This window comes from Arthrobacter sp. ISL-28, assembly GCF_018613875.1.
In the GTDB taxonomy this organism is placed as follows: domain Bacteria; phylum Actinomycetota; class Actinomycetes; order Actinomycetales; family Micrococcaceae; genus Arthrobacter.
On sequence record NZ_JAGGPJ010000002.1, the window covers coordinates 1 to 57671 of the forward strand.

At 66.3% G+C, this 57671-nt stretch carries 45 protein-coding genes; 17 read left to right on the plus strand and 28 right to left on the minus strand.

Annotated features, from left to right (window positions below):
• Positions 1–89: 89 nt before the first annotated feature.
• The 7 genes from J7E80_RS00820 to J7E80_RS00850 all read right to left on the minus strand — a co-directional run bounded on the left by J7E80_RS00820 (position 90) and on the right by J7E80_RS00850 (position 12811).
• Complete coding sequence (locus J7E80_RS00820; protein ID WP_251036282.1) at positions 90–5072, minus strand: peroxidase family protein; 4983 nt, start codon at positions 5070–5072, stop codon at positions 90–92.
• Between the two features lie 391 nt (positions 5073–5463).
• Positions 5464–5892 (minus strand): DUF779 domain-containing protein, encoded by a 429-nt coding sequence (locus tag J7E80_RS00825; protein ID WP_215049588.1) that lies wholly within the window; start codon positions 5890–5892, stop codon positions 5464–5466.
• A 12-nt stretch (positions 5893–5904) separates the two neighbouring features.
• Positions 5905–6927 carry an alcohol dehydrogenase AdhP gene (gene adhP / locus J7E80_RS00830; protein ID WP_215049589.1) on the minus strand — a complete coding sequence of 341 codons (1023 nt, stop codon included), beginning with the start codon at positions 6925–6927 and terminating at the stop codon, positions 5905–5907.
• Positions 6928–6978: 51 nt separating this feature from the next.
• Positions 6979–8502: an aldehyde dehydrogenase family protein gene (locus J7E80_RS00835; protein WP_215049590.1), complete on the minus strand. Its 1524-nt coding sequence runs from the start codon at positions 8500–8502 to the stop codon at positions 6979–6981.
• A 143-nt stretch (positions 8503–8645) separates the two neighbouring features.
• Complete coding sequence (locus J7E80_RS00840) at positions 8646–10022, minus strand: GAF domain-containing protein (RefSeq protein ID WP_215049591.1); 1377 nt, start codon at positions 10020–10022, stop codon at positions 8646–8648.
• A 234-nt stretch (positions 10023–10256) separates the two neighbouring features.
• A complete protein-coding gene (locus J7E80_RS00845; protein ID WP_215049592.1) occupies positions 10257–11690 on the minus strand; it encodes an FAD-dependent oxidoreductase in 1434 nt (477 codons plus the stop codon).
• A gap of 122 nt (positions 11691–11812) precedes the next feature.
• Positions 11813–12811 carry a DNA topoisomerase IB gene (locus J7E80_RS00850; protein WP_215049593.1) on the minus strand — a complete coding sequence of 333 codons (999 nt, stop codon included), beginning with the start codon at positions 12809–12811 and terminating at the stop codon, positions 11813–11815.
• Between the two features lie 123 nt (positions 12812–12934).
• On the opposite strand from J7E80_RS00850, the gene rarD reads away from it, so the two are divergent.
• The gene (gene rarD / locus J7E80_RS00855) at positions 12935–14032 is read left to right on the plus strand and encodes an EamA family transporter RarD (protein WP_396020713.1); all 1098 of its coding nucleotides are present in this window, start codon (positions 12935–12937) and stop codon (positions 14030–14032) included.
• A 137-nt stretch (positions 14033–14169) separates the two neighbouring features.
• Here the strand turns inward: rarD and J7E80_RS00860 are convergent, their stop codons facing one another.
• The 3 genes from J7E80_RS00860 to J7E80_RS00870 form a co-directional block, all read right to left on the minus strand.
• Positions 14170–15033: a universal stress protein gene (locus tag J7E80_RS00860; protein ID WP_215049595.1), complete on the minus strand. Its 864-nt coding sequence runs from the start codon at positions 15031–15033 to the stop codon at positions 14170–14172.
• Between the two features lie 301 nt (positions 15034–15334).
• On the minus strand, positions 15335–16690 hold the full coding sequence (gene gabT, locus J7E80_RS00865; RefSeq protein WP_215049596.1) for a 4-aminobutyrate--2-oxoglutarate transaminase: 1356 nt from the start codon (positions 16688–16690) through the stop codon (positions 15335–15337).
• A 113-nt stretch (positions 16691–16803) separates the two neighbouring features.
• Positions 16804–18234, minus strand: coding sequence for a gamma-aminobutyraldehyde dehydrogenase (locus J7E80_RS00870; protein WP_215049597.1), 1431 nt, complete (start codon positions 18232–18234; stop codon positions 16804–16806).
• 143 nt (positions 18235–18377) lie between these two features.
• Between J7E80_RS00870 and J7E80_RS00875 the strand changes: the two genes are divergently transcribed.
• A complete protein-coding gene (locus J7E80_RS00875) occupies positions 18378–19808 on the plus strand; it encodes a PucR family transcriptional regulator (RefSeq protein ID WP_215049598.1) in 1431 nt (476 codons plus the stop codon).
• Positions 19809–19849: 41 nt separating this feature from the next.
• Here the strand turns inward: J7E80_RS00875 and J7E80_RS00880 are convergent, their stop codons facing one another.
• Positions 19850–21427 carry a CYTH and CHAD domain-containing protein gene (locus tag J7E80_RS00880; protein ID WP_215049599.1) on the minus strand — a complete coding sequence of 526 codons (1578 nt, stop codon included), beginning with the start codon at positions 21425–21427 and terminating at the stop codon, positions 19850–19852.
• Positions 21428–21569: 142 nt separating this feature from the next.
• On the opposite strand from J7E80_RS00880, the gene J7E80_RS00885 reads away from it, so the two are divergent.
• The 4 genes from J7E80_RS00885 (at position 21570) to J7E80_RS00900 (ending at position 25397) form a co-directional block, all read left to right on the plus strand.
• Positions 21570–22781 (plus strand): MFS transporter, encoded by a 1212-nt coding sequence (locus J7E80_RS00885; RefSeq protein WP_215049600.1) that lies wholly within the window; start codon positions 21570–21572, stop codon positions 22779–22781.
• A 6-nt stretch (positions 22782–22787) separates the two neighbouring features.
• Entirely contained in the window at positions 22788–23468 is a 681-nt protein-coding gene (locus J7E80_RS00890) for a FadR/GntR family transcriptional regulator (RefSeq protein WP_215049601.1), read from the plus strand.
• A 375-nt stretch (positions 23469–23843) separates the two neighbouring features.
• Complete coding sequence (locus J7E80_RS00895) at positions 23844–24047, plus strand: hypothetical protein (protein WP_215049602.1); 204 nt, start codon at positions 23844–23846, stop codon at positions 24045–24047.
• Between the two features lie 117 nt (positions 24048–24164).
• On the plus strand, positions 24165–25397 hold the full coding sequence (locus tag J7E80_RS00900; protein WP_215049603.1) for an AI-2E family transporter: 1233 nt from the start codon (positions 24165–24167) through the stop codon (positions 25395–25397).
• Positions 25398–25529: 132 nt separating this feature from the next.
• On the opposite strand, the gene J7E80_RS00905 is transcribed toward J7E80_RS00900, so the two are convergent.
• A complete protein-coding gene (locus J7E80_RS00905) occupies positions 25530–26069 on the minus strand; it encodes a hypothetical protein (RefSeq protein WP_215049604.1) in 540 nt (179 codons plus the stop codon).
• Between the two features lie 177 nt (positions 26070–26246).
• Here J7E80_RS00905 and J7E80_RS00910 point away from each other — a divergent pair, with 177 nt between their 5' ends.
• The 3 genes from J7E80_RS00910 to J7E80_RS23540 are packed head-to-tail and all read left to right on the plus strand — an operon-like array spanning position 26247 to position 28730.
• Complete coding sequence (locus J7E80_RS00910; RefSeq protein WP_215049605.1) at positions 26247–26537, plus strand: hypothetical protein; 291 nt, start codon at positions 26247–26249, stop codon at positions 26535–26537.
• 7 nt (positions 26538–26544) lie between these two features.
• Positions 26545–27372, plus strand: coding sequence for a DUF1206 domain-containing protein (locus J7E80_RS00915; RefSeq protein WP_215049606.1), 828 nt, complete (start codon positions 26545–26547; stop codon positions 27370–27372).
• Between the two features lie 20 nt (positions 27373–27392).
• A complete protein-coding gene (locus J7E80_RS23540; RefSeq protein ID WP_251036284.1) occupies positions 27393–28730 on the plus strand; it encodes an SRPBCC family protein in 1338 nt (445 codons plus the stop codon).
• Between the two features lie 95 nt (positions 28731–28825).
• Here the strand turns inward: J7E80_RS23540 and J7E80_RS00925 are convergent, their stop codons facing one another.
• Both J7E80_RS00925 and cobA read right to left on the minus strand, forming a co-directional pair.
• Positions 28826–30292 carry an FAD-dependent oxidoreductase gene (locus tag J7E80_RS00925; protein ID WP_215049607.1) on the minus strand — a complete coding sequence of 489 codons (1467 nt, stop codon included), beginning with the start codon at positions 30290–30292 and terminating at the stop codon, positions 28826–28828.
• Between the two features lie 101 nt (positions 30293–30393).
• Positions 30394–31683 (minus strand): uroporphyrinogen-III C-methyltransferase, encoded by a 1290-nt coding sequence (cobA, locus tag J7E80_RS00930; protein WP_215049608.1) that lies wholly within the window; start codon positions 31681–31683, stop codon positions 30394–30396.
• 432 nt (positions 31684–32115) lie between these two features.
• Here cobA and J7E80_RS00935 point away from each other — a divergent pair, with 432 nt between their 5' ends.
• Positions 32116–34083 (plus strand): hypothetical protein, encoded by a 1968-nt coding sequence (locus J7E80_RS00935; RefSeq protein WP_311380729.1) that lies wholly within the window; start codon positions 32116–32118, stop codon positions 34081–34083.
• Positions 34084–34329: 246 nt separating this feature from the next.
• Here the strand turns inward: J7E80_RS00935 and J7E80_RS00940 are convergent, their stop codons facing one another.
• From J7E80_RS00940 to J7E80_RS00955, 4 genes are all read right to left on the minus strand, one after another.
• Entirely contained in the window at positions 34330–35337 is a 1008-nt protein-coding gene (locus J7E80_RS00940; protein ID WP_215049610.1) for an ABC transporter permease, read from the minus strand.
• Positions 35327–36052: an ABC transporter ATP-binding protein gene (locus J7E80_RS00945; protein WP_215049611.1), complete on the minus strand. Its 726-nt coding sequence runs from the start codon at positions 36050–36052 to the stop codon at positions 35327–35329. The genes J7E80_RS00940 and J7E80_RS00945 overlap by 11 nt, the downstream gene beginning before the upstream one ends.
• Positions 36053–36101: 49 nt before the next feature.
• Complete coding sequence (locus J7E80_RS00950; protein WP_215049612.1) at positions 36102–37256, minus strand: ABC transporter substrate-binding protein; 1155 nt, start codon at positions 37254–37256, stop codon at positions 36102–36104.
• 148 nt (positions 37257–37404) lie between these two features.
• Positions 37405–38571 carry an RtcB family protein gene (locus J7E80_RS00955; RefSeq protein ID WP_215049613.1) on the minus strand — a complete coding sequence of 389 codons (1167 nt, stop codon included), beginning with the start codon at positions 38569–38571 and terminating at the stop codon, positions 37405–37407.
• A 274-nt stretch (positions 38572–38845) separates the two neighbouring features.
• Here J7E80_RS00955 and J7E80_RS00960 point away from each other — a divergent pair, with 274 nt between their 5' ends.
• Positions 38846–39304 (plus strand): SRPBCC family protein, encoded by a 459-nt coding sequence (locus J7E80_RS00960; protein ID WP_215049614.1) that lies wholly within the window; start codon positions 38846–38848, stop codon positions 39302–39304.
• Positions 39305–39569: 265 nt separating this feature from the next.
• Here the strand turns inward: J7E80_RS00960 and J7E80_RS00965 are convergent, their stop codons facing one another.
• The 5 genes from J7E80_RS00965 to J7E80_RS00985 form a co-directional block, all read right to left on the minus strand.
• The gene (locus tag J7E80_RS00965; protein ID WP_215049615.1) at positions 39570–40991 is read right to left on the minus strand and encodes a sulfate adenylyltransferase subunit 1; all 1422 of its coding nucleotides are present in this window, start codon (positions 40989–40991) and stop codon (positions 39570–39572) included.
• Positions 40991–41962 (minus strand): sulfate adenylyltransferase subunit CysD, encoded by a 972-nt coding sequence (gene cysD / locus J7E80_RS00970; protein ID WP_215049616.1) that lies wholly within the window; start codon positions 41960–41962, stop codon positions 40991–40993. Before cysD ends, J7E80_RS00965 begins: the two co-directional genes overlap by 1 nt.
• Positions 41959–42675 carry a phosphoadenylyl-sulfate reductase gene (locus J7E80_RS00975; protein ID WP_215049617.1) on the minus strand — a complete coding sequence of 239 codons (717 nt, stop codon included), beginning with the start codon at positions 42673–42675 and terminating at the stop codon, positions 41959–41961. The genes cysD and J7E80_RS00975 overlap by 4 nt, the downstream gene beginning before the upstream one ends.
• On the minus strand, positions 42672–44423 hold the full coding sequence (locus tag J7E80_RS00980; RefSeq protein ID WP_251036285.1) for a nitrite/sulfite reductase: 1752 nt from the start codon (positions 44421–44423) through the stop codon (positions 42672–42674). Before J7E80_RS00980 ends, J7E80_RS00975 begins: the two co-directional genes overlap by 4 nt.
• A 231-nt stretch (positions 44424–44654) precedes the next feature.
• Positions 44655–45419 carry a sirohydrochlorin chelatase gene (locus J7E80_RS00985; protein WP_215049618.1) on the minus strand — a complete coding sequence of 255 codons (765 nt, stop codon included), beginning with the start codon at positions 45417–45419 and terminating at the stop codon, positions 44655–44657.
• Between the two features lie 60 nt (positions 45420–45479).
• Here J7E80_RS00985 and J7E80_RS00990 point away from each other — a divergent pair, with 60 nt between their 5' ends.
• Both J7E80_RS00990 and J7E80_RS00995 read left to right on the plus strand, forming a co-directional pair.
• The gene (locus tag J7E80_RS00990; protein WP_215049619.1) at positions 45480–46151 is read left to right on the plus strand and encodes a trimeric intracellular cation channel family protein; all 672 of its coding nucleotides are present in this window, start codon (positions 45480–45482) and stop codon (positions 46149–46151) included.
• 14 nt (positions 46152–46165) lie between these two features.
• Complete coding sequence (locus J7E80_RS00995; protein ID WP_215049620.1) at positions 46166–46588, plus strand: hypothetical protein; 423 nt, start codon at positions 46166–46168, stop codon at positions 46586–46588.
• 147 nt (positions 46589–46735) lie between these two features.
• Here the strand turns inward: J7E80_RS00995 and J7E80_RS01000 are convergent, their stop codons facing one another.
• From J7E80_RS01000 to J7E80_RS01015, 4 genes are all read right to left on the minus strand, one after another.
• Positions 46736–47542, minus strand: a complete 807-nt coding sequence (locus J7E80_RS01000) for a type IV toxin-antitoxin system AbiEi family antitoxin domain-containing protein (RefSeq protein ID WP_251036286.1) — start codon at positions 47540–47542, stop codon at positions 46736–46738.
• Between the two features lie 360 nt (positions 47543–47902).
• Positions 47903–49003, minus strand: coding sequence for a polyprenyl synthetase family protein (locus J7E80_RS01005; RefSeq protein ID WP_215049621.1), 1101 nt, complete (start codon positions 49001–49003; stop codon positions 47903–47905).
• A gap of 9 nt (positions 49004–49012) precedes the next feature.
• Positions 49013–50350, minus strand: coding sequence for a geranylgeranyl reductase family protein (locus J7E80_RS01010; RefSeq protein WP_215049622.1), 1338 nt, complete (start codon positions 50348–50350; stop codon positions 49013–49015).
• A 4-nt stretch (positions 50351–50354) separates the two neighbouring features.
• Positions 50355–51134 carry a demethylmenaquinone methyltransferase gene (locus J7E80_RS01015; RefSeq protein ID WP_311380730.1) on the minus strand — a complete coding sequence of 260 codons (780 nt, stop codon included), beginning with the start codon at positions 51132–51134 and terminating at the stop codon, positions 50355–50357.
• Between the two features lie 142 nt (positions 51135–51276).
• Here J7E80_RS01015 and J7E80_RS01020 point away from each other — a divergent pair, with 142 nt between their 5' ends.
• The 4 genes from J7E80_RS01020 to J7E80_RS01035 all read left to right on the plus strand — a co-directional run bounded on the left by J7E80_RS01020 (position 51277) and on the right by J7E80_RS01035 (position 55370).
• Positions 51277–52644 (plus strand): isochorismate synthase MenF, encoded by a 1368-nt coding sequence (locus tag J7E80_RS01020; RefSeq protein WP_215049623.1) that lies wholly within the window; start codon positions 51277–51279, stop codon positions 52642–52644.
• Positions 52645–52849: 205 nt separating this feature from the next.
• Positions 52850–53656, plus strand: coding sequence for an ABC transporter substrate-binding protein (locus J7E80_RS01025; protein ID WP_215049624.1), 807 nt, complete (start codon positions 52850–52852; stop codon positions 53654–53656).
• Between the two features lie 106 nt (positions 53657–53762).
• Positions 53763–54554: an amino acid ABC transporter permease gene (locus J7E80_RS01030; RefSeq protein ID WP_215049625.1), complete on the plus strand. Its 792-nt coding sequence runs from the start codon at positions 53763–53765 to the stop codon at positions 54552–54554.
• A 12-nt stretch (positions 54555–54566) separates the two neighbouring features.
• Positions 54567–55370, plus strand: coding sequence for an amino acid ABC transporter ATP-binding protein (locus J7E80_RS01035; protein ID WP_215049626.1), 804 nt, complete (start codon positions 54567–54569; stop codon positions 55368–55370).
• Positions 55371–55617: 247 nt separating this feature from the next.
• Here J7E80_RS01035 and menD read toward each other — a convergent pair whose 3' ends face one another.
• Positions 55618–57297: a 2-succinyl-5-enolpyruvyl-6-hydroxy-3-cyclohexene-1-carboxylic-acid synthase gene (gene menD, locus J7E80_RS01040; RefSeq protein ID WP_215049752.1), complete on the minus strand. Its 1680-nt coding sequence runs from the start codon at positions 57295–57297 to the stop codon at positions 55618–55620.
• Positions 57298–57671: the final 374 nt, after the last annotated feature.

Consider the following 57671-nt stretch of genomic DNA (forward strand, 5'->3'; position numbering starts at 1 on the left):
TGGAGCCGCATCGGCCGAGACGGCTGTTGCGGGAATGGAACCACCGCCCGCATCCCTTTGGGGGACACGGGCGGTGGTTCGGAAAGGGGCTAGCTGAGGGCCGTCATGGCGTTCCAGCCGCTGCCGAGCCGGATCCGGGTCCCGAAGCTACCGGCACCGGTGCCCGGGTAGATGTACAGCACTCCACGGGAATCCCTGGCCACCAGGTCCGCCTTGCTGTCACCCGTGAAGTCAAGGGCGACAGATACGGTGACGACCGGCGCCGATACTGCTACTGCTGCAGAGGTCCGCGACACCGTTTCGTAGCCGGCCTTTTCGCCGCTGACCGTGACGGTCACGGACTTGCCTGCATCTCCCGCCGTCAGAGTGTAGCTGGATGCTGTGGCTCCGCTGATGGCTGCACCGCCGCTGAACCACTGGTACTTCAGCGTCACCGGAGCGGGGCCCCAGACTCCGCTGTTCGCGGTCAGCGTGCTGCCTACGGTTGCTGTACCCGTGATGGTCGGAACGGCGGTCACCATCACAGGCGCCACCGGTGTAACGATGTTGGAAACGACAACTGTGCTGGCACCGTGGACGTTCCTTGCCGTGACTTCGAACTTGACGTCAGTGTTATTGGTCAGGTCCCTGATGACCAGGCTGGTGTCATCACCAGCTGCCGTCCGTGGCGCACCGATCTGTTCCCCGGTGACCGCGTCGAGAACCCGGATAGAGAACTCCTCAGTAATGCCCCCGCCTTCAGCAGCGGTGAAGTTCACCGTGGCCGAAGCATTGCCGGCGGTTGCCCTAACACCCGTGGGTGCACTAGGCGGGATTGAATCCGCGAAGACCAGGGTTTCGATGTTCCGAAGGGTGTCAACGCCGTCGGGACCCGCGTTGTTGTGGGCCACCGTGGTTACGCCGTTGTTTTCGGTAACGGTGTAGTTTGCCCTGATGTCGGAGAAGCGGGCTGTATCAGTGCCGCCGGCCGAACTGAGGATCTCCTTCACTGCCACGATGTTGCCCGGGTCGACCTTGCCGGCGAAAACGTCCGCCTGCAGGGTCGCGCCGGTCAGGGCACCCACGTCGTTCTTCAGGTACTGAGCGGTCATTCCGGTGGCGCTGCCGATTTCCGTCTCCGCCTTCATCGGGTCGGTGCGGACGCTGAGCCGGACGTTGAGGTAGCGGTCTCCGTCAATGATGTCGTCGCCGCCGCGTCCTTCGAGCTCATCGCTGCCGCCGCCGCCGAGGAGGATGTTGCCCTCTCCCCAAGCCATGGCGTTCGCGGAGTTGTCCAGAATCGGGCAGTTCTTCGATGCCGACGCTGCAATGACGTCCGCGATCGGTGTGGTCCGCGCTTCATCCGGGATCAGCTCATTGAGTCCGCTAATGCGCTTGACGCCTTCGGCATCCAGGACGTTGCAGCCGATGAAGCCGCCGCCCCCGCGTTCGCTCGGGATGATGTCATCGCCCCTGAGCTTGTCATTGAAGGGGCCTCCGGAGAGTGCTTCAACTTCGTTGTACCTGTCACGGACGCCAACAGTGAGGATGTCCAGCGGCAGGATGGGCAGATCGAGGTCGGCGTCCTGCGGCTGTGGATCGTGCAGGCCGATCTCCCAGTCGTAGCCTGAGGCACCGGCGATCTTCTCGATGCCAGGACCCGCAAGGCCGACGTCGTCGCCGCCCTCCATGTCGTAGTCATCGTCGCCGCCCTGGCCGATGAGGACATCGTGGCCCGGCTTCTGCGAATCGTCCAGGAAGAACAGGTTGCTGGAGTCCCCGATCAGGAGATCAGGCTCGTCGCCGCCTTCTTGCCAGTCATCTCCGCCGTCGCCGAAGACAGCATCTTCACCCTGGCCGGCAATCGCGAAGTCATTGCCCTCCCCGGAGAAGGTTTCGTTAATGTTGGCTCCGCCGTTGGTGAAGTCGCTGCCGTCGCCCCCCATGATGATGTCCAGACCGGGGCCCGCATCGATGGCGTCGTTGCCCGGCCCGCCCTTGTGGACATCATCACCGGCGATGTCGGTGATGATGTCGTTGCCTTCGCCGCCAAGTGCGACGTCGGCGCCGTCACCGCCTTCGATGATGTCGTTGCCTTCACCACCCCAGAACGTGTCATTGTCGTTGCCGCCGTAGACGCGGTCCGGGTTGCCGGTGCCGTTGAAGACGCTCTGGCCGTTGATGCCGGGGGGGTCCACGGTGTTGGTCATCCGGTACTTGATCGTGCCGTCCGCCATACGGATCAGAACCTTGGTTTCGTTGCATTCCGAGGCCAGATCGTCAGCGACAGTGTTGCCGAAGCTGTTGAAGCCGTCCCGGGTGCCGGCAAGGTTCTTCAGCTCGAACTTGCAGTCTGCCGTGGCAAAGGCGTCGGCCTTGAGGGCCTGCGCGTTGGTGTTGCGCATCATGAGTTCCGCGAACGAGTTGCCTTCCAGCTGTGCCCGCAGGTTCATACCGGGCGTGCGGGCCAGGTAGTAGAACCGGTCGCCGTTCTGCAACTCGGTCAGTTGCTGCTCGAAGACGTGGTTAAAGGTGCTGCCGAGGAGCCCACCGAACATGTTCGTGCGTTCCGCGAGGCCACCGACCCACAGTTCAACGTCGTCGAGGCCGGTCTGTGAGTGTCCGTCCTTGTCTGACCAGCTGTCGCCGTCACTGTTCATGAACGCCGCAGCGTCCGCCGGAGCAACGTCGCCAGCGGCGGCGTCCGGGTTGACGATGGCACGGGCAGCAGCGCGGCGCGACTTGAGCGTCGCCGGGCCGTCGTCCTCGTTGCCCCGTACCTTGTCCGGTCCCGCATCTGTGAGGATGGTGGGGTGCTTGCCGTAGGCGGCCACGAAGTTGATCAGCGATTCAGGGTGCTTGAGGTTCTCACCGAAGTCGATCCAGTTCGTGTAGGGCTTGAGCTGTCCGTCGTTGGTCTCGGCGTGGAGGTCCTTGCGGAATTCATTGAGCGTCGGGACACCTTCAGACCTGGCCCGCGTCATGTTGATGGTCGCGAGGTCAAGCGGGAGTCCCAGCAGGTTGTTCCGGAGCGTGTCCGTCACGAATTCGTCCAGCTCGTTGCCGGCCTGGTCGGACATGCCCATGATGATGCTGCCCGCAGCCTGCTCGGATGTCAGCGGGCCCTCGTCGCCGCCGTCGGTGTAGGCCGGCGGGTTAAGGAATCCCTCAAGCAGGGAAATGTCGTTTTCGGAGCCGCGAACGTCATCCGAGGTGCCGTAGATGGCGTCCGGACCGGACTTGTCTTCATTCCGGCGCGAGATCGTCTCCGTGAGCATGGAGTGTCCGAACCGGTAGACGGCGTGGGCGAATTCAGCCTTGATGGCCGGGTTGATTTCCGTCTGTGTGAAGGCAAACGGCTGGAATGGGTTGATCAGAGGCTGTATTTTGCGCGCAAACTCCTCGAAGACGAGGTGCTGGTACTCCATCTCGGTCACGAAGCGGGCTGCCTGGAAGAGGCGCTCACCGTAGTTGAACGTCGTGTCCCCGACCGCTTCGTACTTTGCGAGCAGGTCCGCATTCTCCGGCCTGGCCAGCGTGGCCTTGATGTCATCGACCAGGCGGTCGTGTTCTGAGTGGAACACCTGGTGAATGGCGGTCAGGCCGATGTTTTCGTTGACGCGGCCGTCGCCGGCGATGAAGTGTGCGTCGAGCATCTCATCGTCATAAGTGCCGGCCGGCTGGTTGGCGAAATCGGCCGATGCCGTGGAATCCGTGTCCTTGGTCGGGGCCACCGCGGGAGTCCCCGGGTTGTGGTCATGGTCCTTCGGTGACGGGTCCGCATTGTGCGCGATGTCCACCAGGAACGGAGTGTTGAAGTAGCGGACATCGGCAGGAACCAGCGTTCCCGTTCCGCCGTTGTCGGCGGGGTTCGCCTCAACCTCGCCACTGGCGGTCATGAACACGGGCAGGCCGCGTTGCGGGCCGGGGACGAAGTTGCCGTAGAGGTCACACTTGATCATCGGGACGTTGAGGACGTCCTTATCCTCAAGCCGGATGCCGAGCTTTTCGAAAGCCTGCGCCTTGGTGGTTGCCCAGGTTGCCATGCCTCCCGCGGTGGGGCCAACGGGGCCGCCGAGCAGTTTGCCGGTGGCGACAGGGCGGCCGGCTTCGTCCTTCAAGTACTCGCGGAGGAACACCTGGTGCGAGGGATGCGACGTGTAGGTCTGGCTCTGGTCGACCCAGGGAGAGTCGGTGTTGAGCGCATCCTGAACATCATCGGCAGTGCCGAGGACGCGGTCCTCCCCTGGCTGGTTCTGGCCGCGGGTGAGGGCCATGAAGCGCAGGTGCCTGGGAAGGTCATCGCCCTCCACGGCCGGCGTCGCGGGATCATCGTCGACCACGTGGTTGGGGCCGGCAATCAGCGGGTCGTCTGCCTTGAGCGGCACGTAGACGTTGCCCCCGCCCTTGACGGTCTGGTCGATGCCGTGGTCAAAGAACTGGCCGAACAGGGTGAACAAGGAGTTGTACGGCGGTGAAAGGCCGACGTCGGTGGTGACGTTCGGGATGAAAAGCGTGCTGTGGGACGGGACACATCCGAGCGGATCGCCAGGGACGGCTTCGACGCCTTCCGATGCCGGTACGGGATCCGTGGTGCAGGGTTCAACGCCTTCGTTGCCCTGGGTCCGGACCGGATTGCCCGCGGCAGCAATGGCGGCCGGGTTGGTGGAGGTCTGGTCCACAATCAGGTTGCTGATGGTCCGGGGCCGGCTGTCGAAGACGTCGCCAGACTTTTGGGTGTAGCTGGTGGGCGTGGGAGGCCCGAAGATTGAGTTTTCTGCGTCCTTGAAGGTCGCAGAGCCGAGCCGCGGGAAGACCTGATCGGCAGCGCCGAAATGGTCCTGTCCGGGCTCGAGGTGGTTGCAGCTACCGTCGACGGTGCGCAGCCCGAGGGAGAGCATCGGGCTGGCGAGCTGGCTTTTCAGGGCACCGCACGGTCCCGTCTCGGACGTCGTACCGGCCACGTGCTTTTCGGCAATCTTGATCTGGTCGAGAATGAAGGACAGATCTGATGCGGTGACGTTGAATCCTGCCCCGACCGGCCCCTGCACTGCGTTGGCTGCCACCACCGGCAGCCCCATTGCTGCCGGCATTACGACGGTGGTAGCTGCTGCAATCAGCCGGAGGGAGACTGGCCGTGCATTTCGTTGGCTGCGTCGTAGACGACGGTTGGTGGGTGGATCGGTGGCGGCTGCGGATCGGCTGTGATCCGCGCCCCCGTCGGACATCCAAGGTGAGAGTTTCATGGCGCACCTGCCGCTAGGAGGGATGGAACACGGACATGGTGTTCTGCCCCGCTCCTAAAAACCTTGGGGCAAAAACAAGCCCTTCCGGACCCCGAAAGAAGTGCCCCCTTCAAAGAGGCCCCCACATTGGGGGTTCCCAATCGCAGCATGAACATGCAAAGCCCGGGCAGGGCCGCTCATGTGCGGCCCTGCCCGAGCGAACCATATGTGGAGATTTCCGGGGAAACGGCGGGTCAGTTCACACCGGCCAGTCCATCAGCGTGGAGCGGATAAGGAAGCGCTTTCCTTCCGGTGCTTCCACGGAAAAGCCGCTGCCCCGGCCCTGCACCACATCCACGGTCAGGTGGGTGTGGCTCCAATAGTCGAACTGCTCTTTGGACATCCAGAAGTCCAGCGGCATGCTGCCGTTTTCCTCACTGGCGCCAGGGCCGCCGTCGGAAATCTCGAAGCGGCCCAGCAGGACGTCCGAGTCGCCGGTCAGGAACTCCCCCGATGGGAAGCACATCGGCGAGGAGCCGTCGCAGCAGCCTCCGGACTGGTGGAACATGAGGGGGCCGTGCTGCAGCCAGAGTTTCCTGAGCAGCTCCACCGCCGCGGCGGTGAGCGCCACCCGGGAGAACTCCTCCCCGGGCAGCGTCACCGCGGCGTCAAGCCTGGCCTCAGGCATGTCGCCCCGCCATCAGAACCTCAGCACCACGCGGCCGTCGATCTTGGCGTGTTTCATCTCGTCAAAGACCGCGTTGACCTCGCAGAGTTCCCGGGCCGACACCGTGGGGTGGATCTTTCCCTGGGAGTAGAAGTCGAGCGCTTCCTCCAGGTCCTGCCGGGTGCCCACGATGGAACCGCGGACGGTCAGGCCCTTCAGCACAATCTCGAAGATCGGGGCCGGGAAGTCTCCGGGCGGGAGGCCGTTGAAGACGATTGTTCCGCCGCGGCGGGCCATGCCGATCGCCTGGCCGAACGCCGAAGGGTGGACGGCCGTGACCAGGACGCCGTGGCATCCACCGGTTTCCCTCTGGATGACCTCGGCGGGATCCTCGTGCCGGGCATTCACGGTGAGCTCGGCCCCGTGCTGCTTGGCAAGGGCGAGCTTGTCATCCGCAATGTCCACGGCGGCGACCCGCAGGCCCATGGCCACGGCGTACTGCACCGCGATATGGCCAAGGCCCCCGATGCCCGAGATGGTGACCCACTGTCCCGGTTTGGCTTCGGTCATTTTCAAGCCCTTGTAGACCGTGACACCGGCGCACAGCACCGGCGCAACTTCCACCGGATCAGAGCCGGCCGGGATGCGGGCGGCGAAGCGGGTGTCCACCAGCATGTACTCGCCAAACGAGCCGTCCACGCTGTAGCCGCCGTTCTTCTGCGTTTCACACAGGGTTTCCCAGCCGGTGCGACAGTACTGGCAGTCGCCGCAGGCGGACCAGAGCCAGGCATTGCCCACCAAGTCTCCGACGGCGAGGTCGGTAACGCCTTCTCCGAGAGCCACCACTTCGCCGACACCTTCATGGCCGGGGACGAATGGGGGTGACGGCTTGACCGGCCAGTCACCTTCCGCAGCGTGAAGGTCCGTGTGGCAGACGCCGGTGGTAATGACCTTGACCAGTGCCTCACCTGGGCCTGGGGCGGGAACGGGAATGGTCAGGATTTGGAGGTCGGTGCCGAATTCGGTTACTACGGCTGCTTGCATTGTCGTCGTCATTGGCGAAATCCTTGCGTCGTTGTATCAGTGCTGAACATGGGCGGTGCCGGCTTAGAAGAAGCCGAGCTTGTTCTCGTTGTAGCTGACCAGGAGGTTTTTGGTCTGCTGGTAGTGGTCCAGCATCATGGCGTGGTTTTCACGTCCGATGCCGGAGGACTTGTAGCCGCCGAACGCGGCACCCGCCGGGTAGGCGTGGTAGTTGTTGAGCCACACGCGGCCGGCCTGGATCTCGCGGCCTGCCCGGTAGGCAACGTTGCCGTTCCGGGACCAGACTCCGGCGCCGAGACCGTAGAGGGTGTCGTTGGCGATGCCCATGGCGTCGTTGTAGTCGCTGAACTTTGTCACCGAAACCACGGGGCCGAAGATTTCTTCCTGGAAGATGCGCATCTTGTTGTGGCCCTCAAACACGGTCGGCTGGACGTAGTAGCCGCCGGCGAGATCGCCTTCGAGCTGCGCGCGGCCACCGCCGGTGAGCAGCTTGGCGCCCTCCTGCCTGCCGATGTCGATGTAAGAGAGGATCTTTTCCAGCTGGTCGTTGGACGCCTGGGCGCCGAGCTGGGTTTCGGTGTCCAGCGGGTTGCCCTGGATGATCTTTTCCACCCGGGCCAGGGCGTCGGCCATGAAGGAGTCGTAGATGCCTTCCTGGACCAAGGCGCGGGACGGGCAGGTGCAGACCTCGCCCTGGTTGAACGCGAACAGGGCGAAGCCTTCCAGCGCCTTGTCGTAGAACGCGTCGTTGTTCTCGGCGACGTCGTTGAAGAAGATGTTCGGGCTCTTGCCGCCAAGCTCCAGCGTCACCGGGATCAGGTTCTGGCTGGCGTACTGGCTGATCAGGCGTCCGGTGGTCGTTTCCCCGGTGAAGGCGATCTTGCGGATCCGCGGGCTGGAGGCCAGCGGCTTGCCGGCCTCGACGCCGAAGCCGTTGACCACGTTGACCACGCCGGCCGGGAGCAGGTCGCCGATCAGTTCCATCAGGACCAGGATGGACGAGGGCGTCTGTTCCGCGGGCTTGAGGACGACGGCGTTGCCTGCGGCAAGGGCGGGCGCGAGCTTCCAGACGGCCATCAGGATGGGGAAGTTCCACGGGATGATCTGGCCCACAACGCCTAGCGGCTCGTGGTAGTGGTAGGCCGTGGTGTCGTCGTCGAGCTGGGACAGCCGCCCTTCCTGGGCACGGACGGCCGACGCGAAGTAGCGGAAGTGGTCAGCGGCGAGCGGGATGTCCGCGTTCAGGGTCTCACGGATGGGCTTGCCGTTGTCCCAGGATTCGGCGACGGCGAGCATCTCCACATTCGCGTCGATCCGGTCGGCGATCTTGTTGAGGACCGCGGCGCGTTCCGCAACGGAGGTCTTGCCCCATGACGGCGCAACCTTGTGCGCTGCGTCCAGGGCCAGTTCGATGTCCTCCGCCGTGCCGCGGGCGACCTCGCAGAAGGCCTTGCCCGTGACCGGAGTGATGTTTTCGAAGTACTGGCCCTTGACGGGGGCAACCCATTCGCCACCGATCCAGTTCTCGTAGCGGTCCTTGAACGCGACCTTCGAACCCTCGGTCCCGGGCTGTGCGTAAACAGTCATTGCTGGCTCCTTTGCTCTGCAACATCGTGGCGATCGGCATGGTGATCGCCGTTGCACTGAGCCTAGGAGCGACAAGGTTGCAGGAAGGTTGCAACGATGTGAGCCGGCTCACCCCGGCTATCGCCGCGGCCCCGCAGTCTCTGCTAGGCGCTCAGCTCCGCCTCCAGCCGTTCAAGATCGGCGACGACGGCGGCCCGTTTGGGCGAGCGGGGCGGCAGGAGCTTCAAGGCGGCACGCCGGACCCCGACGTCGTCCCTCGCCTCGGGCAGTTCGGCATACCTGAGCAGCGAATCGGCGCTGCCGTCCGTCATGACTGCCTCGCGCAGCAGCGACGAAACGCGGTCCCGCAGGTCTACGACTCCGGGCGCTTCGGACCGCGGAAGCACGGCCCCGCGGTAGATCTCGAGGGCGATCCGGTGGGCGCCGCGCTGCAGGCAGTTGAGCACCTGGCCGCTGTCAGGCATGAGGTCCACCCTCAGCTTGTAGGGCCGGGACTCCGGTACGGCGGCGGGACTGAACTGCTGGAGGACCTTGCGGAGGCGCACCATCTCGGCGCGCAGGGTCATCGTGGAGTTGTCGGCAGGGTAGAGCAGGTTGCTGAGTTCCTCTGCGCTGAGGCCGTCGGGGTGGGTGCTGAGCAGGGCCAGAATTTCACTGTGCCGGGCGGACAGCGGGACGGTCCGCCCCTCGATGCTGAGCAGCGCCTGGTCGCGGCCGAGCAACTGCAGGCTGTTGCGGTACAGACTGCCCTCGGGAGCGGAACCGGACCTGGCAGCGGAACTGTTGCTCCGCCGTCGGGCCGGCGTCCTGGCCTGTGCCGCCGCAAGCTGGAGCCGCTCGACACGCAACTGGGCCTGCGCGGCGGCAACGGTGGCCTCCACCAGCGACAGGGTGTGCGGAGCCACCGCCGACTCCGTGCCGGTGATGTCCACAACGCCCAGCAGTGCCCCGGAGTCCGGATCCTGGAACGGGACCGCCGTGCAGCTCCACGGATGGACGGACCGCTTGTAATGCTCGGCGCCGGAGATCTGGATCCCCCGGCCCAGCGCGAGCGCGGTCCCCGGGGCGCTGGTCCCGACCATGGCCTCGGACCAGTCAGCACCGGGGACGAACATCATGCCCTGGGCGCGGCGCTGCATCACGGGGTCGCCTTCCACCCAGAGCAGCCGGCCCACTCCATCACCCACGGCAACCAGCAGGCGGCTGTCGTGGCTCGGCTGAATGAGGAGCTTCTGGATGACGGGCATGATGGTGGCGAGCGGGTGCTGGCGGCGGTATTCCTCGAGCTCTTCGCGGTCCATGGCCAGCGGCGCCTCGGGGATGTCAGGGTTGGCCTGCAGCCGGGCGGAACGCTGCCAGGATTCCCGGATCAGGCGGCGCAGCCCGGGAATCTCCGGAGCGTCGGGAAAGGCGTGGGCGTCGAGTTGCTCGTGGCCGGCCAGCGCATGCCGCTCGACCGATTCCGCTGCGTCTGACGCAGCGTCGCTGCGGGTTGCTGCCGGCTGGATCAGGTTCCTCATCGAACTCCCATGGCCAGTTCATTGCGCGATTCGGCGCTTTCTCCGGGCACACGCCACTACGGGGCCCGCGCTCCGTCCGGCAAGTCTAATAGTGCCCGCACGCGTGCGCCATAGCGGGGCAGGCGCCCGCCATAGCGAGGCAAGCGCCCGCCATGGCGGGGCAGGCGCCCGCCATAGCGAGGCAAGCGGCAGCCACGGCGCCATGGAGCGCGAGAGTTAGCTGTTCTGCGGGCGTCAGCCGCGGGAGATCTCGATCATTTCCTCGCGCGGCACCACTTTGATCCGTTCGCGCACGACGCCGTCAGCGTCCCCGCCTTCGGACCACGCCGTACCCAGGGCTGCTTCGTGCGCGTTGAGCCTGTTCCAGCCTTCCCACGTGGTGTACTCGATGCCGCGCTCTTCCAGCAGGTCGATGATGGCCTGCGGGTCGGGGTTTTTGGCCGGCGGCAGCGTCAGCCGGTCCTCGAGGAGGCAGCCGATGGTTTCCAGGGCATCACCCTTGGTGTGCCCGATGAGGCCAACCGGTCCGCGCTTGATCCAGCCCGTGGCGTAGATGCCGGGAACGGGGTTGCCTTCGGTGTCGAGGACGCGGCCGCCCTCGTTCGGGATGACGCCGCGCTGGGCATCGTATTCCAGCTCATCGAGCGGGGACCCGTGGTAACCGATGGCGCGATAAACGGCCTGCACCGGGTAGTCGATGAATTCCCCTGTGCCCTTGACGTTTCCGGTGCCGTCCAGCTGCATGCGCTCAAACTTGATGCCGGCCACTTTGCCGGACCCGCCGTCGTCGTATATTTCCACCGGGCTGTGCAGGAAATGCAGGTGCAGGCGGCGGGAGGACGGCTGCTCCGCTTCGGCATGCTCCTCCACGAGCCAGTTGGTCAGGGTATTCACCATGGTCTTGGTCTGGTTGTTGCTCCGGATCGCCTCGTCCGAGGCTTCGTCGAATTCGAAGTCCTCCGGGTACAGCACGATGTCCACGTCACGAGCGTGGCTGAGTTCGCGGAGTTCCAGGGGGGTGAACTTGACCTGGGCCGGGCCGCGGCGGCCGAATACGTGGACGTCCGTGACCGGCGAGTTCTTCAGGCCCCGGTAGACGTTGTCCGGGATTTCCGTGACGAGGAGTTCATCGGCGTGCTTGACCAGCATCCGGGCCACGTCCAGCGCCACGTTGCCGTTTCCGATGACGGCGATTTCCTTGGCGTCGAGCGGCCACTCCCGTGGAACGTCGGGGTGACCGTCATACCAGGAGACGAAGTCCGCGGCGCCGAAGGAACCCTCGAGTTCGATGCCGGGGATGTTCAGATCAGCGTCCCTGATGGCACCGGTGGAGAAGATCACGGCGTCGTAGAACGCGCGGAAATCGTGCAGGGTGAGGTCCCGGCCGTACGTGACATTACCCAGGAACCGGATGTCACCGCGGTCCAACACTTTGTGGAGCGCGTTCACGATGCCCTTGATGCGCGGATGGTCCGGGGCCACGCCGTAGCGGATCAGGCCGTAGGGCGCGGGGTATGCCTCGAAAAGGTCAATGCTGACCTCCAGGTCCCCGCCCTTCACTTCGTTGGACTTGGTCAGGATGTCCGCAGCATAGACACCTGCGGGTCCGGCGCCGACGATCGCGACGCGGAGTGGCCGCTGGGAGGCGGTTTCAGCTGAGTTGGACACCTGGAGCCCTTCTGGAACGGAGAATGCGCCTGCTCGTCCTGCGCACAGTATCCAATTCTAATTGTCCCTGCGATCGTGCGGTGAAACGCGTGACGCGCCGCCTCGGCTGTCCGGGTGGGGCGTCACCCGCTTTTCCGCAGCGCCACCACATCCCCTTCGCGGTACAGCAGCGCCCGCAGCTCCGATTCCGCGGAGTCCAGCCGTCGAGGATCGATGGTCTCGCCGTTGGCAAAATGGTCCAGCAGCCGCGGATCCACGTAGCTCTTCCGGGCGATCGACGGAGTGTTCCCCAGCACGGTGGCCGCCTCCAGCATCGCTACGCTGATGGCCCGCTTCCGCTTGGACTCGGTCTTCTGCGGTCCGCTCCGGGCCAGGCTCACCGCCGCGGCAACCGTCCCCCGCAGGGTCCGGAAATCCTTCGCCGTGAAGTCGTCACCGGTACGTTCCTTCACGTAGCTGTTGATCTCGGCGCTGCTCACAGGATGCCAGCTTCGGCCGTTCTTGTAAGCCAGCAGGCGGGCGTTGGGGCCGCGCCGCTTGAGGACCCTGACGAGCGCGGCGAGGTCCTCGTCGGCGATTTCCGATTCCCAGTTCTTGCCGCTCTTCGCTGGAAAGCTGAGCTGCAGGCGGTTCTTGCGGACCTGGACATGGGCGCAGAGCAGGGTGGCGAGGCCGTGGCTGCCGTTTTCGTTCGTGTACCGTTCGGAGCCCACGCGCAGGGACCCGCTGTCGAGCATCCTGAACGCGGCGGCCAGGACACGTTGCCGGGTGACGCCGTCGCTCCTGAGGTCCATGGTGACCAGCCGGCGCGCGGCGGGCAGGGATTCCGCGAGCTGAAGCGCGCGGTCAAACTTCACGCGGTCCTTCCGTTGCCGCCACTCGGGATGGTAGATGTACTGCCGGCGCCCGACGGCGTCCAGTCCTGTCGCCTGGATGTGGCCATTCTCAAACGGTGCGATCCAAACGTCTGTCCAGGCCGGCGGGATGCCGATGCTCTCCAGCCGCTCCCGGACGGGCCCCGGCGGCAGCGTCGACCCGTCGAGGTCCCGGTAGCTGAACCCTTTACCGGCCCGCACCCGCCGGTAGCCGCGGCCGGAGGCGTTGCTGTGGCGCAGCCTCATCGGACCGCATCCTGCCCATGCGTCATGCTCATAATGGCAAGCCTACTGACTATTTTCGTGCTGCAGGCCAACCCGGTGCCTCCAGAACGGAATACCCGGCCACCTGATGGTGTTATTGGTCTTGTGCCTAGCCCCGACGGATCAATCTCCTCTGCCCCTCCTTCCGCTCTGCCCGGTACGGTGCCCGGCGCAGCGGCTTCCGCGATGCCGCCCGAGGTGACTGGCTCCGGCCAGACCCCTGGGGGGCAGACCGGCAGGCAGTCCGGCGGGCAGGCTGGGCTGAAAGCTGTGGATAAGGAAACGACGGCGGGAGTCCTGTTCGGGATCGGCGCGTACGGGCTGTGGGGGCTGCTTCCGCTGTACTTCTTCGTGCTGCAGCCCGCCGGCGCCGTCGAGATTGTGGCCAACCGGGTGGTCTGGTCACTGCTTTTCTGTGCCTTGCTGATCACGGTGACGCGTGCCTGGCGGGTCCTGGGTGCGGCGTTCCGGGACCGGTCCGTGTTCGGAACGCTGTCCCTCGCCGCCGCGCTCATTGCCGTGAACTGGCTGACGTACACCTATGGCGTGACTACGGGACAGGCTGTTGAAGCGTCGCTTGGCTACTTCATCAACCCGCTGGTGTCCGTCCTGCTCGGCGTGTTCGTCCTGAAGGAGACGCTTCGCCCCCTGCAGTGGGCCGCCGTCGCAATCGGTTTCATTGCCGTGGCCGTCCTGACGTACTCCTACGGCAAACTGCCGTGGATCGCGCTGACGCTTGCCGTGAGCTTCGGCCTCTACGGCTTCGTAAAGAAACGCGTGGGTCCCAAGGCGGGCGCCGTCACGAGCCTCACGGTTGAGACGATCGTGCTCACTCCCCTGGCCGCCGCCACCATGATTTTCCTCGCCGTGAACGGTACCGCCACCCTGGCAAGCAGTGGCGCTGCGCACTTCTGGCTTTTGGCGGCCTCCGGCGTTATCACCGCCGTTCCGTTGCTGTTCTTCGGCGCTTCCGCCCGCAGACTGCCCATGACAACCATCGGGCTACTCCAGTACTTTGCGCCGCTGCTTCAGTTCGTCGTGGCCCTGGCCGTCTTCCAGGAAGCGATGCCCTTCGAACGCTGGATCGGCTTCGGCGTGGTCTGGCTGGCCCTGCTGGTGCTCACAGTGGACATGCTGGCGGCCGCCCGGAAGAACTCCGTGGCCCGGAAGCTCACGCTCAGGGAAGCGCGAACGGACACCTAAGCCGCTGCACCAAACCCACGGCGCTGCACCAAACCCACGGCGCGAACGTGCAGATAATGCCCTTTCCCGGAGCTTTTGAGGGCGTTATCTGCCTGTTCGCGCTAGGGGAGGTGCCTAGGGGCCGCTAGGGGAGGTGCCTAGGGGGCCGCGGCCACGCGCTCGTAGTCGCGCGGAACCACCACCATGGGTACCGGAAGGGCCCGCAGCACCTTGTTGGCCGTGCTGCCCAGGAACATCCGGTTCCTTTCGGCCAGGCGCGAGGAGCCCACGATGAGGATCTCGCCGTCGTCCCATTCGAGGCCGTCGATCGCCTCCTCGATGGTGCGGCCGTGGGCCACAGCCACGCTGACCTCGTGGCCTGCGGGCACCTTCCCCGAGGCCGCCGTGAGGACGGTGTTTGCGTGGATATGCGCGGCGTTGATCGCTTCTCCCCCGTCGCCGACGGCGTCGAGTTCCACGAGGGAGACGAGCCGCAGCGGCACCCCGCGCCGCTTTGCCGCGTTTATGGCAGTCTCGATCGCAGCCTCAGCCCCAGCCCGGCGTCCCACGGCCAGGGTCAGTCGCGTGATCGGCGCCGTCCGCTGGTAACCGCGCGGGGCAAGCGCCACGGGAACCGGCGACGCATGCAGCAGCGCGTTGGCCACCGATCCCACGGTGTAGCGCTTGAACAGCCCGGTGCTTGCGGCACCCACTGCTATCAGGCCGGCTTCGAATTCCACCGCCGCATCGATCAGCCCCGCAGCGAAGGACTCGGCCTGGCGCACATGGAACCTGGCCTCGAGGCCTCCTGGAACCAGTGCCAGCCCCTCCCGTTCCGCGGTCAGCACCTCCTGCTCGGCGGCACTGACCCCGCTGCCTTCCGTGTTCAGCGCCACATGCGGCGTGCCAGGCTTCACGTAGACCAGGTCCAGTTGCGCGTCCTGGGCCAAGGCCAGCGACGTGGCCAGGGCGACGGCGTCCGCGCCGCGCTCAGTGGGTGTGTAGCCGACTACGTACCGCATGCGAAACCCCTCTTCGGGTAAGGCAGACGCGTCACCGCCCGGATCCCCGGCGGCGCTCCCCGGTCTGCGGAGTGAAGTGCAGTGGTGAGGACGACTCTACCCCCGGATACGACTGCGGGCCGGGCACCTGTGAAGGTACCCGGCCCGGTGTTTTGCACACGCCACTGCCAACTCCGGCGCGAACAGGCAGATAATGCCGTGTTTCGCGACTTTTGAGGGCATTATCTGCCCGTTCGCGCTCAACGGGAGGGGCTTAAGTGTCCATTCGCGCTTTTGAGATGTGGCAGGAGGTGGCAGTGGATTAGGCGTTGGCCTTGATGGCCGCGGCCAGCACCTCGAGGCCGTCCTTCAGCAGTTCGTCGCCGATGACCAGCGGCGGCAGCAGGCGGATGACGTTTCCGTAGGTGCCGCAGGTCAGGATGATGACGCCTTCCTTGAGGCAGGCAGCCGCCACGGCCTTGGTGAGCTCGGGGTTGGGCTCCTTGGAACCGGCCTGCACCAGCTCGATGGCCAGCATGGCGCCCCGGCCGCGGATGTCGCCGATCACGGAAACATCTGCCGCGAGGTCGCGCAGCCGGCCCAGGGCCAGCTCCTCGATGTGCTTGGCACGGGCGTTGAGGTTGTATTCCTCCATCGAGCCGATGGACGCCAGTGCAGCGGCGCACGCCACGGGGTTGCCGCCGTAGGTGCCGCCCAGGCCGCCCGGGTGGACGGCGTCGAGCAGGTCGGCGCGCCCTGTGATCGCGGACAGCGGCATGCCGCCGGCGATTCCTTTGGCCATGGTGATGATGTCCGGAACGACCCCTTCGTGGTCCACGGCGAACCATTCGCCCGTGCGGCAGAATCCGGACTGGACCTCGTCGGCGATGAAGACGATGCCCTGCTCCTTGGCCCATGCGGCCAGCGCCGGCAGGAAGCCGTCGGCCGGAACGATGAAGCCGCCCTCGCCCTGGATGGGCTCGATGATGATCGCGGCAACCTGCTCGCCGCCGATCTGCTTCTCGATCATGGTGATGGCGCGCTGGGCGGCCTCGGCACCGGTGATCTCCGGGTTTTCCTCACGGAACGGGTAGCTCATGGGCATGCGGTAGACCTCGGGCGCAAACGGCCCGAAGTTGGTCTTGTACGGCATGGCCTTGGCTGTCAGAGCCATGGTCAGGTTGGTGCGGCCGTGGTAGGCGTGGTCGAAGGCGACGACGGCGTCCCGGCCGGTGGCGAGGCGGGCCACCTTGACGGCGTTTTCCACGGCTTCCGCGCCGGAGTTGAACAGGACGGTGCGCTTCTCGTGGTCACCCGGGGTGAGCCTGTTCAGCTGCTCGGCGACCGCAACATACCCCTCGTACGGGGTGACCATAAAGCAGGTGTGGGTGAAGTGCTCCACGGCCTCCTTCACGGCACCGACGACGGTGGGGTCGGACGCGCCGACGCTGGTCACCGCGATGCCTGAGCCGAGGTCGATGAAGGAGTTGCCGTCGACGTCGTGGATGATGCCGCCGTCGGCGTCTGCGACGTAGACGGGGACGCCGGAGGCGACGCCGGCAGCAACGACTGCCTTGCGGCGTTCACTCAGCGCCAGTGATTTGGGGCCCGGGAAGTCGGCCAGGATGCGGCGCTTCTGCTCGAGACGGTAGGTGATTTCGCTTGCGGTGGTGGTCATGGTGTTTCTTTCGTTACGGAGTGGGCCACGCCGGCAGGGTTCCCTGGTCGAAGCGGAGCGAGGTTTGGGGGCCGGTGGGGAGGCTCGACCACCGGAGTTGTTATGCGACTGCGTTATGCATCAAGTGCAGACATCACGTGCTTGATGCGCGTGTAGTCCTCGACGCCGTACATCGAGAGGTCCTTGCCGTAGCCGGACTGCTTGAAGCCGCCGTGGGGCATTTCGGCGGTGAGCAGGATGTGGGTGTTGATCCAAACCGCTCCGAAGTCGAGATCGCGGCTCAGGCGCATGGCGGTGCCGTGGTCTGAGGTCCACACGCTGGACGCCAGGGCGTAGTCGACGTCGTTGGCCAGTTCCACTGCCTCTTGTTCCGTGCTGAACTTCTGCACGGTGATGACCGGGCCGAAGGTTTCCTTCTGCACGATGTCGTCAGTCTGCTTGGCGCCCGTGACGATGGTGGGCTCGAAGAAGTAGCCCTTCTCCCCCGCCCGGTGGCCGCCGATTTCGATCCGGCAGTTTTCCGGGAGCGACTCCACGACGGCACTGACCGCCTTGAAGTGGTTGACGTTGTTCAGCGGGCCGAAGTAGTTTTCTTCGTCGTTCTGCGAACCGGTGCGCAGGGTTTTGGTGTGTTCCACCATGGCCGCCACAACGTCGTCGTGCACTGAGTCCTCGACCAGCACGCGGGTGATGGCGGTGCAGTCCTGGCCGGCGTTGAAGAAGGCGAACTCGGCGATGGCCGCGGCACTCTTCTTGATGTCGGCGTCCTTGAAGACGATGGCCGGGGCCTTGCCGCCGAGCTCCAGGTGGGCGCGCTTGAGGCCCTTCGCGGCGCCGGACGCCACGGCGATGCCGGCGCGGACGGAGCCGGTGATGGAGACGATGCCGGGGACCTTGTGCTCCACCATCATGGCGCCCGTTTCGCCGGTGCCCAGGATGACGTTGAGGACGCCGGCCGGGAAGATGTCCTTGGCCAGCTTCGCCAGCACCAGGGTGGATTCCGGCGTGGTGTCCGACGGCTTGAGGACAACCGTGTTGCCGGCGGCGAGCGCGGGGCCGATCTTCCAGATGGCCATGAGGAACGGGTAGTTCCACGGCGCCACCTGGGCCACGACGCCGATGGGTTCGCGGCGGACGAAGGAGGTGTGGCCTTCGAAGTACTCGCCGGCGGACTTGCCTTCGAGGATGCGGGCGGCGCCGGCGAAGAAACGCAGCTGGTCCGCGCCGGCGGCAACTTCCTCGGACGCGATCAGGGACCGGACCTGCCCGGTGTTGCGGTGCTGGGCATCGACGAGTTCGTCGCTGTTGGCCTCGACGGCGTCCGCGAGCTTGAGGAGCATGAGCTGGCGCTGGCCCGGAGTGGTGTGCTTCCAGGTCTTGAAGGCATCCTTGGCCGCAGTCATGGCGGCATCGACATCCGCCGCGACGGAGATGGGCGATTTAGCCACGACGTCGCCCGTCACAGGATTCACGATGTCAAGCAGTCCGGTGCCGGCGGGCGTCACGAACTCGCCGTTGATGAAGTTCTGCAAGGTTTGAACCACGGTGTACAACCTCTTTTCGTACTGAATGATGTGATGCAGCTGCTCCGAGCCTATGACAGCGCGGCAAACCGGGGAATAGCCACCTGCACACCATGCGCCGCAGCTTTTCGTGCGATTGGCCAGCATCCCGCTAGGCTGGATGCATGGCAATTTCCCTCGCCGCGCTGCTCGCTGTGCCGTCCCTTGGGCTCAAGAAATCCGGGCTCGCCGAGACCACCTCCCACCAGGACATTCACTGGGTTGCCGTCACCGAGCAGGAGGATCCGCAGCGCTTCCTCAACGGCGGCGAGCTGGTGCTCACCACCGGCATGCGGCTCCGCAGCGCCACGGAACAGCGGCGCTTCGTCCGGCAGGTCCAGCGCGCCGGTGCCGTGGGCATCGGTTTCGGTGTGGGACTGACGCACGACGCCGTTCCGCCGGCTTTGGTCGCGGAAGCGAACCGTTGGGGGCTGCCGGTGGTCGAAGTCCCCTACGCCACCCCGTTCATCGCCATCGGCAAGCTGGTGGCGGACGCGCAGTCGGCCGACCATTATTCCAAACTGGAACGGCTCATTGCAGGGCACCAGATCCTGGCCAGGGCACTGCTCACGGGCGGCGGGCTGGCCGAACTCCTCAAGCACCTGGGCGGCATGCTGCGCACGGAAATTGCCCTGACCCAGTTCACCGCCCAGCTGTACAACAGCGGTTCCGAGCCGCCGCTGCCGGATACCTGGTCGTCGTATCCGATCCCCACCGGCCGCCGCGACGCCTGCACGCTGTGGGTGAAGCAGCCGTTCGAGGACTCCGGCATCATCGGCTACGCGCAGAACCTCATCAGCGTGGAGCTCAACAACATGGTGAAGCAGCGGCAGGCGGAGCGGGCACTGTGCGGGCAGGTGCTCGAGGACGTGATCCACGGGACCCTGGATCCCAGTGAGGCCACCCGCCGGCTCGCGGGGACCGGCATCAACAGCACGCGCAAGAACGTGGTGATCCTGGCCGGATCCGAGGCGCACCACAAGCAATTGGTGACCTCATCGCTGCCGCGGACGCTCGAGAAGGCGGTGACCGCCGTCGTCGGAAAGGACCTGATCACGGTGGTGCCAGACGACGGGCGCGGTGCCACGGCACTGGCTAGAAGCCTCAGCGACCACCTGGCCGAGGCCGGGATCCATGCGACCATCGGCATCGGCGGCGCGTACACGAAGCCCAACGGCCTGCGCTGGAGCTATTTTGAGGCCCGGGATGCGGCGAGCCACGGGCTGCCCGTCAACGAACCTGAACGGCTGAGCCTGACGTCGCTGCTGCTGGCGAGCGAGGACGTGCCGCTCGCCGACATGGCCAATGAGTCGCTCACGCCGCTCCGCACCTTCGACGCTGCCCACGGCGCCGAGCTGATGACCACCCTGGAGAGCTACCTGAACAACAACGGCTCCGTGGCGGCCGTGGCCGAGGCCCTCACGCTGCACCGGAACACAGTCCGCTACCGGCTCGCGCAGATCACCGAGCTCACCGGCTACGACCCCTCAGTCACCGCCGACCGTGTCCAGCTGTGGCTGGCCCTCGCGGTCTCGCGGCTAGGGCCGCGGCACTAGGCCCGATGGCCCTTCCGCCGCAGCTGATTGCAATGGAGTGGCTAGCTGACCCCGCGCTTCAGGATCTGGCGGGCCTTCCTCCGCGCCTTGCGGTACTTGGACTCGGCGCGGGCGGCAATCCTTTCCTCCTGCTCACGCAGCAAACGGTACCCGGCAGCCTCCGACTCCGGAAGCTCCGGGCCCCGCTCCAGCTTGCCCAGGAGGATCCGGGCCACCACGCTGTCGTGGTGGTCACCCAGGATCTTTTGCTGCCGGTGCGCGGCTTTGGCGAGCTTCGCGGCACGCTTTCCGTAGACGGGCACCGCCGATTCCGCGGCGTGCCGCAGACGCTTGGCATCCTTGCGCACCTGGTGCAGCGCGGAGTCATGGGCCGATTCCTCCTTGGTGCGCCTTGCCGCCTTGTGCGAGCGGCGCAACCGGCGGAGCGTCTTCCTGACCCGCTTTCGTGCCACTTTGCCAGCGGGTCCTGACGCCTGCGGCCGGACCGGCGGGTTGTCCCGGAAGTCCTCGAGATCATCCAGCAGCCTGAAGTAGCGGTCCGTCACGAGCACTTCCTGCAGCTTCCGGTAGCCGGCGTCGAACCTGTTGCCCAGTTCGCGTTCCAGCCTGTCCCTCACTGCACCTCCGGCGGACTGCTCCGCCGGCAGCTCGGCAGCGTGGCTGCCCAGCCGTTCGCGCATGACTTCGGCGTCACGGGGAGACCCGAGGATCCGGCCGAGCCACTTCAGTTCATCGCGGAGCCGCCGGACTGCGGCTGCCCCGAACAGCTGGCGGTAGACGGCCAAGGCCGACCGCAACCGCCGGGTGGCCGAACGCATCCTGTGGACGGCGTCCGGCTCTTCCAGCCGCACGGCCGGGTCCATCGCCAGGAGTTCGCGGATCTGCCCGTCGATGTAGGCGGTCACGACGCCGGCGGCCGGCTGCTGCTTCGTTGCCGCCTGCTGCCCCGGCTGCTGTTCGCCCGAGCCGGCGCCTGGGGGCGTTACCTCCTGCCGTTCCGGCCAGGCCTCCCCGAGGGCCCGCCCCAGTTTGGACTCGTGCGCCGCCGGCCGCGCACCCGCCGCCGCCAGAGTTTCGGCGGCCGCCGAAAAAAGCTCCGCACCCCCGTGGACGAGTTCGAGTTCCCATTCGCGCCACTTCTGCGTCCGCCCCGCCCCGCCGAGGGCCTCAGCCTCCACCCTGTCGTCGGCAAAGTCGGCCAGGTGCACGCCGTCGTTCCCGTACAGGGCTTGCGTGGTGCGATTGGTCTTCAGCCGGGCGGCCGGCGCCAGCTCCGCGCCGCGGACGTAGACCTGCAGGTACGCCATCAGTTTTTCAGGTACGACGCCGGCCTGGCCCAGCGGTGCGTGGATCTCCCGCCGCTGCGGGGCTGCTGATTCGTCCGCGGACTCCGACGGCAGCTTGAGATGCCAGCCGGCGTCCGCCCCGCCGGTTCTGCGCCGGAGCGTGATCCGGCGAGAGGCAAGTGCCAGGTCGTCGGTGTCGAAATACACGGCTTCCAGGCTTGCGCCGTATGGCTCGCCGACGCGCCCGACCCCTTGGATTTCGGAGAGCCTCGGCACCGCGGCCTCACCATCGACGTCGTACTTCTTCTCGGTTTCAAGGCCCTCGGCAGTCATGGCCGTACGGCATCCTTTCCCAGCTTCGGCCGCAAACGGACCGCTGTGTCGCTGGCCCGAGTCTATTCCTCGCGGCCCTGGAGTCGCGAGAGATTTGCCACAAAACCCTAGACATCAAACGTCTAACGTCTAACGTTAAGGGATGGCCTCTGTTTCTTCAGCTCCCCCGGCAACCGCCGCCCGCCCGCGCAAGGCGCGTGCCGCCGTCGTCGCCAGCGTCATCGCACTGGTGCTGATCGGGCTGAACCTCCGTGCCGGCATCACCGGAGCGTCCGCACTGCTGCACGACCTCCAGCTCGTCCTGGGTTACGGCCCCTTGGTTGCCTCCGTCATCCCCTCCATTCCAACGCTGTCCTTTGCGGTGGCGGGCGCGGCGACGTCGTGGCTCACGGGACGGCTCGGCGTCGAGAAGTCGATCCTGCTCGCGCTCGGCATGCTGGCCGCGGGGCTGCTGGTGCGGGCCATCCCCTCCACCGGGATGCTGCTGGCCGGGACGGTGCTGGGCATGTCGGGCCTGGCGGTCTGCAACGTGGCTATGCCGTCCTTTATCCGCGAGCATTTCGCCCACCGCACGTCCCTCATGACGGCGCTGTATACCGTGACCATGACGACGGGAGCCACCGTCACCGCTGTGGCTGTGGTGCCGCTGGCCCAGGAGCTTGGCTCGCCGTCGGCCGGGCTCGGCGCCATCGGTATTCTCGCTTGTTCAGCTTTCCTGGGCTTCCTACCGGTGGCGCTGCACGCGCACCGCAACAGCGTGCGCGGGACGTCGGGCCAGGTTCCCCCCTGGCCGTTGCTCCGGACCCGGAAGGGCGCCCTGCTCACGGCGATCTTCACGCTGCAGGCGCTGCTCGCCTACGCACTGCTGAGCTGGTTCCCCTACATGCTCACCACCCTGGGGCTCAGCGCGGCGGACAGCGGCCTGATGTTCGGGCTCATGCAGCTGGTTTCCGTCCCCGCCGGCATGGTGCTCATTGCCATCGGCTCCCGGCCCCGCATGGTACGCCCGGCTTTCTGCCTGGCCAGCGTCACCATGATCATCGGGGTGGCCGCGCTCCTTGTCCTGCCGGTCGCCCTGGCGGCTGTGCCCGCCGTGCTGCTCGGCTTCGGACTTGGCATCTTTCCGCTGGTCATGGTGATGATCAGCCGCAGCGGGCGGGACACCGCCGAGACCACTGCCCTGTCCACGCTGGCACAGTCCACCGGCTACCTCCTGGCCACCGCGGGTCCGTTCGGAATGGGCCTGCTGCACAGTGCGACCGGCGGCTGGACGCTGCCGGTGGCGCTGCTGCTGGCCATCGCCCTGGTACAGATTGTGGTGGCCCACCTCCTCACCGCCAGGACGAAAGGTTAGTCCGCCATGACTCTGAGCACCTCCCACCGGCAACCCTTGGCCGACGAAATCACGGCCAAACTGCGCGAAATGGTCCACTCCGGTGAGTGGGCGCTGCAGCAGCGGATTCCCTCCGAGACCGAGCTGATGGCCAGGCTTGGCGTCTCACGCGGAACACTCCGCGAGGCGATCAAGGCCCTGGCCCACAGCGGCATGCTGGAGGTCCGCCGCGGGGACGGCACCTACGTCCGCGCCACGAGTGAGATGTCCGGCGCAGCCCGGCGCATGTACAAGGACCACACCGAGGAGCACATCCTCGAAGTCCGGGTCGGGCTGGACACCCAGGCGGCCCGCCTGGCGGCCCGAAATGCAACGGCCGACGACGTCGCCGCCCTGCGCGCACTACTCGCCGATCGTGAGGCCTCATGGAACGCAGCCGACTACGCGGGCTGGGCCCGCGCCGACTGGGGCTTCCATGTACGGGTGGCGCAGGCTTCCGGCAACCCGCTGTTGCACGAGCTCTACGTCAGCTTCGGCGAGGTCTTCCACAACGACCTCCTGAAGCAGCAGCCCCGCGCAGGTTTCGACGGGCTCCCGCACGAGGGCCACGGTGCGCTGGTGGACGCCATCGAAGCGCACGACGCCGACGCTGCCGTGGCCAGCGTGAACCGCAACCTCAACTCCTGCGCGGAGTGGCTCAAGGAATAGTGTCCCATTCCTGAGTTACCCCCCGGCTGGGGGAACCCAGCGGAGGGGTACCGGCGCCGTTTCATAGGGTTTTCCCAAGGTTTCTCCAAGCTTCCAGTTCGATGCTCACATCAGCGGTTTACCTCGCGGAGCACTCCGCCAGTCATGAGAAATAGTCCTTCAGGCAGTTGGAGGTAAACCATGTCATTCAGTGCAGCGGCCGGCCGGGCGGCACCACGAAAAGCCCACAAATCTTCCCGGGCGCTTCGTCGGCATCCTGCGTAGGCGCCGCGGCGGCCTGGGTGCTCGCCGTCATGCTGGGACTGTCCGTGGCACTCGAGGGCCCGCCCCGAGTGCTCGCCCTGTCCGTCCACATTCTGGCGATGCTGGACCGTAGTGAAACTCGCTGCGGTCCTCGTGCTGATGCTGAACGGCATCATGCTGATTCCGCTGATGCGGCGCCTGGTCGCCATGCCGCCGAGGACGAGTTTTGCCGCACTGCCCCCGGGCCGGCGTATCCACATGCTCCTGTGTCTGGGCCTCTCCCAGGCCTGCTGGTGGACGGCCATCATCGTCGGTTTCGTCAACGCCGAGTTCTGACAGCTGCCCCGGGGTTTCACCATCACTCAAGACATCAGTAGGCTTACTATCTGAGAGGTGGCGGCAGGACAGGGAGTTCGTTGCTGCCCGCGCGCCCGCTGACGACTAGGAGTAACGATGGCCCGAGCAGCACAAGCGTCCGATCAGCAAACACCCGGGCAGGCGTCCGGGAGGCAACCACCGGCAGAGCAGGTGCCCGGCCGGAAAGCACCGTCCCCGCACGACCGGCCGCCGCATGAACCACCGCATGAGCCGAAAGCACCCCGCGAACTCTGGGCTGACACTCTTGGCCATCTGGGTATCAGGTCGGCGCAGATCCTGCTGGTCCTGGCGGTCATCACCGTCTCCGCGTACGCCCTCCTGCAAATCAGGCTGCTCGTCATTCCGGTCCTGATCGCACTGATCCTGGCCGCAGCCATCGGCCCGTTCGTGAACATGCTTCGGCGGCGGGGCATACCCGGGGCTGTAGCCACCGGCATAGCCTTTGTGGCTTTGCTGCTGCTTCTGGCCGGAGTCACCACGGTGATTGTGATGTCCGTCCGCAGCCAGTGGAACGAGCTGGTCCAGCAGGCCGCCTCGGGTCTTGATGAGCTCGAGAATTTCCTCCTCACCGGCCCCTTCCCGCTGGACCAGGAGCAGCTCAACCAGGCCCGGGAAGGCGTCATCCAGTTCGCCACAAGCAGCCAGGTCCGCTCGGGCGCACTCTCGGGCCTGTCGGTGGTCACCGAATTCCTCGCCGGCGCCACCCTCATGGCGGTGATCCTGTTCTTCTTCCTCAAGGACGGAGCGAAGATCTGGAACTTCCTCCTTCGGCCCTTCAGCGGCCGCCGCGAAGCCAAGCTCCGCCGGCTGGGAAGCCGCACCCTGGAAGTGCTGGGCGGCTATGTCCGCGGGACGGCCATTGTGGCACTGGTGGATATGGTGGCGATCGGCGCCGCCCTGCTGATCATGCAGGTGCCGCTCGCCATCCCGCTTGCCATCATCGTTTTCATGGGCGCGTTCATCCCGCTGGTGGGTGCCACCGTGGCGGGAATCCTGGCCGCACTCGTGGCCCTTGTAGCCAATGGTCCGGTGGTCGCCCTGATCGTGGTTGCCGTGGTAATTGCCGTGAACCAACTGGAAGGCGACCTGCTGCAGCCGATCGTCATGGGCAAGGCCGTCCAGCTCCATGCCCTCGTCATCCTGATGGCCCTGACCGCCGGCACCATCCTCGCCGGAATCATCGGTGCCGTCCTGTCAGTACCCATCGCGGCCGTCGTCTGGGCCGTGATCCAGGTCTGGACAGCGGAGGATCCAAACCTGGAACCGATGAATCCCCATCTCCCGCCGGCGAACAGCCAGCCTGCCTAGCGGCTCGCGAGGCGTCGCTGCCGTTGAAACTGCAAGCGTCCTCCACATCACAACGGCCGGGTCCGCGCTGGAGACCCGGCCGTCGTCGTCGGTAATGGCTTCTGAAGCCGGCTGCGGAAGCTGACTTCGAAACTACCGGTCGCGGAGGCCCATGAAAACGTTCTTGGGCCGCTGCATCTCACCGTGCTTGGCGCCCAGCACGATGACCCAGGCCGCAAATGCCGGAATGGCCCACTGCAGCACCTTCAGCTGCTTCTGCGCCGCCTGCAGCTTGTCGGACGCTCCGGACCGCGGCTCCGTGGCACCCTCCGCTCCCTCGTCGGCGAGCTTGTCCACCTTCTTCCCGAGGGCTCCCGCGTACAGGGTGGCCGCGGCACCGGCAAGGGTGACAGCCGTTTTGTAGACGGTGTCGGCAGCCACACCGTCCTGCTTGGCGATCCGCTCCTTGTTCTCCCACGCTATCGCCAGGTCCGCAATAAGGTGCGTGGCAAAGGCTGCGGTCTGAACAGGAGCCCATTTCATCCAGCCACGGCTTGACAGCCGGGTGCGTTCTGCGGGGTCTTTGGCTTCCGCCGCAGCTCCATTGAGGCCGATGGCGCCCATCAGCGACCCGCCGAACCACGCAGCGGCCGTCAGATCGTGGATGGAACGTGCCAGAAGATTTCCTGCCATGATGCGCTTCCTAACGTAGAGATCGAAACCGTGAATGATGGAAAAGATGGCTTTCCGCCCCCGGGATCTCCCCGTGGACGGCAGCCGAACCAAAGTCATGGTGCGGATATGATAAGCACACTTACTAATATTACGGTAGCCCGTAACAGCACTGTCTTTGTGCGTAAAATCAACGCCATGGACGCAACGGGAACACTTTTCGGCTGGGCCTTCGGCGACTCTGAGCGCGAGGACGATCAGGAGTACCTGGACGGGCTCCGGAGTGAAGCCCTGGCGAATGCCCGCCAGGCCGCCGAGTCGCGGGGGTTTGGGGTGGAGCCCGGTTCGGAAGTCTTTACCATCCTGAGCGCAGGTGAGACCTTGGTGGATATCGACACGGCGCCGGACGACCTCGTGGTCCGCTGCACGGTGAAACTCACCGGCGAGGGAGCCGACAGGATCCACGCCGAGGGACCAATGAACGGCTAACGCCGCCATGACAGATAACGCAAACCCGCTCGGCGAAGCAGCCGACGCCGCAGAGGCGGCGTCGAATACCAAGGCGCTTGACGTCGTCGCGCGGTCAGGATTTGCCGTCGTGGCGCTGCTCCACATCGTGATCGGCGCCATCGCGATCGCACTGGCGCTGGGCCACCCCGGGGAGGCCGAACCCACCGGCGCGATCGAGCAGCTGGCTGCCAATCCCGGGGGGCCCGCCCTCATGTGGGGAGGCATGATTTCCTGCATCGGCCTCGCACTCTGGCAGTTGAGCGATGCGACGCTCCGGGCCCGCCACCTGCCCAAGAAGGAAAGAATCGGCAAGCACATCTCCTCGGGATTTTTGGCGGTTGCCTACGGCAGCGTGGGATTGAGCTTTGGCGGCTTCGCCGTGGGGTTGCGCGGCGATTCCAGCAAGTCGACCAGGGACATCAGCGCCGCCCTCCTCAGAGCCCCGTTTGGCACGGTGGTGCTGAGCACGATAGGCCTCACCATCATGGGCGTGGGTGTCTACTTCATCCTGAAGGGGCTCCGGCGGGGGTTCAAGGAAGAGCTCTTCGAATTTGACGGCACGCGGCAGGGAAGAATCATCGACTCCCTCGGAGTGACGGGCCATGTGGCGAAAGGCATCGCGCTGCTCCTTACCGGACTCCTGTTCGTGATCGCTGCCGCCAAGCACAGCCCGGAAGAATCCACCGGCCTGGACGGGAGCCTCAAAGCCCTGCGCGACCACCCCTACGGGCCATACCTGCTCCTGGCCATCGGTGCGGGCTTCGTTTGCTACGGCATTTTTGCCCTGGTCAGGTCCAGGTTTGGCAGGATGTGACCCCACAGAGGAGGGTTCGTATGATGCAATCACCCAGGCTCGCCGGCCAGGGAACGGAGCTGGCCGGGCAGGCCTTCGCCGCCGTCTTCAAGGCGATCAAGGCCGTTCGTCCAGTCCGCCCGATTCATCCGAGCGGTCTCGGCCTGGTCGGCGAACTGACGAGGCACGGGATGGAGGACCGGGCCGTCGCCGGGATGCCGGGTGCGCGGAGCGGAATCAGCTGGCTCGATACTGCCGGATCTGACCAGGTGCAGGCGCGTTTCTCCCGCTCGGTCGGCCTGCCGGCAGCGCTCCCGGACATCCTCGGCCTCGCCCTGGGCATCGGTTCCGGTGGTGGTGCCGGTGCCGGAGGCATGGCCGCCAGTTCCGAGATCGGGGCCGATGCCGGTGCCGATGCCGAAGGCACGGCGGGAAGGCAGCGGGCGGACATCCTGTTCGCGTCCACCGGCTGGGGTTTTCCAGCGCGGTTCCTGCTCCTGCCAAAGATCGACGTCGGCGCGGCCAAGTTCACCACGCTCATGCCGTACAAGGGAGCAGACGGTCCGGTCCTGCTGGGGCTGCGAACGCTGTCGCTGCCGCCCGCTGCCACGGGCCGCGCTGAAACCGGCGGGGACTTCAAGAACGCACTGGGGACGGGCGAGTGGGTCCTCGCGCTGTCTTTCGCGACTCCCACCCGCCGGTGGATCCACGCCGGAACGCTGAGGTTGAGGGCCGCTCCGGGGCCGGAGGATCTGCCGACGCGCTTCGACCCGCTCGAACACCCGCTGCCGGGGGCCGGCACGTACCCGTGGACGCGGCGGCTCAGGGAATATTCGTACCGCGTCGCCCGGGGACCGGCACCAGGAAAGCCTGCGCGGCGGCGGGCCGGCTCGGCTTCCAACCTTCAGCGTTCCGCGCGGCCGACAGAGAGGACATCCATGTCCACCGTTACGCAGGTCTTCAATTCCCCGGCTCCGGACGTCTGGAAGGTGATTGCCGACGGCTGGCTGTACTCCGGCTGGGTGGTCGGTGCCTCAAGGATCCGCGCCGTGGACGCGCACTGGCCGGAAGTCGACGCGCGGCTCCATCATTCCGTGGGCGCCTGGCCCCTCGTCGTCGACGATTCCACCAAGGTCGCTGCCGTTGATCCGGGCAAGTCGCTGGAACTGATCGCACGCGGATGGCCAGTGGGCGAAGCCAAGGTGGTCATCACCCTGGAGGACCTGGGTTCCCGGTGCCGGGTAACAATCGCCGAAGACGCTGTCCGCGGCCCTGGATTCGCCGTGCCGAAGGCGTTGAGGGATCCGGCCATCAGCATCCGCAACCGTGAAACGCTGAAGCGGCTTGAGCTCATGGCCGCAGGCGGGGCAGGCCGCTAGACAAAGCAACGCGGGGTCACTTCCCGCCCAATAATCCGTGTGGAGTGGGCGCGGAGTGACCCCGCGTTGCGGTGCAGCTGCGGTGGAACCAGGAGCTAGACGCTTGCGGCAACCCCATCGCGGGAGATGGAGACCATGTCCTCGCGCGGCACGACCTTGATGCGCTCACGCTTGACCTCGACGCCGTGCGAACCGCCAGCAGCGGTGGCCTCGGCGCCCAGGGCGAGCTCGTGTGCGTCCAGAGCCAGCCAGCCTTCCCAGCTGGTGTACTCCACGCCGCGGCTTTCGAGCAGGTCGATGATGGCGCTGGCGGCCGGTGCCTCGGCAGCCGGCAGGTTCTCGCGGTCTTCCAGCAGGTACGTCACGGTCTCGAGGGCGTCACCCTTGGTGTGGCCGATCAGGCCGACGGGTCCGCGCTTGATCCAGCCCGTGGCGTAGATGCCCGGAACATGCTCGCCGGATGCATCCAGTACCCGGCCGCCGGCGTTCGGGATGACGCCCTTCTTGTGGTCGAACTCGATCTCCGGCAGGGCGGAACCGAAGTAGCCGACCGCACGGTACACGGCCTGAACCGGGTAGTCGATGTACTCGCCGGTGCCGCGGGCGTTGCCCGTGCCGTCCAGCTCGGTGCGTTCAAACTTAATGCCGCTGACGCGCCCGGGGTTCGCGGCGTCGTCATAAATCTCCACCGGGCTGTGCAGGAAGTGCAGGTGCAGGCGGCGGGAGGCCTTGAGCTCGGAAACGTCCTCAGGCTGCTCGGCGATCCAGTTGGTGAGCGTGCCGACCATGGTCTTGATCTGGTTGTTGCTCTGGATCTGGCGGTCCGATTCCTCGTCGAACTCGAAGTCCTCCGGGTACAGGATGATGTCCACGTCCTTGGAGTGGGACAGCTCGCGGAGCTCCAGCGGGGTGAACTTCACCTGGGCCGGGCCGCGGCGGCCGAACACATGGACGTCCGTGACGGGCGAGGACTTCAGGCCGGCATAGACGTTGTCCGGGATCTCGGAGACGAGCAGGTCGTCAGCGTGCTTGGACAGGACGCGGGCCACGTCCAGCGCCACGTTGCCGTTGCCGATCACGGCGATTTCCTTGGCCTCCAGCGGCCATTCGCGGGAGACGTCCGGGTGGCCGTCGTACCAGGAGACGAAGTCAGCGCCGCCGAAGGAACCCTCAAGCTCGATGCCGGGGATGTTCAGGTCTGCGTCCTTGATGGCGCCGGTGGCGAAGATGACGGCGTCGTAATGGGTGCGCAGATCCTCGATGGAGAGGTCCGTGCCATAGTCCACGTTGCCGAAGAAGCGGATGTCTCCCCGGTCCAGGACCTTGTGCAGGGCGTTGACGATGCCCTTGATGCGCGGGTGGTCCGGAGCAACGCCGTAGCGGATCAGGCCGTAGGGCGCCGGGTAGCGGTCAAAGAGGTCGATGCTCACGGTCAGCTCGCCGCTCTTGACGGCCTCGCTCTTGGTGAGGATGTCCGCAGCGTAGACGCCGGCCGGGCCGGAGCCGATGACGGCCACTCGCAACGGGCGGGCAGCGGTTCCTACGGTGGTGCTGATTGACACGGCTGTGTTCCTTTTCTTCGGTCCCGCCCAACCAGGTAGCAGCAGGCGTCGTTGTGACGGCTCAGAACGGCGTCTGCTGCTACCCAGTTGGGGCACGGGGGCTAGGGGGTGAGAACGCGGGTGGTGCTTGGCTTGTTGGGGGTGGTGGTGCTGTAGTCAGCGGTCTTGAAATGCGACGGCGCGAAGGGGCTGACGCGGACAACGTCACCAATCACGATCACGGCAGGATTCGCGACGCCAGTGGCCTCGGCCTGGTCGGCGATCGTCGCGAGGGTCCCGATGGTCACGCGCTGGTTCGGCAGGTAGCCGTTTTCAACAATACCAACCGGGGTCTCCGCCGGCAGGCCGGCTTTGCCCAGGGCGGACGCGGATTCGCGCAACTGGCCGACTCCCATGAGCAGGATCACGGTGTGGTCGGCGCGGGCCGGAACCTCGGAGAGTTCCTCGTGGCCGGTGACCACGCTGAAGCCCTTGGCGAGCCCGCGGTGCGTCACGGGGATGCCGGCGGCTGCGGGGACGGAGATCGCAGACGTGACACCCGAGACCACCTCGACCTCGACGCCGTGCTGCCGGCAGAATTCAGCTTCCTCGCCGCCACGGCCAAGGACGTAGGGGTCCCCGCCCTTGAGGCGCACCACTCGGTGCCCCTGCAGCGCCTCTTCGACGAGAATCCGGTTGATCTCGGCCTGCGGAACGGGGTGGTGTCCGGGGGTCTTGCCGACTTCGATGACGCGGACGTCGGGGGCGAGTTCGTTGAGGAGTTCGCGCGGGCCGAGGCGGTCTGCCACAACGACGTCGGCCTGACCCAACAGCCGGCGGCCGCGGACGGTGATGAGGCCGGTGTCCCCCGGGCCGCCGCCCACGAGGGCAACGGACCCCTGGTGATTGAGCTTGTCGACATCCTTGGGGATCCGGCGGCGGCGCAGCGGGAGGTCGCCGGTTTCCAGCGCGGTGGCCACGGCGTCACGGAGTGCCATGGCGCGGCGCGGGTCCCCCCCGGCGTTGACGGCGATCTTGACGTCGTCCACCACGGCGACGGCGGGAGTCCAGGCGGCAGAGGCTTCGTGGTCGGAGGCATTGACGCACCAGATCCGCTGCGTCTCGGCGTCGGCCGATACCTGGGCGTCCACAGCGGCATCGCCGGTGGCGGTCTGAACGAACCAGACGCCGTCGACGTCGGAAGGAGCGTAAGCGCGCGGCTCCCAGGTGAGCAGGCCGGGGTCGGCAAGTTCACGGAGCGCGGCGGAGGCAACGGGAGCGACCACGGTGACGCGGGCACCGGCGTCGAGCAGGCCCTTTGCGCGGCGTGCAGCCACCGGTCCGCCGCCCACCACGAGCACGGGGCGGCCGAGCAGGCGCAGTGCCGTTGGGTAGATGTCCTGAATTGCCATGAATCAACGGTAGGGCCGCGTCACATTCCCCAACAACGGCAACGGAAACACCAGTTCACGCAAGGTAACGCTGCGTCACATAAGTTTCTGCCCAGGTTCAAGCCCGGCGCGTGCATGCGGGACGAAGAATGTCTGTGACAAGCCCTACAATAACTGCGATCGGGATCTCCGATCAGTCTCAACATGGGGGAAGGGGACTCGTTGTCTCTGCACGAAAACGTCCGTACTCGGACGTGCCCTGGTCTTGTCGCCAGGTGCATTGCCACAGCCGGCAGCATTGCTTTGCTTGCCGGGTTTTTGATGGCTCCGGCAGCACAGGCGCTGCCGATGGAAACCGGCACTGTCACGGAGCCCGCGCCAGCTCCGGTTGATCCGCCCGCGGAAGAGCAGCCTCCAGTCGAGGCTACGCCGACGGAAACTATACCCACTGAAGTGACGCCAACTGAGGGGGCACCTACGGAGGAGGCACCGGCTGCTGAGGCACCGGCCGAGGAGGCACCGGCTGCTGAGGCACCGGCCGAGGAGGCGCCTACGGAGGAGGCACCGGCTGCTCCCGAAAACATCGGTCTGCCTGCGGTTGAAGGGGATCCCGTCGTCGGCGGCTCCCTTTCCTCCACCGGCGGACAGTGGACCGGAGCCGGCTGGATCAAGTACAGCTGGATCATCGACGGCGTTCCCAGCCAGACTGCCGGTCATGCGATTGGCGAAGCTGATATCCTGCAGATCCTTCCGGCCATGGCCGGAAAAAGCATTCAACTCACCGTGGTGGCTTCGCCTGACGCACAGACTCCCGGAACCGAAGTTTCAGCCCTTCCGGTGACGGTGCGCCCGGCAGCCTTCACAGGGGTTGCGTGGAGCAACCTCGTGACGGGCAGGCCGGCCGTGGGCCAGGAACTATCGTTGAGCGCTCCCCAGTGGGATAACTCCGCCAGCCATGGCACGCTCGCCTACCAGTGGTTTCGCGGAGCCGTTGCCATCCCATCGGCAACAGCCTCCCGCTACACAGTTACCGCCGCCGATGTTGGACAGAAGCTGTGGGGCAAAGTGACGCTGTCCGCCCCAGGCTTCTCGTCGGTGGAACTGGCCTCCGCCCAGGTCACCGGGGTCATCGCGACCTTTGTTACCGCACCGGTGCCTACCGTCAGCGGAACGGCCCGCGTGGGCCAACTGCAAACAGCGAATGCAGGAACGTGGGCGCCCTCCGGTGCCGCCCTGTCCTATCAGTGGTACCGCGGCACGGCTGCCATCACCGGAGCAGTCGGCCGAACCTACACAACCACGGCGGCCGACTACGGGAAGGCCCTCAAAGTGCGGGTCCGGGCAACCAAGGCCGGCTTCGCGACAGTCGATCGCTACTCGGCCGCACGCACGATCTACGCCGGAACCATCGTGGCCACCAGGTCCCTTCGCGTGACGGGTGTTCACCGGTACGGACAAACGCTGGGGATCTATCAAGGCTGGACGTCCGGCGTCACCATCAAGTACCAGTGGTATCGCAATGGCGTCGCGATCAGGGGTGGGACAGGTCCCGCGCTTTATCTCAGCAGCGGCTACATCGGTTCCAGGGTGAATGTGAAAGTCACAGTTTCCAAGGCCGGATACACCACCCGCTCGTCCACCACCGCAGCCGTCACCGTGGGCAAAGCACTGATCACACTGAAGACGGCGCCCCGGATCAGCGGTGCGACGTCGCTCGGATCGACCCTGACGGCCAACGTGGGCACGTATTCGCCGGCTCCGGCCGCGTATGCCTACCAGTGGTACCGCAACGGCGCCGCGATTTCGGGGGCAATTTACCGAACCTACCGTCTCACTGCGGCGGACAACGGCCGCTCCATGACGGTTCGCGTCTCCGCCAGACTGGCCTACTACGACATACGGGTCACCATGAGCGCGGCGCTGAAGCTGCCGGTCTGGGCCGTGACAGTGCTTCGCGGTGACGGCATCTACCGGGTTGGAACTCAGATCAAGCCGGGGCTGTATAAGTCCACGGGCGGATCCTTCTGCTACTGGGCACGGCTCAGCGGGTTTTCGGGAAACCTTGATGACATTAACGCGAACGACATCGTCACCGGAATCACCTACGTCCAGATCCTTCCTGGTGATGTCGGTTTTGAGAGCGACGGCTGTGGTGCCTGGACCACGGTCCCATCCACCGGGGCCAGGGCAACACAAATCAGCAAGGATGGCATTTACCGAGTGGGGATCGATATCCTCCCCGGCACGTATTACGGCACCAGCAGGGGAAGCTCGTGCTACTGGACAACTCTGAGCGGATTTAGTGGAAGCTTCGACGAGATCTACGACAATTACTATGGTTCCGCAAGGATCATCGTGACCATTCCGTCCTGGGCCAGAGGCTTCGAAGTCAGCGGCTGCGGTACCCTGACGCGCGGCTGACAAACGGACAGCAGAAAGCCCGACGGCGGTGGTCGCCGTCGGGCTTTCTTGTTGGCTTTTACTGCGGCTCACGTTCCGCCGTCGTGGGGCACATTGGCGGCGATTTCGCCCCGGGAGAGCCTCATCACCGGCGTGTCCGTGTCGATGTGCCCCAAGTTGGCGGCAGGCGCAGGCGCACGGCAGGCAGCAGAAAGCCCGACGGCGATGGTCGCCGTCGGGCTTTCTTGTTGGCTGTGGCGGAGGTGTTTAGCGCGTGCTCCCGGCCAGGAGGCCGCGGCGCTGAAGCAGGCGTTTCTCTACCGGGGCGAAAACGAGCAGTTCGATCAGGATGCCCACAGCGAGGATCAGCAGGATCGCGGACATCACAATGGTCATGTCGGCGAGGTCGCGGCCCTGGTTCAGCATGGAGCCAAGCCCGAAGCCGATGGTGCCGCCCACGGCGATGATTTCCGCGGCCATGAGGGAGCGCCAGGAAAAAGCCCAGCCCTGTTTGAGCCCGCCGAGGTAACCGGGAAGGGCCGCAGGGAGGATGATCTGCACGGCCATCTGCAGGCGTGACGCCCCCAAAACCGTGCCGACACTGCGGTACTGCGGCGGGATCTGGTCCACGCCGGAAATCAGCCCATTGATGATGGACGGGATGGCGCCCATGAACACCACGAAGTACACGGTTGCGTCGGTGAGGCCGAACCAGATGATCGCGGCCGGCACCCAGGCCACCGAAGGCAGGACCTGAAGCCCGGAGATCAGCGGACCGAACGCCCGGCGCAGCGGCGCCACCTGGGCCAGCAGCAGGCCGATCGGCGTCGCGATCACCACGCTGATCAGGAAGCCCATGAGTCCGCGCTGCAGCGAGGTCCACACAGCCTCCTGCAGCGACCCCTCGGCCCACAGCGTGCCGAACTGGCCCAGCACGTCCATCGGGCCGGGCACCTGGTCGCGGCGCTTGAAGCCGAGCGAGACGTAGAACTGCCAGACGAGAATGAGTACCACGAGCGCCGCCACCGGCAGCAGAATGCGGCTCCAGTCGATCCCCGGCTTGCGGACGGCATCGGACTGCAGGGAGTCCAGCCCCGATTCGAGTTCGCGCAGGTCAGCCGAGCCGGTGGAGGAACGGGTCAGGGCCGCGTGGACTTTCCGGTTTTCCGAGGGGGTTGAGCTTGTTGCCTCGTCGGTTTCAGCAGACTCGACAGGCTCGACCAGCGGGGCCTCGACCTTGGGCGTCTCCGCCACGGGAGATGAATTACTTGGCATGGCGGCGGATCTCCTCTCGCAGCCGGGCGGTGATGACCCCGGTCAGCTGTCCGGCAAGACCGGCGTCGGTACGGTGTTCTTCGGTGACGTTCCATTCCTGCACGACTCGGCCCGGCCGTGAGGACAGCAGCAGCACACGCTGGCCGAGCCGGACGGCCTCCCGGACGTTGTGCGTCACGAACACGATGGTGCGCCCCGTTTCCTTCCAGATGCGCTCGAGTTCGTCGTGCAGGAGGTCGCGGGTGATGGCGTCCAGCGCCGCAAACGGCTCGTCCATGAGCAGCAGCTGCCGGTCTTGGGCCAATGACCGGGCCAGGGCCACGCGCTGGCGCATGCCGCCCGAGAGTTCGTGCGGACGCTTGTCCCCTGCCTCGGACAGGTGCACGAGTTCCAGCAGTTCGCCGGCCTTGGCGCGGCGAACGGACTTGGCCACACCGCGCAGCTTCAGCGCCAGCTCGACGTTCTCCCGGGCGGTGAGCCACGGGAACAGTGCCGAATCCTGGAACATGAAGGCGGCGCCGTCGCTGGGGACCTCAAGAGCGCCTGACGTCGGAACCTCCAGTCCCGCCATGATGTTCAGCAGGGTGGACTTGCCGCAGCCGGACGCACCGAGGAGAGCGACGAACTCGCCCTTGCCGATGGTGGCGTTGACGTCGTCCAGCACCGGGGCGCCTTCGCCGAAGCGCTTGCCCAGGTTTTCCAGTACGACTGGCATGGTCCCGTCCTTTGTTCGTGGTGCGTGAAATGCTGCGGAGTGTGCGGGGCTAGTCCTGTCCCAGCCCCGCCGCAGAGATTTTGTCCCGCGTCACCGTATTCAGGGCGCGGAGGTCGAAGATGCCGGTGAGGTCGGCCTGCTTGGTGGTTCCGGCGTCCACACCGTCCTGCAGCAGCTTCTTGAAGGTGCCGGCCAGCGGGTCCACAGTGAACACGATGTTGTTCAACGACCTCTCGATGACGTTCTGCTGCAGCGCCTTGCCCGAATCCTTTTTCAGCGCGGCGTTAACGACGCTGGCCTTTTCGGCAGCCGGGGTGTCGTTGAGCCACTTCACGGCTTCCACGTGGCCCTTCAGCAGTCCCTCCACGGTCTCCGGGTGCTCGGCGGCGAACTTCTTGTTCACGATCAGGATGGTGGTGGGGAACTCGCCGGGCTTGCCGGTTTGCGACCCGTCCCAGAGGTCTTTCTCATCCACCAGGACCTTGGCCCCGGCCTGGAGCACCAGGCGGGAGGCCCATGGCTCCGGCAGCCACGCGCCGTCGAGCTTTCCGTCCTGGAACAGCTTCAGCGTCTGGGCATTCTCGGTGGGGTTGATCGCGACGTCTCCGCCGCCGTCGGGATTTGTCTTGTAACCCTGCTTGCCGAGCCAGGCGCGGAGCGCCACATCCTGCGTGCCGCCCAGCTGCGGCGAAGCCAGGGTCTTGCCCTTCAGGTCGGCTGCGGTCTTGATCTCCGGCTTCACCACCAGCTGGGCCCCGCCGGACGCTGCGCCGGCGATGATGCTGATGGACTCGCCCTTGCTCTTGACGAAGGAGTTGATCGCCGGGTTCGGGCCGATGTACGTGGCGTCGATGGCGCCGGCGTTCAGCGCCTCGATGGCTGCCGGGCCCGCGTTAAACACCTGCGTGGAGAGCTTGGTGCTGCCGAGATTGTTCTTGATAAAGCCCTCGTTGACCCCAATCAGGGCCGGGGCGTGCGTGATGTTGCCGAAATAGCCCAGCTTCAGTTCGCTGGCCGGGCCAGTGGGTGCGCCCGATGTGGCGGACGCGTTTGATTCCCGCGATACGGCGGAGGCCACAACCGCGCCCACGCTGATCAGCAGGACCAAACCCACGGCCAGGGCGATCTCCAGGGCACGCCTCCGCTGGGGCCCCTGGCTCGCGCCGGCCTCAATGCGGGTCATGCCCGGCCTGGAACTAGTCATGAATTCACCATAGGGAGTGTCATAAACACGGTTCAATGGGCCGGAAACGGGGGGTCACGCAGGTTCATGCAGCGTCACATTCGGCCACATTAATCCAGGGGACGCCGGTGGCCCCGGATCGCCCCTGCATCCGGCGGTTTCTCCGGTGTCAGTCGCCCTTGACGTTGATGAGCTGCCGCAGCCGGTGCCGGACTTTGACGAGATCTTCGGCGTCGCGCATGACCTGGTCGATGGGCTTGTAGGCTGCCGGAATTTCGTCAATGAATGCCTCGGTGGCGCGGAATTCAATCCCGTGCATGGCCGCTTTCAGTTCCGCCAGCGAGAACGTCTTGCGCGCTGCGTTCCGGGAATATTCGCGGCCGGCGCCGTGCGGAGAGGAATTCAACGAAACGGGGTTGCCGAGCCCTTCCACGACATACGAGGCTGTGCCCATGGAACCCGGAATGAGGCCCGGATCCCCGACCTCAGCCTTGATGGCACCCTTGCGCGACACCCATACTGACTTGCCGTAATGGGTTTCCTGCTGGGTGAAGTTGTGATGGCAATTGATGCGTTCCCGCTCCTGCACCCGGCCGCCCACCCAGTTGCCGAACTGGGTGATCACACGGTCCATCATTTCCTCGCGGTTCAGCAGGGCGAAATGCTGGGCCCAGCGCAGTTCCTTGATGTAACGGTCGAATTCGTGCGTGCCCTCCTCAAGGTAGGCCAGGTCCTGATCGGGCAGCACGATCCGCTTTGCCCTGGTGACGCGCTGCGCCACGCCAATGTGGTGTTGCGCGATCTTGTTGCCGATACCACGCGAGCCGGAATGCAGGAACAGCCAGATGGCATCCGTTTCATCCGCACACACCTCGATGAAGTGGTTGCCGGATCCGAGCGATCCCAACTGGAGGTCCCACTTCGCCACGTACAGGCCGGGATCAAACCCGGCCTTCGCTGCCAGCCTCCTCAGCTCGGCGACGCGCGGTTCGGCCGTGGCAAGGACGTGCCGGTTGCTGTGGCCCGCGGACAGCGGAATGACCCGCTCAATGTCCTCGCGCAGCCGCCTCCTGTCTTTGGGCAGGTCCTTCAGCGAGTACTGCGTCCGGACCGCGATCATGCCGCAGCCGATGTCCACGCCCACAGCAGCCGGAATGATGGCCCGGACAGTCGGGATGACAGACCCCACGGTGGCGCCCTTGCCGAGATGAGCGTCGGGCATCAGCGCCAGGTGAGGATAGATGAACGGCAGCTGCGACGCTGCCAGCGCCTGCTCGCGCGTCTTCTCATCCAGGATCGAGGCCCAGTTGATTAGCCGGCTGGTGATGGCTTCCACGACTTCCCCTCCCGCTGGCTGGACTGGCCCGGCTGCGGCCAAGATCCCGCCGGATCAAGGATGAACTATTGCCCACCGGCCGGGCCCAGTCAAGGGATGCTCTCTGTTGGCTCTCCCCTGACCGGCCCTCCCCCGCACAAGCGGCCGTGGTCAAGGCCGGTTGTGCGGGGCAGGCCCGGCCGTGCGGGGCAGGCCCGGTTGTGCGGGGCAGGCGTTGGTTGGGGCTTACCGTATTTGTGGGCCGGACTTCGGCCCCGAGGAAGGAGACGCAAGCATGGTGAACGTCCAGACCGAGATCTTGATCCGGCGGCCGCGTTCGGACGTGGCCGCCTTTGCCGCAAATCCGGATAACGCCCCGCGGTGGTACGAGAACATCCACTCGGCGCAGCGGCTGACCACGGGACCGATCGACGTCGGATCGAAGGTGGCCTTCACGGCCAAGTTCCTGGGTCGGGAACTGAAATACACGTACGAATTCGTCGAGCACGTCCCAGGCGAGAAGCTCGTGATGCGTACCGCCCAAGGGCCGTTTCCGATGGAGACAACTTACACGTGGGCAGAGGTCAGCGGCGGGACGCGGATGACGCTGGGCAACACCGGCAAGCCGTCGGGCTTCTCGCAGCTCGCGGGGCTGTTCATGGCGCCCATGATCCGCAGGGCTACCCGCAAGGACCTGCAGAAGCTCAAGTCGATACTCGAAGCCGATGAGAGAACGGCCAGCGATCGCTCCTAGCCCACGCTCAACCGGCCCGCAACCGCTCAACCGGCCCGGCGCAGCACCGGTCATGCGGGCCAGCACTGGTCATGCGGGCCAGGGCCGGAACCGCTTAATCGCGTTAATCGGGCGGGCCAGACCGGTCATGCGGCGCCAGGCCACGCCGGGCCAGGGCCGGTCTGCTGCGAGCGGGGCCGCTGACGGGGCACGGCAGGGCCCGGGAATGCCAAAGGCCCCGGCCCGGAAATCTCCGGGCCGGGGCCTTTCGGCTAGAACCAGCGGATCAGATGCTGTAGCGCTCGTCCTCGTGGTCGCCCGGGTGGTCCTTGACCAGGCCCGCGGCGAGGGTGTTGCCGTCCAGCGGGTCGATCACCAGGAACGCACCCGTGCGGCGGTGGTGCAGGTAGTTCTCCAGCGGCAGCGGGGCGGCGAGCCGGAGCTGCGCGTGGCCGATGTCGTTGAGCTCGAGGCTGGATGCGCCTTCGAGGTTGAAGGTGGCGAGGTCCAGCTTGCCGCTGACGCTGCGGACCAGCGCCTGCACGGTGCGGGTGCCGTGCTTGACCAGGACCTTGGCGCCCTCGCGGAGCGGCTTCGGGGAGAGCCAGCACAGCGCGGCGTAGAGGTCGGCCGAGCTTTCGCGGACCGTGCCGGCGGCGGCGATAGTGTCACCGCGGGCGACGTCGAACTCGTCGGCCAGGCGGATCGCCACCGACTGCGGGGCGGCGGCTTCCTCCAGCGACGATCCGGCGAAGTCGATGCCCGTCACGGTGGTGGTGCGCGGGTCCTGGCCAGGCGTCAGCACGCTGACCTTGTCCCCCACTTTCACCGAGCCCTCGGTGATCTGTCCGGCGTAGGCCCGGTAGTCGCGGTACTCCTCCGGGTTCAGCCCACCGGCCACTGCGTCGGGAGCCAGGGCACCCTGCGGCCGGATCACGAGCTGCACCGGGAAACGGAAGCTCTCAAGGTGGCTTTCCAGCTCGTCGGCAGCGGGCAGCGTCTCGAGCACCTCGAGCAGCGCGGGGCCGCTGTACCAGGGGGTGCGCTCCGAGCGCTCCACGACGTTGTCGCCGTCGAGCGCGGAAACCGGAACCACCAGCAGATCGGTGATGCCGTCAGAACCCAACCCGAGTTCGCGGCCCACCTTCTGCACGTCGGCTTCGATCTCGCGGAACACGGACTCGCTGAAGTCCACCAGGTCGATCTTGTTGACGGCCACGATCACGTGCGCTACGCGCAGCAGCTGCAGCACGGACAGGTGCCGGCGGGTCTGCTCCAGGACACCCTTGCGGGCGTCGATGAGTACGACGACGGCGTCCGCAGTGGACGCGCCGGTCACCGTGTTCTTGGTGTACTGAACGTGGCCGGGGCAGTCCGCGAGGATGAAGCTGCGGCGGTCCGTGGCGAAGTAGCGGTAGGCGACGTCGATGGTGATGCCCTGCTCGCGCTCGGCACGCAGGCCGTCGGTCAGGAGGGCAAGGTCGATCCCGCCTGCCGAGCCGCCGAACCCGCGGTCCGCTGAGGTGCGGGCTACAGCGTCGAGCTGGTCCGCCAGGATTGCCTTGGAGTCGTGCAGGAGCCGGCCCACCAGGGTGGACTTGCCGTCGTCGACCGATCCCGCGGTGGCGAAACGGAAGAGGGTGGCGTTGGTCAGGGGTGCTTCGTCAAGAAGTGCGGCCGCGCGGGCGGTGTCAATGTCGGTGCTCATTAGAAATAGCCATCCTTCTTGCGGTCTTCCATGGCGGCCTCGGAGATGCGGTCGTCTGCACGGGTGGCGCCACGTTCGGTGATGGTGGAAGCGGCAACTTCAATCACGACGTCGCGCACGGTGGCGGCAGCCGACTCGACAGCGCCGGTGCAGGACATGTCGCCGACGGTCCGGTAGCGGACGGTCTTGGTGATGACCTCTTCGTTGTCGCGGGGCTGGGAAACTTCGCCCACCGCACGCCACATGCCGTCGCGGGCAAAGACTTCGCGCTCGTGGGCGTAGTACAGGCCCGGCAGCTCGATGTTTTCACGCTCGATGTAGCGCCACACGTCCAGCTCGGTCCAGTTGCTGATGGGGAATGCACGGACGTGCTGGCCGACGGTGTGCCGGCCGTTGTAGAGGTTCCACAGCTCGGGGCGCTGGTTCCGCGGGTCCCACTGGCCGAACTCGTCGCGGAGGCTCAGGATGCGCTCCTTGGCGCGGGCCTTGTCCTCGTCACGGCGGCCGCCGCCGAAGACGGCGTCGAACTTGTTGGACTGGATGGCGTCCAGCAGCGGAATGGTCTGCAGCGGGTTCCGGGTGCCGTCGGCACGCTCGGCCAGCTCGCCGCGGTCAATGAATTCCTGGACACTGCCGACGACGAGCTTAAGTCCCAGCCGCTCCACCGTCCGGTCGCGGAAGTCGATGACCTCCGGAAAGTTGTGGCCGGTGTCGACGTGCAGCACCGGGAAGGGAACCTTGCCCGGCCAGAACGCCTTGGTGGCCAGGTGCAGCATGACCACAGAGTCCTTGCCGCCGGAGAACAGCAGCGCGGGCTTCTCGAACTCGGCAACGACCTCGCGGATGATGTGGATGGCCTCGGACTCGAGGGTGTCCAGGCTGGAGAGGCGCGCGGCGGCAGTCGGCGTTTCAGTAGCGTCAGCTTCCAGCACAGACAGCTCCAGGTCCTCGTTGGTGATTTGAGTGCTCATACGTGTAGTCCGCATTCTGTCTTGTTGGTTCCTGCCCAGCGGCCAGCGCGGGGATCATCGCCGGGCGCTACTTTGCGGGTGCAGGGCTGGCAGCCGATCGACGGGTAGCCCTGGGAGAGGAGCGGGTTGACGGGAAGGAGGTTGTCATCGGAGTACTGGACCAGCTGGTCGAACGTCCAGGCCGCTACCGGGTTGACCTTCACGAGGCCGTTGGCTTCGTCCCAGGTGACCAGCGGGGTGTTGGTGCGCGTGGGGGCTTCGTCACGGCGGACGCCGGTGAACCAGAGCTCGTAGCCGGCGAGCGTGCGGCGCAGCGGGGCAACCTTTCGGAGGGCGCAGCACTGGGCGGCGTCGCGGGCGAAGAGGTCCTTGCCCAGGAGCCGGTCCTGCTGCTCCACGGTGTTCTCCGGGAGCACGTCCACCACGTTGACGCGGAGGTTCGCGGCCACCTCGTCCCGTGTGGCGTAGGTTTCCGGGAAGTGGTAGCCGGTCTCGAGGAACAGGACGTCGACGCCGGGAAGCTGGTCCGCGACGAGCGCCGGCAGCACAGCGTCGGCCATGGAGCAGGCGACGGCCACCGCAGGCATCTCGAAGTTGCGCTCCACCCAGGCGATCACGTCGCGGGCGGGCGCGTCCCAGCCGAGCTCGGCGGCGCCGGCTTCGGCCAATGCCTTGAGCTCCTCGTTGGAGCGCTTGGTCTCGACTGGATTCACTGGAGTGCCTCCTCGTCAGCTGCGTGGGCCCACTCTGCGAAGGTCTGGCCTTCGGCCCGCTCGGCCACGAACCGGCGGACAACCCGCTCCACGTAGTCGGGCAGGTCCGCAACGTAGACCTTCAGCCCGCGGACGGTACGTCCGAGGCCGGCCTCTTCGCGGTCGGCGGAAGCCAGCCCGCCGCCGAGGTGGACCTGGAAACCCGGGGTGGGGTCGCCGTCGGGCGTTGGCAGCATCATGCCCTTGAGGCCGATGTCCGCGGTCTGGATGCGGGCGCAGGAGTTGGGGCAGCCGTTGATGTGCAGGGAAAGTGCCTGCGGCAGTTGGCCGCTGTCGGCCAGGTCAGCGAGGCGGCGCTCCAGCTCGGCAACGGCCGTGGCTGCGGTGACCTTCGTTTCCACGATGGCCAGCTTGCAGTACTCGATGCCGGTGCAGGCGATGGTGCCGCGGCGGAAGACCGACGGGCGGGCGGACAGGCCCAGGGCGTCGAGTTCGGCGACCAGCGGTTCCACCTCGTCCTTGGGAACGTCGAGGACCACCAGCTTCTGGTGCGGGGTGGTGCGCAGGCGGTAGGAGCCGCGGGCCTCAAGGGTGTCCGCGAGCTTCACGAGCTGCGAGCCGGAGAGCCGGCCGGCAATGGGGGTGGCACCGATGAAGAACTTGCCGTCCTTCTGCTCGTGCACGCCCACGTGGTCGCCCGGGGTGGACGGCTTGGGTGCGGCGGGGCCGTCAGCCAGCTTGTAGCCGAGGTATTCATCCTCGAGGATCTGGCGGAACTTCTCCGGACCCCAGTCAGCCATGAGGAACTTCAGGCGGGCCTTGGTGCGCATGCGGCGGTAGCCGTAGTCGCGGAAGATGCTGGTGACGCCGAGCCACACGTCGGCGGCCTGCTCCGGCGTGACGAATGCGCCGAGGCGCTTGCCGAGCATGGGGTTGGTGGACAGTGCGCCGCCGGCCCAGAGGTCGTAGCCGACGCCGAGTTCGGGGTGCTTGACGCCAACGAGCGCGAAGTCGTTGATCTCGTGCACCACGTCCTGGCTGGGGTGGCCGGTGATCGCGGTCTTGTACTTGCGCGGCAGGTTGGACAGCAGCGGGTTGCCGATGAACCGCTCCCCCAGCTCGGCGATGAGCGGGGTGGGGTCGATGATCTCGTCCTTGGCAATGCCGGCCACCGGCGATCCCAGGATGACGCGCGGCACGTCGCCGCAGGCTTCCGTGGTGGACAGGCCGATGCCTTCGAGACGACGCCAGATCTCCGGGATATCTTCGACGCGGATCCAGTGCAGCTGGATGTTCTGGCGGTCGGTGAGGTCCGCGGAATCGCGGGCGAACTCGACCGAGATGTTGCCGATGACGCGCAGCTGCTCAGTGGTGAGCGCGCCGCCGTCGATCCTCACGCGGAGCATGAAGTACTTGTCCTCAAGCTCATGCGGCTCAAGCGTGGCGGTCTTGCCGCCGTCGATCCCGGGCTTGCGCTGGGTGTAGAGGCCCCACCAGCGGAAGCGCCCGTGCAGGTCCTGCCCCGGAATGGAGTCGAAACCGTCCTTGGAGTAGATGGACTCGATACGCTCGCGGACGTTGAGGCCGTCGTCTTCCTGCTTCCAGGTTTCGTTGGCATTCAGCGGGGTGGTTCCGTCCACCTTCCACTGGCCATGAGGCTTGGCGGCGGGGCGCGAGGCACGGGCTGGGCGCGCGGGCTTTTCCGCGGGCTTTTCGGTGGCCGCTCCGGCTAGAGCTGTATCAGTCATGCATCGACTGTAGAGCCGTCCGGAAACCCGTCACAAAGGCCCGGAAACGCTAAGTCACCTAGGGAAATATTTCGTCATGAATCGCCGAGGGGCCTTGAACGGGCTTCCCGGCTGTGCTTCCGCAGGTCCTTCCCGACCGCATCCCCGCGGGCCTGCGGCCGGCGCCGCTCAGGCCGGCGCGGCTCAGCCCCGCGCGGCTCAGGCCCGGGCGGCGTGCCAGGCCCGGGCCGCTCAGGCCCGGGCGGCGTGCGCAGCCAGCGCGGCGTCGTAACGCTCCAGCGCGATCTCGGCGAGCACCGGTGACGGCAGCAGCGGCGCGGTCACCAGATCGGCACCAGCCTTGGCGAGCTGGTCGTGGAAGAAGCCCGGGGCGAGGAGGTAGGAGGCGATGACCACCCGGCCACCCAGATCCACTCCCCCCGCGGACTCCCCCGCGCCCGCGCCGCCTGCGGCTTCCTCCCGGAGGATGGCGACGGCCTCGGGCACCGAAGGCTTGGCGGACGCGCCGTACGCGGGGAGGATGCGGTTGGAGCGGAGGGCGCGAAGCTGATCGGCAAGCTCCTCCACGCTGACTGCGGCGTTGGGGTTTGACGAGCCGGCGGCAGCGAGGACCACGGCGTCGTTGTCTGTCACACCGGCCTCGCGGAGGCGCTGGTCCAGCAGTGCGGCCAGGCGCGGATCCGGACCCAGCGGCGCCGCGGCAACGCTGCCCGGGCGGCTCTTGACGGCCCGTGCGATGTCCACTTTCACGTGATAGCCCACGCTGAGCAGGAGCGGGACCACCACGGCGGAGGCGCCGGCCGATCCGCCGTCGGGATCTTCCGGGAGCCCGGCCACCACGTCCACCAGATCGGGCTGCTGGACGTCCACGTAGGCCTCGCGGACGTCGAGTCCGGGGCGAAGCGCGGCGATATTGGCGCGCAGTGCGTTGACCTCGGCGGCTCCCTGCGCGTTGGAGGTCCCGTGGGCACAGGCGATCATGATCGGGCTATTCATAGGGGCTAGCGTAACGTTGGAGCCGCACTGTCCGCCCCATGAAATTAGCCGGGACGCTCCATGACATTCTCTTTTGACATCGCTCTGGTGTGGCTGGATTTGGCCGGCGTCTTTTTCTTCGCGGTCTCCGGATCGCTGCTTGCGGCGCGGAAACAGTTCGACATCATCGGCTCCCTCCTCCTCGCGTCCCTTGTTTCACTGGGCGGCGGCATGATTCGCGACATCATCCTCGACGCCGGCCCGCCCGCGGCCTTCAGCAACCCCGCATACCTGGCGCCTCCGCTGCTGGCCACGGTGCTGGTGTATTTCCTGTTCTCCAGCGTCCAGCGCTTCACCTCGCTGCTGACGCTGTTCGACGCCGGCGGACTGGCCCTGTTCTGCATCACCGGCACGCTCAAGGCGCTTTCCTTCGGGATGAATCCGGTCGCGGCCATCCTGATGGGCGTCACGACGGCGGTGGGCGGGGGCCTGCTCCGCGACATCACTGCGAACGAGGTGCCCCAACTGTTCGATGCCAGGGATCTCTACGCGCTTCCGGCTTTCGTAGGCGCGGCGCTGACGTCTGCCCTCTGGCATTCCGGAGCCTTTAGCCCTGCCACCGCGGGTGCCGTCGCCGCCGTGGTGTTTGCGTTCCGCGTGGTTGCCTGGCGGCGTTCCTGGCATGTTCCGCTGGCTGTCCGCGGCTGGCACCGGCTGGGGCTGGACACGTCCGAGTACAGGGGCCGGGATTAGCTAGGATAAGAGCCATGACTGACATGTTCCTCGAGAAGTTCCGTGCGCTCGTTCCGAAGTATCTCGAAGACGAATGGCAGGAAGAGGACGGGCTGCCCGAGGAAGAGCTCGACAAGGCCCTCGCCGATCACCAGTTCACCATCCCGCTGGTGCTGCGGGAGTTCTACCTGGCCCTCGGCGGCTGCGAAGACCTCATGGAGGCCTACCACTACTTTTGGGACCCCGAGGAACTCGAGGTGGACGACGAAGGTTTCCTCATGTTCCTCGAGGATGAGGAAGAAAACTTCACCTGGGGCTTCCGTGTGGGCGATCTCAGCGTTCCGGACCCCATCGTGTACCGCCGCAACAATGCCCGCGGCCAGTGGAAGAGCGAAGAGGGCACCTTCTCCGAGTTCGTCTTTGACATGTTCGACTGGGCGTTCAACGACGAGGACTAAGGTTTGCCGGCTGTGTGCGGCCCCGCCGAACTGGGGCACTTTGACACGGACACGCCGGGTGGCAGGCCCGTTCCCGCGCCTTGGGTCTTCAATGTGGCCCACGACGGCGGGAGTCATCTGGCGCTGAAGGCTCCCCTGTTGCGGAGCTCAAGTACCGCCAGCACGTCCGCCACCGTCCGCTCGGGGTGATGGACGACGTCGTCGTAGCCGAACCTCAGGACGAGGTGGCCTCCGACCACTGACGCGTTGTTTCGCCTCCGGTCCTTTTTTTACCTGCCGAGCCTCCAGGTGCGATCCGCCGTCGATCTCCACGATGAGGCACTCCTCGATGAGGAAGTCCACCTCGCCCACGCCCTCGATTTCAACGTGCCGGCGGACCTGCAGGCCGGCCTTCCTGAAGTGGAAGTTGGCCAGGACCTCCAGCACCGAGTCCGCCCGCGGAATGACGTTGTCCAAGATTGCCCTTGACCCGGCATTGCGGTTTCCGGGTAGCTTGTGGCGGAGAAAGTCCAGCGAGATGTCACCGCGGCCAGCCGCAGACTGCACCATAACCAGCGAGTCCACGGCGGGCAGGCAGCGCAGGGAGTGGATGAGCACGTCGGCCAGGCCCGCAACCGGGAGCCAGGGATGGCGTGGGTGGCGGCATTTGCCGTGGATGAGTGTCCCCGGCGGCCCGGCATGATGGCCTGGGCTCAGGTGCACAGCCCCCGGGTCGTTGAGTGTCCACAGCCGGTAGACGGGCGCGGCCGAGAGGCAGGTCAGCACCGCATTGTGGCGCAGCGCGACGCCGAATATCCCGGCCTCCTCAGGCAGGCTGTACACACCTCGCCGGAGCCTGATGATCCGCCGCGAGGCCAGAGCTTTATCCAGGTACGTCCGCGAAAAACCCGCGCCCCGGAGCGTCGCCGCCCTTGCCGCCCCGCCGCGCGGACGCAGGAAATTCTCAATGTCCATGGATTCAAGGTGCCCGCAACCTGCCGCTCAGGGCAGGGCCGGGTCGCTCCATGTGGAAAAGCCGGCAGAATCGGGGCACTTCGACACGGAAACGCCGGGCTTAGAGTGCGGAATGCCCTGTTCCCGCCCCAAAATGCCCCACGACGGACGGGCGGAAGGCGCACCGCTAACAAGAACGCTGTGACACGCCGATTAACAATGCATTTGAATTTTGTGACAAACCTGTCATAGACTTATTCACGGTCCACTAAATGCCTCCGGTGGATCTGATGCGAACGGAGAAACGGCCCCGGTTCCCTACAGTGTGGCGCTGTAAGGGACCGGGGCCGTTCCGGTTAAGCCCGACTTGAGCCTTGGGATCTAGCTGGCGCGGTCCACCACGGCGTGCGCGAAGCTGGTCAGCGACGCCTTCACCACGCCCTCGGGCAGCGGGTCGAGCGCCGCGATCGCTTCGTCTGCCCAGGCCCGGGCAACAACCCATGATGCAGCAGTTACAGGGTGCTCGCGCAGTCCGGCCACGGCTTTGGCCAGCGCCTCGTCCGACGAAAGGTCGCCGTCGATCAGCTTGAGAAGTTCGACGGCGGACTGGTCACCTTGGCTCGCGGCGTTGCGCAGCAGCAGCACGGGCAGCGTGGGGACGCCTTCCCGCAGGTCGGTTCCCGGGGACTTGCCGGACTTGACCTTGACGCCCGTGACGTCGATGACGTCGTCGGCCAGTTGGAAGGCAACGCCCACCTTTTCGCCGTACTCCACCAGGAGGTCCTCGTAGGATTCATCGGCGCCTGCGAAGATGGCACCCAGCTGCCCGGAGGCTGCCACGAGGGAGCCCGTCTTGTCCGCAATGACCGAGAGGTAGTGCTCCACCGGGTCCTCATCCGGGCGCGGGCCGACCGTTTCGTGCAGCTGGCCCAGACAGAGGCGTTCGAAGGTGCGTGCCTGGATGCCCAGGGCGCGGGAGCCAAGCTCGGACACCAGGATCGAGGCCCGGGCAAAGATGAGGTCGCCGGTCAGGACGGCCACGGAGTTGCCCCAGACCTCGTGCGCGGTGGGGGCGCCGCGGCGGAAGGGAGCCGAGTCCATGACGTCGTCGTGGTACAGCGTGGCCAGGTGGGTCAGCTCTACGACGACGGCGGCCTGCACCACGGCGGGCAGCGACGCGTCACCGAGGTGGGCACAGAGCAGGGTCAGCAACGGGCGGATGCGCTTGCCGCCGGCTTCCACGAGGTGGCGCGACGTCGCGTCAGCCAGCGGATCCGAGTTGGCAATGGCCTCGCGGAGTTTTTTCTCCACGCGTGCCAGGTTGTTCGTAATCGCAGGCCCGACTTCGGGGTCCTCCGCAATGGCCGCGAAGCCCGCCGGCAGCTGCAGTCCGGTGGCGATGGCGGTGGTGTTGAGGCTGGGTTCGGAGGTCGGCAGGCCATGCCCGGCGTGCGTCCAGCTGTGGTTCGCGGAGTTGGTCACGGGTTAACCCTAACTTTTTGTTGCGGAAACCGCTGATTTGAGGCCGGACGGCGACTGGGTGGACGTGTTGGACGTGGCCGGCACCAGCAGTTCCAAGAGCCGGATGGCGCGGTCCTCGAAGCCCTTGGCGGACGGATCTGTCAGGTTGGCGAGCAGGCGGACCACGAAGCGCATCAGCACGGGCACGGGCATTCCGGTCCGCAGCGCGAGCTTCATCACCGCGGGCTTGCCGATCAGCGCGGCAAATGCGCGCCCCAGCGTGAAGTGCGATCCCCACTGTTCCCGCACATAGTCCGCGTACCCCTCCAGGCGGGTGTCGGCGTCGTACGCGGAGAAGGCACCCGAAGCGGCCCGGCTGGAACGGGAGGCATCGACGATGAACTCGGCCGCGAAGCGGGCGGACTCCATGGCGTAGGAAATGCCCTCGCCGTTGAACGGTGACACCATGCCGCCGGCGTCGCCCAGCAGCAGCAGGCCGGGCGAGTAATGCGGGGTGCGGTTGAAGCCCATGGGCAGCGCGGCCCCGCGGATCTCCCCCACCTGGTTCTCGGGCGTGAAACCCCACTCGGCTGGCATGCCGGCGGTCCATTCGCGGAGCACCTGCTTGTAGTCGAGCCTGCCGAATTCCTTGGACGAGTTCAGGATGCCGAGCCCCACGTTGGAGGTGCCGTCGCCCACGCCGAACACCCAGCCGTAGCCGGGCAGCAGCTTGCCGTCGCGGCCAGGAAGCTCCAGCCAGCCTTCCATCCAGTCGTCGTCGTGCCGGGGGGAGGTGAAGTAGGTCCGCACCGCGACGCCGAGCGGGCGGTCGTCGCGCTTCTGGATGCCGAGGGAGACGGCCGTGCGGGTCGAGTTTCCGTCCGCGGCGAGCACGACGTCGGCGCCAAAGTCGCGCGTCTCCGCCGTCTTGCGTCCGGACTCGTCCAGGATCGCGGCGCGCACCCCGGTCACCCGGCCGTCGTCGCGGAGCGCTTCGTTGACGCTGTGGCGTTCAAGCACGACGGCGCCCGCGGCCTGTGCGTGGCGGGCCAGTTCCTCGTCAAAACCAAGGCGCGTGCGGATCAGTCCGTACTGCGGAAAGTTGGACACCTCAGGCCAGGGCAGTTCGATGGAGCGGCCACCGGCGAGGAGGCGCAGGCCCTTGTTCCGGCGCCAGCCGTCCGCCTCATGATGCGGCAGGCCGAGCTTCTGGATCTCCCCGACAGCGCGGGGAGTGAGGCCGTCCCCGCACACCTTCTCGCGCGGAAAACTGGTCTTTTCCAGAACCGTGACATCTATGCCGGCCCTAGCGAGGTAATACGCGGCCGTGGATCCGGCCGGACCCGCGCCAACAATCAGTACTCTCACAGCGTCAACGGGCGGTGCGCGGGATGTTCCGGCGCAGCTTGGCCACCGGGCCTGTGTGGGAGGCGATTGCGGCGGCCGAGCCGTTGCCGGTCAGCGGTTTGTGGGCGCGGTGGACGGCTACGATGCCGCCGCTGAGGTTGCGGTAAGTGACGTCCTGCCAGCCGGCTTCCTGCAGCCAGGCCGCGAGGTGGTCCTGGTCCGGCCAGGCGCGGATGGATTCGGCGAGGTAGACGTAGGCGTCGGGGTTTGAGGAGACCTTGGTGGCGATGGCCGGCAGGGCGCGCATGAGGTATTCGGTATACATGGTGCGCCACAGCGGGACCACGGGCTGGGAGAATTCGGCGATGACCAGTTTCCCGCCCGGCTTGGTCACGCGGAGCAATTCGGCCAGCGCCTTTTTGGGTTCGTTGACGTTGCGGAGACCGAAGGAGATGGTGCTGGCGTCGAACGTGTTGTCCGCGAACGGAAGGTTGGTGGCATCGCCGGCGATGAAGTCGATGTCCGGGCGGCGGCGCTTGCCCACCTTGAGCATTCCGAGGGAGAAATCGCACGCCACCACATCTATGCCTGCATCGGCATATGGCTCGCTGGAGGTGCCCGTCCCGGCGGCAAGATCCAGGACACGCTGGCCCGGCCGCACATCCATGGCTTCCACCACGACCTTGCGCCAGCGGCGGGTCTGCCCCATCGAGAGGACATCGTTGACGACGTCGTACTTAGGGGCGACGTCGTCAAACATCGTGGCTACTTCGTCAGGACGCTTATCCAAGGATGCTCGGTTCACCCTGTCAATCTACCTGAATCTGCCGTTTGCCACTGTTTTGTACTGGCCTCCCCCAGTGAACAAAGGTACAAGTCGAGCAAGACAGCCGCTGAACCTACGCTTTTCTATCGGAATGTACCGCGCGGAGTAGTGTTGACCCATCATGACCAGAACGATCCGCACCTTGACAGTCCCTTTGGATGGAGAAACGGCTCCCGGGGGGCTGCCGTCGTATCTGGTGCGGGATGACGTCCTCTGCTGGACCCGCCGCGAGGCCGGACTCGTCGGTTTCGGCGAGGCGGCCCGGTTCACGGCCACCGGCCCGGAGCGCTTTCTCGAGGCCGACATCTGGTGGCGGCACCTCGTCATCGAGGCGGACATCACCGACCACGTCGAGTGCCCGGGCACCGGCCCGGTAGCCTTCGGCTCGTTCGCGTTCTCCAAGGTTTCCGCCCATGAATCACGGCTGATTGTGCCCGAGATCGTGGTGGGGGTCCGGGACGGCCGCGCCTGGCTCACCCAGATAAGGACCGACGACGCCGAACTCACCGAGGAGAGCGCCCTCGCCGCCCTTCGGGGCTGGCTGGAGGCTGCGCCTGCCGATCCCGCTCCCGCGGGCGCCCTGTTGCCCGGCACTCCCGGTGACGTGTCCGCGCACGCGGGTTCCGCCGTCGGGCCTTCCGGAACTGCCACCCTGAAAACCGGCTCGCTCAGCGAAGAGGACTGGATGGCCGCCGTCGCCGAAGGGGTTGCCGAAATCCGCACCGGCCGGCTGGAGAAGCTGGTCCTGGCGCGCGACGTCGTGGCCACGGTGCCCGAGGGCGTCAATGCCGCCGAGGTGCTGCGGCAGCTTGCGATCCGGTACCGCGAGTGCTGGACATACGGGGTGGACGGACTCGTGGGTGCCACGCCCGAAATGCTGATCCAGGTGGAGGGGCGCACTGCCCAGGCCCGGGTGCTTGCGGGCACGCTCGACCGCCGGGACGCGGTGGGCGAGGCGGGGCTGCCGCTGGACTATGCCGAACGCGTGCTCGCCGGCTCGGAGAAGCAGCGGCACGAGCACGAGATCGCGATCCAGTCGCTGACCACGCAGCTGGCGCCGTTCTCGGAGGCCATGAACGCGCACAGTGAACCGTTCATTCTGGAACTGCCGAACGTCTGGCACCTCGCGTCGGACGTCAAGGCGGAGCTCACCGAGGTGGAGGGGCATGTGCCCACCTGCCTTGCCCTGATAAACGCCCTTCATCCCACGGCGGCGGTCTGCGGCACTCCCACCACGGTGGCCGGCGCCCTGATCCGCAAGCTTGAGCACATGGACCGCGGCCCGTACGCGGGGCCGGTTGGCTGGCTCGATGCCGCCGGGAACGGCGAATGGGGCATTGCCCTGCGCGGTGCCGTCATCGAGTCGCCTACCGTCGTCCGGTTATATGCCGGCTGCGGCATAGTTGAAGGCTCACAACCTGAGGCGGAGCTGGCTGAGACGTGGGCCAAATTCCGGCCGATGCTGGAATCCCTCGGCATCAGCAGCTGAGGCACTGGCACATCCGCTTTGTTCTGACCGCCCAGCCCGCACAGTCTGGGATGACAGACACCCCCTGCTGTGAACGCCTTGCCAAATCCCCTCGTTTAGTTATCCAATAGTCAAAGTTAGTTTTCTGTGATGCACATCTCTTCTTTGAGCGTTACACTATAAGCCGCGTTAGTCCCGCATACTCCTGCAACAAAAGGTAAGAAACATGTTTAAGTCCCTTGCCACGGCCAAATTCAGCGCCAAGGCAGTCGCACTCCTCGCCGCCGGGGCACTCAGCCTCACCGCGTGCGGCGGCGGCGGCGCGACCCCCGCAGCCACAAGCAGCGAAGGCGGCGTGCAGCTCATCAACCCCGGCAAACTGACCGTCTGCTCCGACGTTCCCTACGAGCCCTTCGAGTTCCAGAAGGACGGCAAAATTGTCGGCTTCGACATGGATATCGCAGCCGAGGTTGCCAAAGACATGAACGCTGAGCTCAGCGTGGTCGACAGCTCCTTTGAGGCCATCGAGACCGGCACCGCCCTGACCCAGTGCGACGTTTCCATCTCCTCGATCTCGATCACGGAACCGCGGAAGGCTGTCATGGACTTCTCCGAGCCGTACTTGGATGACGACCTCACCCTCGTGGCTTCCGAAGGCTCCGGCATCACGGACGTCATCAGCGCCAAGGGCAAGAAGGTCGGCGTGCAGCAGGCCACCACCGGCGCCAAGTACGCGAAGGACCAGGGCCTCGACGCGCAGCAGTTCGAAGACACGGGACTTCTGGTCCAGGCACTCAAGGCCGGCACCATCGATGCCGCCCTGGGCAACCAGTCTGTCCTGGGCTACGCCATCAAGGACGATCCCAAGTACAAGCGCGTGGAGGACTTCGCCACAGGTGAAAAGCTGGGTATCGCGATCAAGAAGGGCAACACGGCCATGCTTGACCACGTCAACTCCACGCTCAAGCGACTGACCGATGACGGAACTCTCAAAAAGTTCGAGACCACCTGGTTCGGCGAACCCACCAAGTAGCCAACGCGCCTGAGACCTACGCAGCAGGGGCCCCGTTCAGGATCTGTTCAGCAGTCCGTACGGGGCCTCAACTGCGCAAAACGATTGTGAGTAGTAGACCATGGCAATGACAATGACCGCGCGTCAGCGAGCCAGAGTAAGCCTGTACGTCCAAGCCGGGATCTTTGTTGTGGCGATGGCCGCGCTGATCCTGGCCACCGACTGGAAGACCATCGGCAACAGCGTCTTCAACTTCGGCAAGATCGGGCCGATGTTCCCGGATATCTTCGTCGCTGGCCTGAGGAACACCCTGATCTATACCTTCCTCGGCTTCATCGTGGGCCTGTCCGGCGGCCTGCTGCTGGCCCTTATGAAGCTCTCCAGCTTCCCCCTGTACCGTTGGATTGCCACCGGCTACATCGAATTCTTCCGCGGAATCCCGGCCCTGCTGGTGTTCATTGCCTTCGGATACGGCGTTCCGCTGGCCTTCGGCGTTTCGTGGGACGTGACCGCTGTGGTGATGGTTTCCCTCGGCATGGTCGCCGCGGCCTACATCGCCGAAACCCTCCGCGCCGGCCTGCAGGCAGTACCGAGGGGCCAGATGGAGGCCGCGCGTTCCCTGGGCATGCCCCAGTGGCAGGCCATGGTCACAATCGTGATCCCGCAGGCGTTCAGGATTGTCCTCCCGCCGCTGACCAACGAGGTCATCCTGCTGACCAAGGACTCCTCGCTGATCTACGTGCTCGGCCTGACCGCCTCGCAGTACGAGCTCACGAAGTTCGGCCGGGACGGCATCTCCAGCCTGGGCGCGGGGCTTACGCCGCTTCTTGTGGCCGGGGCGTTCTACCTGGTGATCACCATCCCGCTGAGCCTCCTGGCCCGGAAGTTCGAAAGCCGCTCCGCGCGGACCAAGCGATAGGCAGAGAAGTCAATGAACGACGTCGTAACCAACTCCCGCAATCACACCGGTTCCCTCAACGCCGCCGGTGTTTCCATCCAGAACCTGCGCAAGTCCTACGGGGCCAACGAGGTCCTGAAGGGCATCAGCCTGGACGTGGCGCCGGGAGAGGTCGTCTGCCTGATCGGCCCGTCCGGCTCCGGCAAATCCACCCTCCTGCGCTGCGTGAATCTCCTGGAGCAGCCCAACGAAGGCACCATCCACGTCGGCGGTTTCGACGCCACTGACCCCGATGTGGACATCGACAGGATGCGCCGCAAGGTCGGCATGGTCTTCCAGCAGTTCAACCTGTTCCCGCACCTGAACGCGCTCCGGAACTGCACGGTGGCGCAGACCAAGGTGCTCAAGCGCTCCCAGTCCGAGGCGGACAAGGTGGCACACGCCAACCTTGAGCGCGTGGGGCTGGGGCACCTCGCCGACCGCTATCCGGACCAGCTGTCCGGCGGCCAGCAGCAGCGCGTGGCCATTGCCCGGGCGCTGAGCATGGACCCGGAGCTGATGCTGTTCGATGAGCCCACGTCCGCGCTGGACCCCGAGACAGTCGGCGACGTCCTCTCCGTCATGCGGAACCTGGCCAAGGAGGGCATGACCATGTTGGTGGTCACGCACGAGATGGGCTTCGCCCGTGAAGTGGCCGACCGCGTGGTCTTCATGGACGGCGGCGTGGTGGTGGAGGAAGGCGGAGCCGAACAGGTCATCAGCTCCCCCAACCAGGACCGCACCAAGGAGTTCCTCAAGCGCGTGCTGGACCCGACGCACATCGACATCACGGAGTAGCTCGGCCGGCCCAGCGCCGGGGACGCGCAAACGGTCCGGGGCCCCTCATATTCGGGGGGGTCCCCGGACCATTTCTGCGTGCTGGCACCTTTCGCGAGTCCTGACGACGGCGCGGCACCCCTGCGGCCGTGAGCTTGCGCTCGAGTTCAGCTGGCTTCCAGAGATCGGCCCAGACCCATCTCATGACGTTCCGGCTCTCCGGCCAATAGAAGTCCGAGTAGCACCTCGTCCTGTCGAAGTCCGCAGGCTACCCGGCGAGCACGCCCGACACGGCCGCGCTTACCGCCGCCTTGATTCGCCTGTGCAGGGCCCGGAGGTGGTGCCGGTCCGTGCGCACCTCAATGATGGTGCGGCCAGCGAAAGGTGCGGCAAGCGCTTCGGCGAGTCCCGCCGTCGTACTTACCGTGCAGTGCCCGACGCTGTACGCTGCGGCGAGTGCCGCGATGTCCACTGAGTGGGGCGTGCCGAAGAGGCGTTCGACGGCGTCTCCGTAGCCGCCCGCCTGGGCCACCGCGCCGTGCTCGAGGAGGCTGAAGATGGCTCCGCCGGAGTCGTTCAGAACCACGATTCGCAGCTGCGGCTGGGCTTCGCCGGCGCCGAGGAGCAGGCCGCCCGCGTCGTGCAGGAAGGTGACGTCGCCGAGCAGCAGCGTGGTTTCCTGATGGCCTCCGACGGCGATGCCGCTGGCGGTGGAGATGGTTCCGTCGATCCCGGCGAGGCCGCGGTTGGCGAAGACAGTGGCGGACGGTTCGGTCGCGGGCTGCCCGGCGAGGTCGACGTCGCGGATGCCGTTGGATGAGCCCAGCACGAGTTGGCCGCGCGAGTACTGCCAGACGAGTGCACCCACGGACGGCCCCGTTGCCGCTTCGACGTCGGTGAGCACACTGTCTAGAGCGTGCTGCGCCGCGGAACTGGCCAGCAGCCATGCGTCGAGCCAGGCCGAGGAGCCCCGGCCCGCGAATTCGGCAAGTTCTGTGAGACTGGCCAGAGGCGTTTCGCGGCGGCGGCCAGGCTCGTGCCAGGCCACAGGGACGGGCTCGTAGAGGGCGGCGGGAACGTCGGTGCGGGCCAGTAGCGCCGAGACCGGCCGCGAAAGCGTGGGACGTCCGAACACCACGGCGCGCTCAATCGGCAGCGCGGAGTCCGGGCCGAAGTGATCCAGCAGAAGCCGGTACGGGCCTACGGCGTTCGGGCCGAACCTCGAGTTGGACGACGGCTCGGCCAGCAGGGGCAGGCCGTGCGCTTGGGCGAACGCCTCGGCGACCGGACCGGCATCATGGCCGGCAAGAACCACGGTGCGCCGCTCCGGAAGGTCGGCCGTGGTGTGCGTCAGGGTCATCGTGAGCGGCTCGGTGCCGATACGGAACCCGCCGTGGCCGCGCTGCTCCGGCAGCCGCTCCCCCGGCTCGGGAACCAGCGGGTCGCGGAACGCGAGGTTGAGCTGGACCGGCCCGGGCGGCGTGTCCTGGAACGCCCCCGTGGCGGCGGCGAGCGCCGTATCCACGGCGCGCTGCGGGCTGTCGCCGGCGGGAACGTCCACGGCGAAGCGGACGTGTTCGCCGAAAAGGTCCAGTTGGACGGTGGTCTGGTTCGCGCCGGTGCCGCGCAGCTCTTCGGGACGGTCGGCCGACACCACCACGAGCGGGACTGCGGCATGGTTGGCTTCCATGACCGCCGGCAGAAGATTGCCGACGGCGGTCCCCGAGGTTGTCAGGACGGCCACCGGAGCGCCCGTCACCAGCGCCAGGCCCAGGGCGGTGAAGCCGGCGGAACGTTCATCAATCCGGACCAGCAGTTCCACCCGACCCGCTGCCGACGCTTCGGCCAGCGCATACGCCATGGGAGCCGACCGGGATCCGGGGGACACCGCCACGTACCGGACACCGCCGTCGAGCAGGGCCGCGGTTGCGATCCGGGCCGCAGCCATCGACGTCAGCTGGCTTGCGGGTTCGGCGTTTGCGGTGGCACGCACCTGGCTCTCGGAGCCTGCGTGGCTGTCGGAGTCCGCGTGGCCGTAGTAGTCTGCGGGCGGAGTTGTGTGCGGGGTTGTGTGCGCGGGCGTAATCGCGTGCGCGGGAATGCTGACCCTGCCCCCATGGACCGGGGTGGCCGGCGTCTGGGGCGCAGGGACGGAAGGCTTGGTTGGGTCCTCGGAGGTCACCGAACCAGTCTGCCACCATCCAAACGCTCCCGCAGTTCCTGCCATCCAAGCCCACACCCTCCCGCACATCCCGCCGCCCCAGCCCACACCCTCCCGCACATCCCGCTGCCCCAGCCCAAACCCTCCCGCACATCCCGCCG

Excerpts from the sequence above, each read along its gene's own strand:
- J7E80_RS00820 (WP_251036282.1), bottom strand. The coding sequence starts at position 5,072 with ATGCCGGCAGCAATGGGGCTGCCGGTGGTGGCAGCCAACGCAGTGCAG.
- J7E80_RS00825 (WP_215049588.1), bottom strand. The coding sequence starts at position 5,892 with ATGCCTGAGGCCAGGCTTGACGCCGCGGTGACGCTGCCCGGGGAGGAG.
- adhP (WP_215049589.1), bottom strand. The coding sequence starts at position 6,927 with ATGACGACGACAATGCAAGCAGCCGTAGTAACCGAATTCGGCACCGAC.
- J7E80_RS00835 (WP_215049590.1), bottom strand. The coding sequence starts at position 8,502 with ATGACTGTTTACGCACAGCCCGGGACCGAGGGTTCGAAGGTCGCGTTC.
- J7E80_RS00840 (WP_215049591.1), bottom strand. The coding sequence starts at position 10,022 with ATGAGGAACCTGATCCAGCCGGCAGCAACCCGCAGCGACGCTGCGTCA.
- J7E80_RS00850 (WP_215049593.1), bottom strand. The coding sequence starts at position 12,811 with ATGAGGCTGCGCCACAGCAACGCCTCCGGCCGCGGCTACCGGCGGGTG.
- J7E80_RS00860 (WP_215049595.1), bottom strand. The coding sequence starts at position 15,033 with ATGCGGTACGTAGTCGGCTACACACCCACTGAGCGCGGCGCGGACGCC.
- gabT (WP_215049596.1), bottom strand. The coding sequence starts at position 16,690 with ATGACCACCACCGCAAGCGAAATCACCTACCGTCTCGAGCAGAAGCGC.
- J7E80_RS00875 (WP_215049598.1), top strand. The coding sequence starts at position 18,378 with ATGGCAATTTCCCTCGCCGCGCTGCTCGCTGTGCCGTCCCTTGGGCTC.
- J7E80_RS00880 (WP_215049599.1), bottom strand. The coding sequence starts at position 21,427 with ATGACTGCCGAGGGCCTTGAAACCGAGAAGAAGTACGACGTCGATGGT.
- J7E80_RS00885 (WP_215049600.1), top strand. The coding sequence starts at position 21,570 with ATGGCCTCTGTTTCTTCAGCTCCCCCGGCAACCGCCGCCCGCCCGCGC.
- J7E80_RS00890 (WP_215049601.1), top strand. The coding sequence starts at position 22,788 with ATGACTCTGAGCACCTCCCACCGGCAACCCTTGGCCGACGAAATCACG.
- J7E80_RS00900 (WP_215049603.1), top strand. The coding sequence starts at position 24,165 with ATGGCCCGAGCAGCACAAGCGTCCGATCAGCAAACACCCGGGCAGGCG.
- J7E80_RS00905 (WP_215049604.1), bottom strand. The coding sequence starts at position 26,069 with ATGGCAGGAAATCTTCTGGCACGTTCCATCCACGATCTGACGGCCGCT.
- J7E80_RS00910 (WP_215049605.1), top strand. The coding sequence starts at position 26,247 with ATGGACGCAACGGGAACACTTTTCGGCTGGGCCTTCGGCGACTCTGAG.
- J7E80_RS00915 (WP_215049606.1), top strand. The coding sequence starts at position 26,545 with ATGACAGATAACGCAAACCCGCTCGGCGAAGCAGCCGACGCCGCAGAG.
- J7E80_RS23540 (WP_251036284.1), top strand. The coding sequence starts at position 27,393 with ATGATGCAATCACCCAGGCTCGCCGGCCAGGGAACGGAGCTGGCCGGG.
- cobA (WP_215049608.1), bottom strand. The coding sequence starts at position 31,683 with ATGGCAATTCAGGACATCTACCCAACGGCACTGCGCCTGCTCGGCCGC.
- J7E80_RS00940 (WP_215049610.1), bottom strand. The coding sequence starts at position 35,337 with ATGCCAAGTAATTCATCTCCCGTGGCGGAGACGCCCAAGGTCGAGGCC.
- J7E80_RS00945 (WP_215049611.1), bottom strand. The coding sequence starts at position 36,052 with ATGCCAGTCGTACTGGAAAACCTGGGCAAGCGCTTCGGCGAAGGCGCC.
- J7E80_RS00950 (WP_215049612.1), bottom strand. The coding sequence starts at position 37,256 with ATGACTAGTTCCAGGCCGGGCATGACCCGCATTGAGGCCGGCGCGAGC.
- J7E80_RS00960 (WP_215049614.1), top strand. The coding sequence starts at position 38,846 with ATGGTGAACGTCCAGACCGAGATCTTGATCCGGCGGCCGCGTTCGGAC.
- J7E80_RS00965 (WP_215049615.1), bottom strand. The coding sequence starts at position 40,991 with ATGAGCACCGACATTGACACCGCCCGCGCGGCCGCACTTCTTGACGAA.
- cysD (WP_215049616.1), bottom strand. The coding sequence starts at position 41,962 with ATGAGCACTCAAATCACCAACGAGGACCTGGAGCTGTCTGTGCTGGAA.
- J7E80_RS00980 (WP_251036285.1), bottom strand. The coding sequence starts at position 44,423 with ATGACTGATACAGCTCTAGCCGGAGCGGCCACCGAAAAGCCCGCGGAA.
- J7E80_RS00985 (WP_215049618.1), bottom strand. The coding sequence starts at position 45,419 with ATGAATAGCCCGATCATGATCGCCTGTGCCCACGGGACCTCCAACGCG.
- J7E80_RS00990 (WP_215049619.1), top strand. The coding sequence starts at position 45,480 with ATGACATTCTCTTTTGACATCGCTCTGGTGTGGCTGGATTTGGCCGGC.
- J7E80_RS00995 (WP_215049620.1), top strand. The coding sequence starts at position 46,166 with ATGACTGACATGTTCCTCGAGAAGTTCCGTGCGCTCGTTCCGAAGTAT.
- J7E80_RS01000 (WP_251036286.1), bottom strand. The coding sequence starts at position 47,542 with ATGGACATTGAGAATTTCCTGCGTCCGCGCGGCGGGGCGGCAAGGGCG.
- J7E80_RS01020 (WP_215049623.1), top strand. The coding sequence starts at position 51,277 with ATGACCAGAACGATCCGCACCTTGACAGTCCCTTTGGATGGAGAAACG.
- J7E80_RS01025 (WP_215049624.1), top strand. The coding sequence starts at position 52,850 with ATGTTTAAGTCCCTTGCCACGGCCAAATTCAGCGCCAAGGCAGTCGCA.
- J7E80_RS01030 (WP_215049625.1), top strand. The coding sequence starts at position 53,763 with ATGACAATGACCGCGCGTCAGCGAGCCAGAGTAAGCCTGTACGTCCAA.
- J7E80_RS01035 (WP_215049626.1), top strand. The coding sequence starts at position 54,567 with ATGAACGACGTCGTAACCAACTCCCGCAATCACACCGGTTCCCTCAAC.
- menD (WP_215049752.1), bottom strand. The coding sequence starts at position 57,297 with ATGGCTGCGGCCCGGATCGCAACCGCGGCCCTGCTCGACGGCGGTGTC.